Origin of the sequence: Capnocytophaga canimorsus, from assembly GCF_002302565.1 — a bacterium.
Taxonomy (GTDB): domain Bacteria; phylum Bacteroidota; class Bacteroidia; order Flavobacteriales; family Flavobacteriaceae; genus Capnocytophaga; species Capnocytophaga canimorsus.
This window is the reverse complement of the sequence record NZ_CP022382.1, coordinates 887,059-944,729: the sequence shown is the minus strand read 5'-3', so window position 1 is coordinate 944,729 and position 57,671 is coordinate 887,059. Positions and strand designations below refer to the sequence as shown.

Below are 57,671 nucleotides of genomic sequence, written 5' to 3'. Positions count from 1 at the left end.
AAAAACCAAAACCAGGGTCTATAATTAAATCATTAATCCCATATTGTTGAGCTTTGGCTTTAATTTGTGAAAAGTAGAAAATCATTTCCTTTACAATATCTTGATAATGAGTGTGTTCTTGCATATTTTTTGGGGTTCCTTTCATATGCATTGCAATATAAGGCACTTGAAAATCAGCAATAATCTGCCACATTTTCTCATCAAGATGTCCCGCAGAAATATCATTTATCATACAAGCTCCCTCTAAAAGAGACTGACGTGCTACTTCACTTCGGAAAGTATCCACCGAAATACGAACCTTCGGAAAAGTTTTTACCAATGTTTTTACCACAGGAACTACTCGCCTTAATTCTTCTTCCTGAGAAACTTCAGTAGCACCAGGGCGTGAACTATATCCTCCAATATCTAATAAATCAGCTCCTTGTTCAAGCATTTTTTCGGCTTTTTTAAGGAGATCTTTGGAAGAAGCTCTGCTATTTTCATAGAAAGAATCAGGGGTGATATTGATAATTCCCATAATTTTCGCAGAAGTTAAATCCAAGAGTTCGCCGTGGCAGTTTATAGTCATTTCATTAAGATTAAAAGATTAAAAGATTATCCAAACCAGCCTTCTCTATCCAAACTTCGATATTGAATTGCCTCTCCGATGTGATGTTGCTTTACGTTTTCGGATTTTTCCAAATCAGCAATGGTTCGGGCTACTTTTAAAATTCGGTCGTAAGCACGTGCAGAAAGGTTGAGCCGTTGCATTGCATTTTTGAGAAGTTCTAACGAAGCCTCGTCCAATTTGCAATATTTTCGGATTTGTTTGGTGTTCATTTGTGCGTTGTAATGAATATTAGGATATTCACTAAATCGCTGTGTCTGAACGTTTCGTGCTTCAATCACTCGCTGACGGATAACTTTGCTACTTTCAGCTTTTTGCTCACACGAAAGTTTTTCGAAAGGTACGGGATTTACCTCAATATGGATATCAATTCGGTCTAACAAAGGTCCTGAAATTTTACTCAGATACCGTTGCATTTCGGCAGGTGTTGAGGTAACAGGAGCATCGGGGTCGTTAAAATAGCCACTCGGACTCGGATTCATACTCGCCACCAACATAAATGAAGCAGGGTATGTAACCGAAAATTTAGCTCTTGAAATGGTTACTTCTCTGTCTTCCAAGGGCTGACGCATCACTTCTAATACAGAACGCTTAAATTCAGGAAGTTCGTCAAGAAAAAGAACGCCATTATGAGCCAACGAAATTTCACCTGGCTGCGGATAAGCACCTCCTCCTACCAAAGCGACATCTGAAATGGTATGATGCGGACTGCGAAATGGGCGATGACTCATCAATCCACTCTCTTTAATTCGCCCCACTACACTATGTATCTTGGTGGTTTCCAACGCTTCGTGTAAGGTCATTGGTGGAAGAATACTGGGTAATCGTTTGGCTAACATTGTTTTACCTGAACCAGGAGGACCAATCAAAATGATATTATGCCCCCCCGCCGCCGCAATTTCCATACATCGTTTGATGGATTCTTGTCCTTTAACATCAGCAAAATCAAATTCAGGAAAATCCAAGTTTTTGAAAAATTCTTTTCGTGTGTCGATTTCTGTTTTTTCGAGATTTTTTTCTCCGTTGAAGAAATCAATCACATCTTTGATATTTTCAACACCATAAACGTCCAAATTATCAACTATGGCAGCTTCTTTGGCATTTTGAGCAGGTAGAATGAAGCCTTTGAAACCCTCTTTACGTGCTTGTATGGCAATAGGCAAAGCTCCTTTTATAGGTTGAAGACTTCCGTCCAAAGAAAGCTCACCCATAATGATATATCTCTCTAAATCATCAGCTTGTACTTGTCCGTTAGCGGCTAAAATCCCGATAGCAAAACTCAAATCGTACGCTGAGCCTTCCTTACGCATATCGGCAGGAGCCATATTGATAGTAATTTTTTTTCCAGGAATTTTATAGCCATTGTTTTGTAATGCCGCTCCAATACGATAGCTACTTTCTTTAATGGCACTATCAGGTAGCCCTACCAAATGATATCCAACGCCTTTATCAATGTTGACTTCAATGGTGATGGTGGTGGCTTCCACTCCAAAAACAGCACTTCCGTATATTTTTACAAGCATAAGCAAAAAGGTTTCTCACAAAATTAGAAATTTTATTGATAATAACAATTCATCTTTAAAATTATTGTTTAAAAAATCCGAATTTGATATATTTGACTATCTTTGTGTAAGAATTGTTTTAAATATATGATTATGAATAAACTATGCTTTTTGTTGTTGTTAATTGCACAAACACTACTTTCGCAATCTATCATCAAGGAAAATGTAAGTTGGAGTTTAATGGAAGAAGATGGCGTACTTTTTAAATATGAAAATACCATTTTTAGGGTGTTAGTAACCGATTATCTAACAGAAGAATTGGATAGCTTGAAAAAGAAATATGCCTTAGAAAACGAGTTAGAAATTAAAAATGATTCTGATTTGAAACTTCCACATTTTTACGTTCATTATAGCGATAAATTGGCAGATGATCTCTATGATAATTTCTTTTATTATTACGTAGGGATACGAGGAAAAATAGCCGAGATTGCTTTTGCTAGTATAGATAGATTTGATAAAACCACTGTAAATACGGCTTTTTTTGATTATCTTACAGCTGGACAATTCGACACTCTTCCTATTGAACAAGATGGGAAAATCAACTTTGTAGGTAGAGCTGTTCCTAAAAATGAAAATTGGGAATGGATACAAATTGACCGATTGGCAGATAAAACAACTGGTGAACAGATGAATTGGTCGGTACATAGTAGCTTGGAAAAAGCCAAAGAAGCTAATGCAATGCAACTACAAAAAGCAAGCATAGGCTTTCAAAATCCACCCGAAGGAAATCAATTGAAACTAGTTACTGATGTTGAGCAAGAAATGCTTTTTGAGGATATGCCTACAAAGGTTCGTAAGTTAGTATATGTTGTAACTTCTGAAAACAATGATAATCAGAAATATATCACTTATGTTATTGCCCAGAAGGTGCGAGGTAAAAATATCGCTTGTGTGATGAGTTTTTATCTCTGGGGAGAGTACTCAGAAGATAGGATTCCTCCAATGTTAAGTAATTTTTTGAAAGTAAAGTAAAATCAGTTTCTAATTTTAAAGTCTATTATTTTATTGTATGAAGTAATAAGGTTGCCTTTTGGGCAACCTTGCGATACACTTTATATTTTTGTTTTTTATATACTAGGCAAATAAACTTTACCTTATAGGTCGGTTTAGTACCAAATCCAGATACAAATTAACTTTGTTTTTGAGCTCTTTACGATTTACTATAAAATCAAGAAATCCGTGTTCTAAAACGAATTCAGCGGTTTGGAAGCCTTCTGGTAGGTCTTGACCGGTAGTGTCTTTTACTACACGCGGTCCTGCAAACCCAATCAAGGCACCAGGTTCGGCGATGTTAATATCACCAAGCATAGCATAAGAAGCTGTTGTTCCTCCAGTAGTTGGGTCGGTACATAAGGATATGTAAGGGAGTTTTGCTTCATCAAGTTGAGCTAACTTTACTGAAGTTTTTGCCATTTGCATTAGTGAAAGTGCTGCCTCCATCATACGAGCTCCTCCTGATTTTGAAATCATTAAAAATGGAAGTCGGTTTTTGATAGCATAATCAATAGCTCTTGATATTTTTTCGCCTACCACACTTCCCATTGAGCCACCGATGAAAGCAAAATCCATACAAGCAATTACTAATTCTTCGCCCTTTGATTTGCCTACTGCAGTTCTTACGGCATCTTTCAAGCCTGTTTTCTTTTTGGCTTCCTTCAATCGGTCGGCGTACGATTTGGTGTCCACAAAACTCAAAGGGTCTTTTGAAACCAAATTTGCATCAAGCTCGGTAAATTCATTATTATCAAATAATATCTGAAAATATTCATTACTTCCTATTCGTACGTGATAACCATCTTCTGGACTTACAAAATAATTGGTGGTAAGCTCGTCATTATCAACAATTTTACCGCTGGGTGATTTATACCATAACCCTTTAGGAATATCCTTTTTCTCTTCTGTAGAAGTTTGTATTCCTTTCGCTGTTCTTTTAAACCAAGCCATAGTTTTGCTATTTTTGAAACAACAAAAATAAAAAAATATTACATAAACACAACTTTTTAAAGCGTATTTATGTAATATTCTTTAAGATTTATTTCACAAAGTATTCACATTATTAAGGTCTTCAAAGGCTTTTTTCAAACGTGCTACGAATGTTTTTTCACCTTCTCTAAGCCAAACACGAGGGTCGTAATATTTTTTATTAGGCACATCGGCTCCTTCTGGATTTCCGATTTGTGATTGCAAATAATCCGTTTTAGCAGCCATATAGTCCCGAACTCCTTCGGTGAATGCGTATTGTAAATCAGTATCAATATTCATTTTAATAACTCCGTAAGAGATAGCTTCTCGAATTTCCTCAACACTAGAACCGGAACCTCCGTGGAAAACAAAATCAACGGTATTGTGAGCTACGTTGTACTTTTGAGAGATATACTCTTGTGAGTTTTTCAAGATTTTTGGAGTAAGTTTTACATTTCCTGGTTTATATACTCCGTGTACATTACCAAATGCGGCAGCAATCGTAAATTGAGGGCTCACTTTTAGAAGTTCTTCGTAAGCGAAGGCTACCTCTTCGGGTTGTGTGTATAGTTTTGATTCGTGTACGTCTGAATTATCAACTCCGTCTTCCTCACCTCCAGTAATTCCGAGCTCAATTTCCAAAGTCATACCCATTTTACTCATTCGCTCAAGGTATTTCTTACAGATTTCAATGTTTTCTTGTAAAGGCTCTTCTGAAAGGTCAATCATATGTGAGCTAAACAAAGGCTTTCCAGTTTCTTTGAAATGTTTTTCTGAAGCATCTAGCAAACCGTCAATCCAAGGGAGTAATTTTTTAGCACAGTGGTCGGTATGTAAAATTACGCTAACTCCATAAGCTTCAGCTAATTCGTGAACGTGTTTTGCTCCTGCAACAGCTCCTGCAATGGCTGCTCTTTGGTTTTCGTTAGAGAGTCCTTTTCCTGCCATAAATTGTGCACCTCCATTAGAAAACTGAATAATAACAGGAGCATTAACTGCTGCTGCCGTTTCCATAACTGCGTTGATGGTATCGGAGTTAACTACATTAACTGCCGGTAAAGCAAATCCTTTTTCTTTGGCATATCGGAAAACTTCTTGTACATCTTTTCCTAAAACTACACCAGATTTAATGTTATGTTTCATCTTATATAATATTGAATTTATAATTATCTTTTCAGATGATAAGGCAAACAAAATCATAGGTTGCCTAACAGTGAACAAAGATACAAAAATTTAATCTTATTTTGTGAATAACCCATCTTAAAATTATTTCAGTGGAGTCAAAGTTTGAAAATTAGTAAGCAATAGTTCTTTTACTTTTGTTTATGGCTTTATATCCCTAAAATAGAGCGATATTTCGTGATGAGTCAATTTTTTTGAGTTGGCATATAAGTGTTTGTTATTTGTGTTTTAAGATTTGGTTTTCTTTTTTTAGGAATCAAATTGTAGTGTGTTTATTGTTAGAGTTTTACATTGCTTAGGACATTCGGTGAAAAGAGGAGTATTTTTAGAAGATATAATCAAAATAGAAATTACATTTGCAAAAAATAATGCTATGCCCGATTTACAATTACTAAAATACTTGCAGAATTTTATTACAGAGGCTCGTAAAGTTCGCTTTGAAGAAATTTTGAACCAACGAACTAACCATTTTACAGTTGCGGTGGAAGATGTATTTCAGATGCATAACACCAGTGCTGTAGTACGCAGTTGTGAGGTTTTCGGAGTGCAACAAGCACACTTAATTGAACGCAGGTATGGAAAGCGATTGGATGAAAAAATAGCTATGGGTGCCCAAAAATGGGTGGATACTTTCCGATACGAAGATACCCAAAGCTGTATTGATACGCTTCGAGCGAAAGGCTATCAAATCGTAGCTACTACTCCGCATCAAGATGCTTATTTGCTTGATGATTTTGATATTGTCCCTAAGAGTGCTTTCTTTTTCGGAACCGAACGAGAGGGGTTATCCGATACGGTTTTACAACAAGCCGATACATTTTTAAAAATCCCGATGGTGGGTTTCACCGAAAGTCTTAACATCTCAGTATCAGCGGCTATCATTTTGCAACAACTCACACAAAGATTGCGTAAATCTGAGGTCGTTTGGCAACTTTCCCAGCAAGAGGCTAACACTTTGCGCTTAGAGTGGACTAAACAATCCGTTAGGAGTATCAATGATGTACTCAAGTGTTATGAGCAAATGAAAAAATAGCGTTAGTCTTGATTTACTTTTTCAGATTCACTTTTGAGTTCTTCGGTATGGGGGTCGTACTTTCCTTTTAGGTCGTCTTCTAAGGTTTTTTCCCATAATTTAGCTTTCATTAGGTAGGCAGCTCTACCAATCAGATGCGCACTTACTGGAGCGGTAAGCATAATGAATAGCACAATGGCAATAACCCGAAGAGATACTGAATTTTCATTAAAAAAAACAGCTAAAGCAATTAGAATTAACCCAACACCTAAGGTGGCTGCCTTGGTGGTTACGGAAATACGCAAGAAAGTATCGGGCATACGATAAATACCCACAGCGGCTAATAAAACAAATAACGCGCCAATCAGGGAAAGCCCTGCAGTGATATAATCGGTGTAATTAGTCATTTTTACTCTTTTTTACTAAATAATAAGAAAATGCAACGGTACTTAAAAATGCGATCAATGCAAAAATGGTAGCAATATCCAAGAATAGTGCGTGATTACTGATGATACTATAAATACTGATGATGGCAGTACCTACCGAAAACAATAGGTCAACAGCCACTACTCGGTCTGCCAAATGCGGTCCTTTCATAAATCGAACCACGATGAGCAGTGCCGAAAAGGCAAGTATCGGCATAATGATATAGGTTAAGAAATATTGTAAATCCATAATTATCTAGAAATTTCTAAAATTCGTTTTTCAAATCCGTGTTTGATGTCGTGTATAAATTTTTCTCTATCCGAAACATACATTCCGTGTACGTAAAGGGTTTTTCGGTCTGTTGAAACATCAATACTAAATGTACCTGGGGTTAGAGAAATGAAATTGGCAAGCATAGCTATTTCAAAATCAGTAGTCACATCTAATGGTAGGGCAATAATACCAGGCTTCATATTGTATTTTGGGGTCATTACCTCGTAAGCCACTTGTAGGTTAGCTTTTACTAATTCTTTAAAAAAGAAAAGAATAAGGTTGATGATTTTGGGCAGAATCACGAAATATTTTTGTTGTTCGTGAGTTGAATTACGACTAACTAACCACAAAATGCCAAAGGAGAGCAAAAAGGCAAATATAAAGTTGGCAAGGGACAGGTCGCCAGTGATGAAAACCCAAACGAGGGTTAATAGCATATTGAGTAAAAATTGTGCTTTCATAGTCTATTTTAGTTTTAAAACAGTGTTGATGTATTCAGTGTTTGACATCAGTTCGTAGGCGATTTTTTGCGAAAGACGTTGTATGTTTTCAGCACCGAATCCGATATAAAGAGATATTATGGTTAGGAAAATGATAGGTACCACAATTTCCATCTTTTTTTCAAAAATCAAATCATTGAAGTAAGTATAATTTTTCAAGTTGGGCAACTCCAAAGCATCTTTCCAAAATACCCGAGCCCAAAGTTTAGCAACTACCACAAGCGTGATGAACGAAGCAAATATAATAGCAGCAATCATAACAATTCCCTGATAACCTTCCAATCCGAAAGAGGCGTTAATTAAGGATATTTTAGGCCAAAAACCAGAGAATGGCGGAATTCCGACCACCGAGAATAATGAAATAATAATCAGTAAGGATAATTTAGGGTATTGTTTGTAAATATTTCCTAAGTTACGCATACTGTGTGTACCTGATATTTTGTAAATTAAACCTGCAATTAAAAACAGATTTGTTTTTACCGTGATATCGTGGATTAAATAGTAAATCACCCCAGAGAGCGCTTTTTCACCTCCGATACCAATCCCTAAAAGCATAAAACCGATATGACAAATAATCAGATAGGCAAAAACCTTTACAATGTTATTTTGCACCAAAGCTCCCATACCTCCAATGAGTAAGGTAAGCACAGAAAGCCCCATAATCACTTCACTGACAAATGTTTCGCCTATGAAAATAAGTGTAAATACCCGAATGAGTGCATATACGCCTACTTTGGTTAATAACCCTCCGAAAATTGCGGAGACAGCATCGGGTGGGGTATGATAGGAGGCAGGTAGCCAAAAATAAAACGGAAAAATAGCTGCCTTAGTTCCGAAACCGATTAAAAATAGCAAAGCCGTAATTTGTACTAATCCTCGATTTTCAACGGCAGCCATTTTGGCGTGTAAATCTGCCATATTCAGCGTTCCGGTGATACCGTAGAGCACAGCCAAAGCGGTTAAAAAGAATACAGATGCTAATATATTTAGTGTGAAATATTTAACTGCGCCTTCAAGCTGTGCTTTTTCTCCTCCTAAGGTAAGCAATACAAAAGAGCTGATAATGATAATTTCAAACCAAACATAAAGGTTAAAGATATCACCTGTGAGAAAAGCACCATTCAGCCCCAGTAGTAAAAAGTGGAAAATAGGTAAAAAACCGAACCGCAATCGGGCGAAAATAATAGTAGCTGTTGAGTATGCCGACACGGCTAATCCAGCAATGGCAGTAAGGAGTACTAAGGTGGCCGATAGTGTATCGGCAACAAAAGTAATTCCGAAAGGAGCCTCCCATTTTCCTGACTGAACGGACTGAAATCCTTGATTATAAACCGTCCAAAACAACCAAATAGCGATGCCTAAAATCACAAAACTGGCCGCTACGCTAACCACTTTCTGTAGCTTCACATTGCGCCATAAAAACATTAAAATAATGCTGGTGGCAAACTGAGCCAATATGGGGTATAAAACAATATTTTCCATCTACTTATGCAAATTCATCTGTTGAGTTCATTTCATCTAAATCATCGGTTTTCACCACCTTATAAGCTCGGCGTATGAGTATAATAGCAAAAGACTGAAGCCCGAAGCTAATTACAATGGCAGTTAAAATGAGCGCCTGAGGCACAGGGTCAGCAAAAATGCCTTCCAAAATTTTGGCATCGGAGGGGATAATGGGTGGAGCGCCTTTTACGATTCGCCCAAGTAAAAAAATGAGCAAATTGGCGCCGTTACCTATCATAATTAGCCCGATGATGAGTTTTACCAAGCTACGACGCATCATCAGGTAAACCCCTGCGGCGTAAAAAAGCCCGATGATGATGGCTAAAATAAATTCCATACTAATTCTTACTATTTTAGTTTTTTAATTTTGAATTCGTTTCCAAGGTGTTTCTCCAAAAATCCTGATTGTCTGGTGAAAAAACATAATTTGCATCTTTTGTGCTGATTTTAATCCCGTTAGGAATAAAGCCTAAAAGGTAATTGTAATGAATGTGTTCTATTTCTTCTAATCGGATGCTTATCTCTGATGATTTGTTGCTTTTAAAAACCATACGCTTGTCGGTTAAAAACAGTTTCCCGCTTAGCGAACGATACCATTTTTCACTGTACTGAGCAAATCCTTCCTGTAAAATAACTTCACCCTCAGCCGATTTAAAAATTACTTTTTCAGAATTTTTTCTTCTGAAATGGAAAAAAATGACGTAAGCAAAACTTATGAAAAAAGCTCGCTTGGTTGCCCTATTCCAAAGAGGGGGATTTTGCTCATCAAAATCGTACTCAAATACCCAAAAAAGGCAAGTGGTTACCACAAACATCAATAAGGTGATGAGTGCCAATTCACCGTAATTGGTCGGGACGATTTGTTTTGAAAAGGAGCTATTTTGTGTCACGCTGATTCGGTTATGGTGAAAATAATGGTTAAGGTTACACCCAATACTACTAAATACACCCCGATATCAAAAAATAGAGGCGTACCTACGGCACCTAAAGCAGGAATGGGTTGTTCAAGCCAAAGGGCAGTCATAAAAGGTAGATTTTCCAATAGGGCGGGTAATAGTCCGCTTGCCAAAGCCAATAGCAATCCGAAAGGCATTAAAAAACCAGGGTGGATGCGCAACAGGCGCTTGGTATTATCTAATCCGTTAGCAATTGAATACAATACAAAAGCAATGGAAGCCACCAGCCCGCCAACAAATCCGCCACCAGGCAGGTAATGTCCACGAAGCAGAATAAATATTGAAAACAATAGCAATAAAGGTAACAGATACTGAGATGCTGTTTTTAATATAATGGTTTTCATTTGTTTATAATTAAATTGTTTAAAATTTGTTATGCTTTATGGCGTTCTCTTTCTTTCAAGCGAAGTTTTAATAGCCCAAATACTCCAATAGCTGCGATGCTCAGCACTGATATTTCCATAAGCGTATCAGCACCACGGAAATCCACCAAAATAACATTAACGATATTTTTTCCGTGAGCTAATAAATAAGAATTTTCAGCATAGAAATTAGTTACTTCGGTGTTTTTAGGAGTGGTCAATGCCTCCAAAGCAATTAAGGTAATTACTCCACCAAAGGCTAAAGATAAAACACCTTGAATGATACTTCGTTTGTAATTGAAAATTTTCAGATACGGAGGCAATTTATACAATACCAATACAAATAAAACTACTGTTAAGGTGTCGATAGAGAATTGGGTCATCGCTAGGTCAGGTGCGCTGTAAATCATAAAGGTCATACAAATAGAAAAACCAATAACACTCATTGCAACCAAAGCTACCAAACGCGATTTTGAAAATACGGTAAACCCAATCCCGATAACCATCATCGTTAAAAAGATAACTTCATATAAGGTAATTTCATTGAAATTGATTTCAGAAAATCGGAAAGAAAGACGTGTTAAAGACGCGTACCCAAGCAAAAGCGTCGCTGCCAAAATCATAAAAAATACGTAACGGCGTAAAAATCCGTTTTGTAACAATAATGTTAATTTTGTAGAAAGCCCACCAAAGGCTTTACTTGCTTTTTCAATGATACTTTGAGGCGAAATCTTTTCAAATTTTCCAATAAAAATCTCTTTGTTTTGAGTAGGTTTTATAAAGTAATACACAGTAAGCCCTAAGCCTATGGTTAAAGCACTCAAAAGCAATACCAAATTAAATCCGTGCCAAAGTGCCAAATGAATTTCCGAGTCTTTTCCCAATGTTTTTAGAGTAGGTATAGCTATGGTACCTTCCAAAAGGAAAGGGAATAGTCCAAAAACTAAACATAGTGCGGATAAAATCAGGGGCGGAATCCACATTGTGGGGCTAGGCAGATGCACTTTTGCAAAAGATGTGGGTAATTTTCCAGCAAAAGGTTTAATACCAGCGACAAATCCGGCGTATAAAAGCAATAGGTTGGTAACCACTGCCAAAATAGTAAGTATTGTAGGAATATAAGGTGCATTAAGTGTGGCTTCATAAACCAAATCTTTTCCTAAAAAGCCGAAAGATGGCGGAATTCCTGCATTGGAAATAGCTGCCAATAGCCCAGCAATCGCTACAGGCATCAGCACTTTTCGTAAGCCTGAAAGTATCGTTACATCGCGGGTTCCGGTTTCGTGGTCGATAATTCCAGTAACCAAGAATAGGGTTGCTTTGTAAGTGGCGTGTACCAAGATGAATAGTGTTGCTGCTAATAGTGCTTGTTGAGTACCTAAACCTATCAAGAAAGTTAAAATTCCTAATGCCGATATGGTCGAATAGGCTAAAATTCCTTTTAAATCGGTGCGAAATAGCGTATGTATAGCTGCGTAAAGCATTGTAATTCCACCGATAATAATAAGAGAATGATTCCAAAGAGAAGTTTCGCCCAAAACAGGAGTCATTCTTAAAAGCAGATAAATTCCTGCCTTTACCATAGTTGCTGAGTGCAAATAGGTAGAAACTGGTGTTGGGGCTTTCATCGCGCCAGGTAACCAAAAATGAAACGGGAATTGTGCCGATTTAGTAAAAGCAGCCAAGAAAAATAAAACCACAATAAGGCTATACCAAATATTTTCGCGTATTATCTCTTTCGAGGCAAGAATCTCGGCAAAGCTGTAACTTCCTGCAATTTGCCCCATAATTACGATACCAGCAAAAAGGAGTAAGCCTCCAATACCAGTTACCGATAGCGCTGTAATGGCAGATTTTCGGGAGGATTTTTGGTCATTATTAAAACCAATTAAGAAGAAAGAACTGATACTTGTAATCTCCCAAAAGATAAACATCGTTATCAAATTATCAGAAAGAACCACACCCAGCATCGCAGCCATAAAAACGCCTAAGTATCCATAAAATCTATCTAAAAACTGATGATTCTTTAAATATGATGAGGTGTAAAGAAAAACCAAAGCCCCAATGCCAGTAATCATTAACGAGAAAAGTAAGGAAAGCCCGTCAAGAGTGAAACTCAAATCTACTCCAAAGGCAGGAACCCACGATTGTCTTTGATAAATGATTGCTCCATTACTTATTTGTGGGATAAAACTCAGAAAATAAATAAATAGCCCCAAAGGTAGTAAAAAGGGCAGAAGAGCTCCTTTTTTCTTAATGAAATTTCCGAATATTAACAGGGAAGATGAAAATATAAGTCCTGATAGAATTGCAATTAACATATTGGTATGCCTATTTTTTAGCTTAAAAAATGAATTTATGGGTCTCTTTTTAATGAAAAAGTCGCTCACAAAGGTAATAAAAAACCTTTAAAATGGGGCTTTTTAGCATTCTTTTTTTAAATACATAACAATAATATAACATTTTTTTTAATCATTTGTTGGTAATGACACGCTCAATGATACCTTAAACACTTATTCTTTTGAAATAAAATACGTAAAAAAATCGAAAATAAGGAGGTAATACTTTAAAAAACGTTTGCCTTACCCTATTTGGCAATTCTGTAAAAAATAAATACATTTGCTCCTTAGTACGATATACCAAAAGGTTCAATAAAATGGCTTCCAAAAAACAGAAAACCACTCCTAAAAAAACAGAAAATAGCGAGAATAAATCCAAACAACGACGACTTGTTTTGGGGATGTTGTTGTTGTTTTTGGCTGTGGTTTTGACCGTAGCGTTTGTGTCATATTTTTTTACTTGGCAGGCAGACCAAAGTATATGGAATACTTTGGGTGACCGAAACGTATCGGCACAAAATTGGATGAGTAAAATTGGGGCTTTTTTGGGGCATACTTTTGTGTATAAGGGTTTCGGATTAGCAATGTTTATTCCTGTTTCTCTGCTGGCTCTCACGGGGCTTAAATTTATTTTTAATTTGAGAAAACCGTTGATTAACAAATGGTTTTGGGGGACGCTTTGGATGATTTATATTTCCGTGAATTTCGGTTTTCTTCACTCTAAAAACGCTATTTTAGGGGGCGTGTCGGGCTTTGAAATCAATCGTTTTTTGCAAGATTATTTGGGAGTTGTCGGAACAATGTTACTTTCGCTTTTTACTTTATTTATTTTTTTGGTGTTTAACGCTGAGTTAACCCCTGAAAAAGTTGCTCAAATTTGGGATAAAATCACCAGTAAATTGCGTAACGCCAAGCAACAAATACAAAATAAATCCTCCGCTGAAAACGTTTCCTCTAAGGAAGATGAAGATATCGTTATAAAAGAGGCAAATCCACCTCGTGTTGATGTGTTTACTCATAGAACTGAGATTCCGCATTTGCAAGAAGATAAAGAAGAAGCACAAGATTTGCCTGATGAAAATTTTCAAATTACCAATCCAATTTCTGAAGATGTTGAAGAAATTGTTGAATTTCAGGTAGAAAAACAAAAAGAAGAAGAAATTGACCCAGAGGTTCTGGCGCAAAAATTGGTTGAAAATTTCGGAGAGTATGACCCTACCCTTGATTTGAGTTCTTATAGATTTCCGAGCATAGAGTTACTCAATGAACCTAAAGAAGTAGGCATCGTAATCAATCAAGAAGAGTTGGAAGAGAACAAAAATACCATTGTTCAAACGCTAAAGCATTATAAAATAGATATTTCACAAATTAAGGCAACCATTGGACCTACGGTGACTCTTTATGAAATAGTACCAGCGGCTGGGGTTCGCATCTCTAAAATTAAAAACTTGGAAGATGATATTGCATTGTCGTTAGCAGCTCTTGGCATACGTATCATTGCTCCAATACCAGGTAAAGGAACTATCGGAATTGAGGTGCCCAATAAAAAACCCAATGCCGTTTATATGCGTACAATGATTGCCTCACCCAAGTTTCAAAAAGCTGAAATGGATTTACCTATTGCTTTAGGAAAAACCATTAGTAATGAGACTTATGTGGTAGATTTAGCCAAAATGCCGCACCTACTTATGGCAGGGGCAACAGGGCAGGGGAAATCGGTGGGGCTCAATGTAGTACTTACTTCTCTCTTGTATAAAAAACATCCTGCCGAAGTTAAGTTTGTATTGGTTGACCCTAAAAAGGTAGAACTCACTCTTTTTAATAAGATTGAAAGGCATTATTTGGCAAAACTTCCTGATAGTGAAGAGGCTATAATTACTGACAATACCAAAGTTATCAATACCTTAAATTCACTCTGTATCGAAATGGACAATCGGTATGAGTTACTCAAAAATGCTTTTGTCCGCAATATTAAGGAATACAACACCAAGTTTAAGGCGCGTCAGTTAAACCCTAATGAGGGACATCGATTTTTGCCTTATATCGTACTTGTGGTAGATGAGTTTGCTGATTTAATTATGACAGCAGGGAAGGAAGTAGAAATGCCCATCGCTCGTTTGGCACAATTAGCACGAGCTATTGGTATTCATTTGATTATAGCCACGCAACGTCCGTCAGTAAACGTAATTACAGGGATTATTAAAGCAAACTTTCCAGCGCGTGTTGCCTTTCGAGTAACTTCTAAAATTGACTCCAGGACAATTCTAGATGCGCAAGGAGCCGATCAACTCATCGGACGCGGTGATATGCTTTATACTCAAGGAAATGAAGCAGTTCGTATTCAATGTGCTTTTGTGGATACCCCTGAAATTATGCGTATCACCGATTATATTGGCGCTCAAAAAGCCTACCCTGATGCTTACTTATTGCCTGAATATGTAGGAAGCGAAGGCGAGTCAATGGACTTAGATTTTGACCCTTCTGAAAGAGATGCGCTCTTCCGTGAGGCTGCTGAAATCATCGTCAATGCTCAACAAGGTTCGGCATCGTTATTGCAACGGAAACTTAAATTGGGGTACAATAGAGCAGGAAGGCTTATTGACCAAATGGAGGCAGCCGGTATTGTAGGTCCGTTTGAGGGCAGTAAAGCAAGGCAGGTACTTGTGTCGGATATAGCTACTTTAGATCGATTATTAAACAATCAATAAAAAATTGGAATAGTTATTGCTTTAATAAAGGCAGAAAATAAAAATATTTTATAAAAACGAATCAATATGAAAAAGATACTATTGTTAATATCTCTAATTATAACTACGTTAACTCAAGCTCAGCAGAGTGAAAAAGCCAAAGCTTTACTTGATGAGGTTTATAAAAAAGTAACATCATACGACAATATCGTGATTGATTTTAAGTACAATTTAGATAATGTCGCTGAAAATGTGTATCAAGAAACCAAGGGCAATGTTACGATGGCAAAAAACAAATACGTGCTTAATTATTTAGGAGCAACACGTATATACGATGGAGATAAAACCTATACTATAGTTCCTGAAAATGAGGAGGTTGTTATTGAGTCCACTAAAGAAGATGAAATGGCTTTAACTCCTTCGCAGATGCTTACGTTCTACAAAAAAGGATATTCCTATAAGTGGGATATTGAGCAAAACTTGCGTGGCAGAAAAATTCAGTATGTGGAGCTTAAGCCGACTAAAGCCAATTCCGAGGTAAAACAAATTTTATTGGGTATTGATGTACAGACTAAGCATATCTACAACTTGATTGAGGTAGGTAAAAACAATACCAAAACAACCATTACTATACAAGCCTTTAAAACTAATCAGCCCATTTCCGAAAATATTTTCAAATTTGATAAAGCAAAATATAAAAAAGAAGGATACTATATTTCAGAACTATAAAAGATAAGCTTTGAGAATTTTAGACCGATACATTCTGACCCAATTCTTCAAGAATTTTTTTGGAGCATTGTTTATACTTATTCTGATATTTATATTTCATACCATTTGGCTTTTTATTGATGAATTGGCAGGTAGAGGGTTGGAATTGTGGATTATCGGAAAATTCATTCTTTACTACATTCCGCAGTTAATCCCCATTATTTTACCCCTTACGGTGGTGCTTTCTTCCATTATGACTTTCGGAGCTTTTGCGGAAAATTATGAATTTGCAGCAATGAAAGCCTCTGGAGTGTCTTTGCTTCGAGCAATGCGTCCGTTAATTTTATTTATGCTCTTTCTTAGCGGATTTACATTTTTCTTAGCCAATAATGTGATTCCTGTAGCCCACGCCGAAGTTTCTAATTTACGCCGAAATATTGCCCGAGTAAAGCCTGCAATGGCTATTGCCGAAGGTGTTTTTTCAGATATTGGTGATGAATTAAGTATAAGAGTAGCAAAGAAATCGGGTAAAAATGACGAATTTTTGGAAGATGTTATCATTCATAAAAAATCACCCGACAAGGTAAATCGTACGGTTATCAATGCTCAACGAGGTGAACTCAAAAACGATAAAGATACCGATTTTTTACAGCTAATACTTTATGATGGAACGTATTACGAAGATATATATACCACTAATTACAGACAGCAGCAAAAATATCCTTTCGCTAAAGTAAAATTTGACCGTTATGTGATGAATATGGATTTGTCGCACCTCAATAAAGTCGATTTTAATGAAAAAAGTGGTATCAATACCTATAAAATGATGACCGTGGGGCAATTAAGCTACACGGTGGATTCGTTGAAAACGTATTTCAAGGATAATCTTACTGACTATGGAAATAGTCAATACCGCAGAACAGGTGTTTTAGGGTTGGATTTTGCTACCAAGCCCGATTTGTTACTTGATGATGAAAACATCAAGCCTGATGACCAAAACAAAGTTGAAAAAACTCAAGAAATAACCCCAAAGCTCACTTTGGATAGTATCTTTGCTAAAATCGACCCTAGCAGAAAGCTACAAGTGTACGAAACAGCTCTGATGCAACACAAAAACTTTGTAGAAAGTACCACTTATAAAACAGATGATATCAATTACCATAACAAAATGATAAATCTTCATTTGTTAACCCTGAGTGATAAATATGCACTAACTATGGCGTGTTTGGTATTGTTTTTTGTTGCGGCACCGCTTGGGGCTTTTATTCGAAAAGGAGGGATAGGGTTGCCACTGGTAGCATCAATGGTGCTGTTTTTGTCTTACTACTTTATTGGGCTTTTTTCCAAAAATGTATCGGAAAACGGAACTATAAATCCGTTGTTTGCCCCTTGGATACCTACGCTGATTTTGTTGCCTTTAGGGATATATCTTACCACTCGAGTAACTACCGACAAAGGGCTTTTTCAGTTTGAACGTATTAAGGATTTTTTTCAGCAAATCACTCAAAAAAAGCAAAGAAAAAAGTCGGCTTCTCGTTAAAAATTACATTTGTTTATTTTCTTAAAAAATGATAAATTTGGTACGTACTAAAATTGTTCATATATGGGAAAATATACCACAGCCGAAGAGGCTTTAAAAGTGATTAAAAGTAATGATTACGTATATGTTCACGGAGGAGCGGCCGTTCCTTCACATTTGGTGGAAGCCTTAACAGCCCGAGCCCCAGAGCTTCGCGGAGTTACTATTTGCCACATTCATACCGAAGGTGACGCCCCTTATGCCGATCCAAAATATCGAGATAGTTTTTATGTAAATTCATTTTTTTTGGCTAAAAACGTTAGGCATACATTGGTTGCAGGAAATGGCTCTTATACGCCTATTTTTTTGAGCGATTTGCCTTTGCTTTTCAGTAGGAATATAATGCCTCTTGATGTGGCTTTGATACAAGTTTCGCCACCTGATATTCACGGATATTGTACAATGGGGGTTTCCGTAGAGGCGTGCAAATCGGCGCTGAAAAATGCAAAAATTGTTATTGCTCAGGTCAATGAGCATATGCCTCGTGTTTTCGGTGATGGAATTCTTCACGTAAAAGAAATCGACTATTTAGTGCCTTTTAATGCCCCTATACACACCGAAAAGGCAAAAGAACCCAATCCGATAGAAAATAAAATAGGCAGTTTTATTGCTGAACTAATTGAAGATGGAAGCACCATACAAATGGGAATTGGCTCTATACCCAATGCGGCGCTTTCTAAAATGGGGCATTTGAAGGACTTAGGTATTCATACCGAACTGCTCACCGATGGTGTACTTAATTTGATAGAAAGTGGCGTGATTAACTGCTCACAAAAAGCAGTGAATAAAGGTAAAGCTGTTGCAACTTTTATGTTGGGGTCACAACGATTGTATGATTTTGCTCACGACAATCCGTTTATAGAGCTACGTGAGGCTTCATTTACTAATGATACAGCGGTAATCCGTCGAAATCGAAAAATGATTTCTATCAATTCTGCCATTGAAGTAGATGTGACAGGGCAGGTTTGTGCTGACTCCATCGGGACGAGGCTTTATTCAGGAGTAGGGGGGCAGATGGACTTTGTTCGGGGAGCCTCCTTGAGCGAAGGCGGAAAAGCCATCATTGCACTTCCCTCTCAAACTAAAGACGGAATCAGTAGAATAACGCCTTTTCTAAAGGAAGGCGCTGGAGTAGTAACCACACGCTCACACGTGCAGTATGTGATTACTGAATACGGTGTGGCGCACTTGTTTGGTAAAACCTTACACCAACGCATAAAGGCACTAATCAGTATTGCGCATCCTAATCATCAGGAACATTTGGAGCGTTCCTATTACGAACGTTTAAAATAGAAAAGAAAAAAGGAATGCCCATAAAGCATTCCTTTAATTTTTGTCTTTATTTTTGGGGTTATTTTTCCAATGCAATCAAAGCTGTGGCGTAATCAGGCTCATTTTTGGTCTCCGCAACTTGTTCGGCGTGGATAATTTTCCCTGCTTCGTCTAAAACAAGAATGCTTCTGGATAGCAATCCTTTAAGCGGACCATCGGTAAACGTAATCGGATAATTTTTGCCAAAATCATTTCGGAAATCGGAAAGCATAACCAGATTATCAATACCCTCAGCAGCGCAGAAGCGCCCCAAAGCAAAGGGCAAATCTTTAGAAATACATAAAATCTTTACATTTTCAAGTGTACTTGCCTCTTTATGGAATTTTCGTACCGAAGCGGCACAAACGCCAGTGTCAATACTCGGAAAAATGTTTAGAATTACTTTGCTACCTTGAAAATCCTGTAAGGATACCTCTGATAAATCAATACTAACGCTACTAAAATTAGGGGCAACTGTGCCTCTTTGAGGTAGATCTCCTTGGGTGTTGAATGGGCTTCCGCCCAATGTTACTACTGCCATTGTTATTCTTTTTATGGGTTTTGTGCAAAGTTAATCAAATTTATTTATCGGAAACGATATAACTCGAAACCAACCAATGGTTCTGTTGTTCCCCTACATTGGTAGTCGCCGGAATTTTTATCTCTAACGTATGCTTTCCTTTAAGCAGGTTACCCAAAGAAGCTTTCTCTGGCGAGACCAAACTTCCAGGGCACCAATTGGAACGGGACAAATCAGATGAAGCCAAGCGCTCTTCAATGACTTTTTCTACACGCTGAAAGTTTTCATTGTACACCGAGGCGGTATCCTGCTTAGTCCACACCCCTGAAGAGGGATTAAAACGACGAAAAGAAGCACAATCATCGCGCCAAGGAATGAAATCCATTACCTTTTTGCCATTGAAAATGACGGTATTGTTGATTTTGATAAATTCATCGCCTCCGCTATGTCCGCCGTGCCCAGTGGTAATGTAGTAGAGTTCAGCATTTTTCAAGCCTTTGTTGAGTGTAATTTCGTGAGAGAGTGAAGTTTTGGAGAAAAGGTCAGGGATTTTTTGTCCGTTAACGTAATAAAGGGTGTTTACCAAAGGAGTTACTACTTTTTTAGGACGTTCGCGCCCAGAGTAGGTCAGTGAAACATCAACAAGATAACCTTTATCTGTCCAAGTATCAATCCACACGCCAATGTAGAACGTACCCGTTAGTAGTGATTCTAACTGTGAAACGTCTTCCTTCCAAACTACCTTGTCTTCCCATTTGGGGATATATACAGGACGAGAGCGTTTTATGCGCGGATTTTTTTCTTCATCGCTAAAATACCCAACACCAAAAGGGGTCATAAAGCGTAGCACTTCAATGGGCAAATCGTACGTGGGTGTAGCTTTAATGCCGTGATAATCGTTATTGACACCACTTTCCGAAGGCAATTTTTTTGTTCCTTGCCCCACTTGAATGACGTTGATTATATCTTCATTTTTAAACACGAAACAAGATCCCGATTTATCCCAAGGGTCACCATTGGAACGCAAAGTAATTTCAATAGATACATCTGTTCCTTTTTTATACTGAGGTACGTGCACCTTTTTGATTAGTAAACGACCACTTTGTAAACGGATAACATCAGCAGGAGCGGTAGATTTATCCGAGAAATTGATTAACGCATCTTTAAAGATACTTACCGTTTTGGGGTTTTGAGCATTCACCCATACAGTTAGTAATGAAAAGGTTAAAAGTAGTAGATTTTTCATTGTAAAATATTTTTGAAATTTTAAAGTTATAAAACGCGAGGTCAAAGTTACAACTTTAAAGTGTAAATGCTTCTATTTTTGTGGTGTTTGTTAGTGTTTTTTTAGTTATTTGACATTAAACACTACTCGAAATCCCATATTATGGCGTGTATTTTCGGTTTGCGTACTTCGGTTAGCAACGCGACAAGCCGATTTTGGGCAAAAAGCACTTGCTCCGTGACGCAGATATTGTTTTCCTGTGGTTTGTTGTGGATTGGTCTGAGGCGCTGTTGTGTAGGTTCGTAGCCAATAATCGGCGGTGAACTCCCATACATTGCCACTCATATCATAAATCCCCAGTTCGTTAGGTTTTTTCTCACCCACATTGTGTATTCTGCCTCCTGAGTTTTCATTATACCAGCCTACTTTATTCAGATCGTTACTTCCTGAAAAGATGTATCCTTTACTTTTTTTGCCTCCTTTGGCGGCATATTCCCATTGGGCTTCGGTAGGTAACTGTCCGCCTGCCCATTGAGCAAAGGCTTTAGCGCCACTCCACGTAACGCGTACTACGGGCATTTTCTCTTTGCCTTGACGAGCTTCAAAGGTTTTTCCTTTCTGTATAATATCCGAACCTTGATACCACTTCCCCAATTGGTCTTGTTTATTACCTTTTTGGGTTAAAAACTCGGCGAATTGCTTATTGGTGATTTCATATTTGGTAATTTTAAAGCTATTAAGAGTAACCTTATGCTGTGGTTGCTCAATGGCTTTGCCTACACCTTTAGGGCTTCCCATATCAAAGGTACCTCCTTCAACAAAGATGAGTTCTTCTTGTGCAATTTTGATATTATTAGGCTGTGCAGTTTCTGTTTTTGTTGGGATTTCTTCCTTTATTTCAGATTTTTCGCTTTCTTTTGGGGTACTATCGTCTTTTTTACTGCAACTGATGAGTAAAAATGTGCTCATTATCAGTGTTACAACTACTTTTGAAGTAGTAAGCCTAACAAAGATGGAGGTATTAAGCTGGGGGAGTGTTGTTTTTTTCATTTTTTGTTGGATTTTATAATTATAGACCAAATCTACAAAGCAAAAATACAATATTTGGCGAAATAGAGTTGATATAATTTTTATATTTTCATTATGCGTCGTGAAAGTGTGTATAAAATAAGTTTATAATATACTGACTATGTAATCAAAATTAACTTCTTACTGAGAAAATAGCCGTAATGTTCTTTGTGTTAGCTTACTTTTTTACAACTTCAACTTCTACCTCTTCCACATCATAGGTAGAAACCAAAATATCGACATTTTCAATGACAGAACTTTCTGCCAAAACAGAACTAAAAATACTTTTCATATGAGCTATTTGAGTACCTTGTTTTGTTTTTATTAAAAATAATAATGCGCATTGACTATATATTTTTTCAATGGTTACGGGAGCAAGGTTTGCAAGTTCATAAGTAATGGTAACTTTTGAATTATCTTTTTTGTCTGACACTTCCAAAACTTTCACTTTTAGCAATTCACATACTGAGGGGGGCGGCGGTGGCGGTGCAGTACTTTCGTCGGTTGGGTAAGGAGCAAGACGCATCGTAGAGCAACCTACAAAAAGCAATAAAGCAAAGTTAATTAACCAAAAGTAACAGGATTTTTTTGATTGTATTTTCATCATAAACAAAATTAGGGGCTTCTTTTTTATTAGGTTTATAAATTGCCAATTTATAATATTGACTTACCGCAGGGTGCAACAAAACATCTATATCTTTGCTATGAATTTTTTTGAAATCTTGACTATAAAATAATTCAAAATAGATTTTTTTGTATTCCTTGTGATATTTCTGATATAATTCAAAATTATTTTCTCTGTTTAATGCCTCTGAATTGGTAAGCATATATGCCAAATAGTCCAAATAAGGTATTTTTTTTATGTCTTTCCCTTGATATTTAAAGAACTGACGATATAACTGGGCTATTTTTTCTTTAGCAGTTCCTTTTTCGATATAAGCAAACATCCAGTTTATTGTAAAATCAACTATTTTTTTAGAAGCTTCGATTCTTTCGGAGTCTTCGCCGATAAAGGCAGAACGCTCGTACGAAGTGATAAGCTCTTTATTATATAAATCGCCATAAAAAGCTTTTAAATAATGTAAAGCCTCAGCGATTTGTACTTTTTCTTCATCTGAGAAAATAGATACATCAAAAACACTAATGGCTTCGATATTTTTATTGACTTCTGCCGTTAGGCTTAGATATGTTTTATCAAAACTCAAGTAAAAATCCCTGAGAGGATATACGTCCTTAGCTTTTACATCGTCCATAAAACGCTCGTCATTGAAAGTTTCAGCGTATTTTGAGAGACTACTCAGAAAATCATACGAAGCATCAATTGATAAAAGCTTTGAAATAAGTTCTACCTTTTTCTCTTTGAGTTCAAAATCAGGTAGTTCTTCTTGAGCGAAGTTTTCGGTTAATTTCGTAGTGTTGATGATTTCAATATTGGTAAAATCTTGGCTATTACTGAAATCAACACCACTGAAATTTCTCACACTTCCAATTTTTTCATAAGGTAACCTATTGGCTATGATGGTTTCAATGTTTCGTTTTGGGTAAGACTCATTGTTTTTATAGTCTGCCAAATCTGCTTTTTCTTTATACATCAATGCTTTAGAATAATTCCCTAAAAAGAAGTAACTTGCAGCGATATTTTTCATCAATGCCCAATAGATACGTTTTTGTTTTTTGTTTGTAAAGCTGTATTTCGAGGCTGTTTCTTCCCAAAAATCAATTTTTGCAAGAAGCGTTTTACTATCTAACTGCTGTTTATCAAATAACGCAATGGTTTCTTGAACCGATTGGGTGATTTCATCTAGTTCCTTATCTTCGAACGAATACAAAAAATAAGAAACGGGCATTAAAGCAAAATCAAAATCACGACGCAATTGGTGTACAAAATCTTCGGTTAGTTTCTTAAAAGTTTCGTCATACCGCATACGAAAGTTTTTGTCATTGTAAAGCACTTCGTCCATAACGACCTTTGTAAAGTCTTCTTTGTTTAGAGATAATGTTTTCGATAAAACATTTCGCTTATGAGTTGAAATAAAATCATAAACTATCTCCTTTTCTTTTTTTACAACGCAATGAAAATCGGCTCGCATTACTACCTTTCCTGAGGTTTCGTTAGGGTTGTAATTTCTGTCAAATTCCGTTTCGTAGCCACATTGCACGAGCTTTATTTGCAATACGTAATTTGCATCTTTGGGTTTTACGATTTGTAACGACCGAAAATTAAGCTGTCGCAGTACAAAAAAATCAATGTTACATCGCTGTGGAACCGCCTCATCACTAACAATCGCAATTTCTGTATCATCAATGTAGTATTTAGGATATTCCCAAACGGAAAAACGCAAAACGTGTTGCTTAGGCTTTTGAGTAAAACCCAAATTCACGGAAAAGGCAATCAAAATCAATAAAACAAATCGCATTACCAAAAGTTTTTTTGTGTAAAAATAGAAAATAAATGATTGAAACAATCGTTTAACGAATATATTTTCAAAAAGTCAAAAGAAAACCTCGCTCCAAAAGTGAATTTGACGAGGTTTGTTTCACTATTTGTTTACCATTATTGTTAATCCGTAATTTATTTGGATATGATTTACCTAATTCAGTAGCGGGAGACGTATTCTTCTATGCTTTCTTGCGTCTACCACTGATGGCAGCGTTGATGGTATTGATTATTTGTGCCACTGTGTCGGCGAAGTGAGTAAATGCTTGGGGATTGACGAAACTTGCCGAAGTTAGATACGGAATCAGTCCGATGTTGATTTGTTTTAAAAGTTGCTTTTTAAGGTCGGCAGATTTAGGGCGTTTGCTCTGTGTTGCGAGGTTTTTGTCGTGAATTAAACGCTTTTGGTCAAAATCAGCCTGAGCCGTTTTAAGGGCTTCGATGGTGGAAGCGATGCCTTCGAGTGCCGAAATGTCGGTTTGTAGCGTAGGTTCGGCGAGGTCTTTCAGTAGTGATTCGATATGTGCCGACTCCACCGCATAGCTTTCGCGAGTAATTCTTACGCCATATTTGGAAAACACCGCGTAGAGCCTTTCGCCCGATTTGCGAAGGTTTTCCACCGGAATGTTAGCATAACTTTTCAGATATTTTTCGAGCTGACGCACCAATTCATCACGCACATCATCGGCTTTATCCACCTCCGAAAGGATTTTGTCACTTTTGATGGCTTGTGAAAGGGCTTCGGCGAGGGGTTCAATCTGTGCGAATACAGGTTTTAGTATGGGGTCGTTTGCCAATGCCGTTTCGCTTTTATAGAGCATCACCAATTGCTTGGCGGTATCTGCCATTTCAGTGATGCGGACGGAAGGTTTTAAGATTTTTAACATAACTAATTTTGTTTTTAAGATTTGTACTGATGTTACAAAGCTATGTAATTTGTTTTTAATAATCAATGATTTAGATTTATTTTAACATTTCAAAAAAACAAAATGAATTTATGCTTAAAGCGTTTTATATAAAATATTTTTTTATTTTACTAATCGCTGAAATATGCCGTGTACAATTGTATTTTTGGCAAATCACTAATGAAATAGGTTATGTATGATTGTATTTTCAGTAAATCACGAGTGAAATGGATTATTTACGATTGTATTTTTAGTAAATCATTGGTGAAATGGGTTGTGTATGATTATGTTTTTACCAAATCACAAGTGAAACGGGTTATGTATGATTTTATTTTTGGTAATTCACTGATGAAATAGTACGTATATAATTTTGTTTGTACTTTTGTCTTGAAACAAAAGTACCAAAAATTCAAGGCTTTGGATACTTCGCTAAAAAATAGTCGTGTTTTCTAAATTTTCCAAACTTGCTCCTTGCAGTCGCTTCGAACAGTGGAAAATTCTTAACGAAAACACGACTATTTTTCTTAACGCTTCGTCTCCAATGCCGTTGGCTCACTCTTGAAGTTAGTGGTGTTTGATTTTAATGATAATATTTTAGTTGTGCGTTTTTTTTAAAAAACTGTCTTTCGATTTTATTAAAGTTCTTATCTTATATTTTTTGTAATTCATATACTTCCTAATAGTTTTACCCCCTGCCTTAAACTTATCAAAATCCATTTTACATTTTTGAAATATGCCCAAAGGTATTAACAAAGTTAAGCCCATCCAAGATAACCAATCAGGTAAACCAAATTGTTGAGCTATTGTAAAAATCCCACCTGCTAATCCTAATCCAAATATTATAATATTAATAGACAACCAAATTACAAAATAACATATATTTTGCCTATCTTCCTTCTGTTTCTTTTTCCACTCTTCTTGAGCGTATTCCTTTGCTTTTTTATTTAGTTGTTTTTTCTTTTTTAGAGTCTCATTTTTTTCTTTATAAATTTTAAGCTTTTCATTCTCTATTCTAAATGATTTTAGTTTATCATCTTTATGAGAATTTTCACGGATAACTTTATCCAAATAGTTATCATCTGTTAAAAATTCAAATGTACTATCAATATTTTCAAAAGTTATATCTTCTGGATTTTTAGATTCGTTTTCAAGTTCTTTTTTCAATAGAATTAAATTTTCTTGGCTAATATCACCTCTTTTGAATTTTTCTTTCGTTTCGTTATATCTATCCTCTATAGATTTATTAATATAATTGGATAGTATAAGTTGTGCTTTAGTTATAAATGAAAAAGATTTAGGTAAAGATTGATTTTTTAAACCAAATCCTTTATTTAACTTGAACCAAAATTGTGTTGTAATAAAATCTATATTTTTAGCATAAGGAAAATCCTCCTGTTTTATTTTAACCTCTAATTGATGTGCTAAGTAATTTGCCAAAGCACTTTCTACCATATAGATATATCCTGACTGTTCAAAAGAATTAGATTTTCTTCCTCCTCTCCTTGTGTTTATTTGAGAAAATATTTTTAATATATCTAAACATTCCTCCTCTTTTATTTCCCTTTTTGAATTCTTTATCACTTCTTCCACAACGGACAAATCTTCTACATTATATTCTGGCAGTATTTCTATATTATGAATTTGTTTTATTCCCTTTCCTTTGAGTTCTTCTATAAAGTTAGATTTTTTATTTACAATATCAGAAGGTCTGTAGCAATCTTTTAATATGGATTTCATTGCTGAACTTGATACATCTGGTGTAATCCTTCCTTTAATTATATTTTCAGCCGATGAGAAGAAATTGTCAGTTTCCATTTTGACTTCATCTCCGTATATTAATGTAATTTTCTGTTTTTTATTATTTGAATTAATTTCATTAACCAAAGAAAGAAAATCATTAAATATCTCTTGATATAATTCCCCATTATACCCCACAGCACTAAAAAGATGTTCCGTTGCTAAATAAATTGTTAGTGTATTATTCCAACTACCTAAATTGTTAATGTTAGGTGTATATGTAATTCCTTGATACAAAATGACCCCTTCTTTTATATATTGTAAAGCATTTTTAATTTTTTCTTCATTTTGATTTAGAATGATAAAAGCACTAATTGACGATTTGTATTTTTCCCCTAAACTTTGATCCAAAAGATACGCAATCAAATCTTTAAATAAACTATTCTTTTCATCATCTGTAAGACTTTTCTTTTCTTGCTCCTCTACAAACAAACATAATTTTTCAAAAATTTCTTTTTGAAGTTCTATTGTTTTTTGAAGTTCATTTTTAAATTCGGTAGGTTCATTGGTGTTTTTTTTCTTGAATTGATAACCTCCATTTTTTTTCTCTACTTCACCTTTGTTTTGCAACCTATTTAAAGTGGTTTTAATAACAGACTCAGGAATATCAAAACAGTACTCCTCTTTTAACATTCTTTTAATGTCTACTGAATTACAATGAAAAGCATTTTTTAGTCTTATTACATTTAAAACAAAATCACCAATAATATCTTTAATGATTTTATTACTATCGTATAATTCTCCAAAAAGCGCTAATGACGCTATTAAATTGTGGTTACTCATAATATTTATATTTAAAAAACCCCACCCAATTAGTATCAGGTGGGGCTGTATTTATTGCCCGTCCGTGCTACGGACTATTTCACTTCTTCAAAATCTACATCTTGCACGTTGTCGCCGTTTTGTTGTTGCTGACCGCCTGTGTTAGGTTGCGGTTCGCTTTGGGCTTGTTGTGCTTTGTAAAGGTCTTCGGAGGCTTGTTTCCACGCTTCGTTGATTCTGTCCAAAGCAGGTTGAATTTGTCCCAAATCTTGGCTTTGGTGTGCTTTTTTCAATTCTTCCAAAGCAGATTCGATACCTGATTTCTTATCTGCCGGAAGTTTGTCGCCAAATTCTTTCAGTTGTTTCTCGGTTTGGAAAATCATTGAGTCTGCCTCGTTGATTTTGTCGGCTTTTTCTTTGGCTTTTTTGTCGGCTTCGGCGTTGGCTTCGGCTTCGCGTTTCATTTTCTCGATTTCCTCTTGTGAAAGTCCTGATGAGGCTTCAATTCGGATATCGTGCGATTTGCCGGTTCCTTTATCGGTTGCCGAAACTTTGATAATTCCGTTAGCGTCGATGTCAAACGTTACTTCGATTTGAGGAACGCCACGCGGTGCTGGTGGAATGCCATCTAAGTGGAAGCGTCCTATCGTTTTGTTATCGTTTGCCATTGGTCGCTCTCCTTGCAATACGTGGATTTCCACACTCGGCTGATTGTCAGCAGCGGTTGAAAACACTTGTGATTTCTTGGTCGGAATGGTAGTATTGGCCTCGATAAGTTTGGTCATCACTCCACCCATTGTTTCGATACCGAGTGAAAGCGGAGTTACGTCCAAAAGCAATACATCTTTTACATCTCCTGTCAAAACTCCTCCTTGAATAGCCGCACCAACAGCTACCACTTCATCAGGGTTAACACTCTTGTTTGGTTTCTTTCCGAAGAATTTCTCTACCGCTTCTTGCACCGCAGGGATACGTGTAGAACCTCCTACTAAAATCACTTCGTCAATATCGCTTGTTGAAAGTCCTGCATTTTTAAGGGCAGTACGACAAGGCTCGATGGTTCTTTTTACCAAATCATCAATCAATTGCTCGAATTTTGCACGAGTAAGGGTACGCACCAAGTGTTTTGGACCTGTTGCCGTAGCTGTGATGTATGGCAAGTTGATTTCAGTTTGTGTAGAAGAAGAAAGCTCGATTTTGGCTTTTTCCGCAGCTTCTTTAAGACGTTGCAACGCCATTGGGTCTTTACGCAAATCCATTTGCTCTTCTGCCTGAAACTCTTCAGCTAACCAATTGATGATTTTTTCATCTACATCATCACCTCCAAGGTGTGTATCTCCGTCAGTTGCAAGTACTTCGAATACGCCATCGCCTAACTCCAAGATAGATACGTCGTGCGTACCACCACCGAAGTCAAATACTACGATTTTTTGGTCGTTGTGTTTTTTGTCCAATCCGTAAGCCAAAGCAGCAGCAGTAGGCTCATTGATGATACGACGAACTTTAAGTCCTGCAATCTCTCCTGCTTCTTTGGTTGCCTGACGCTGTGCATCATTAAAGTACGCAGGAACGGTGATAACGGCTTCGGTTACGGTTTGTCCTAAGAAATCTTCGGCAGTTTTTTTCATTTTTTGAAGAATCATTGCTGAAATTTCTTGTGGAGTGTACAATCTTCCTTCGATATCTACGCGAGGCGTATCGTTGTCGCCTTTTACCACTTTGTAAGGTACGCGAGCCACTTCTTTGTCTGACTCTGAAAATTTGTTCCCCATAAAACGTTTGATTGAGTAAACCGTTTTATTTGGGTTGGTAACCGCCTGACGTTTAGCAGCGTCACCTACTTTTATTTCGCCTCCTTCTACGAAAGCTACCACAGAAGGAGTGGTTCTTTTACCTTCGGCATTGGTAATTACCACAGGGTCATTACCTTCCATTACAGAAACACACGAGTTGGTTGTTCCTAAGTCTATTCCAATAATTTTGCTCATATTCTTAATTTATTTTTAATTCAACATTTATTTATCACCTTAGGCGGAACTACTCCGCTTTGGGCTTCGAGCATCTAATAGTCAATGATTGTGCCAAAGGAAGAAATCTGACAAAATGGCACTTCTTTGTTATTTTTTTTGATCTTTCTTTTTTATTATTCTGAAAATCATTTCTTTATGGATTTTATTCAGATGACAACTTTTTTAAAATATTTTTTTAGAAGAATGGGATATGCGAGACTCCGTTTTATGATATTCAGCGTATGAATGTGTAAAAAATATACGTGTTTTGTGTATTTTACACGATGTTTTACAATTCGTTTATAAGTTTTTGTAATATTAGTTTATTTTTAATTTGTTATTTTTCAGTTTTTTGTTGTTTTTTTAGTGGTGTAATTAAAAAAAGGCACGATATTTTCTATATAGTAGGCGTAAATGAAATTTAAATATTGTGTGTATAATATTCTAAATTGTCAGTATTAAGTTGCTTCAAAAAATTACTAAAAAACTAATTACTTACAAACAAAAAATTATGATTCATTGAAGCAAGAAATTATGAAAAAACTTTTTCTGAGAGCATACTCAAACTTTCAGAAATTATTTTAGGAGTTAGTAGTAGTATTTATATGCATTGTGAAAAAGGCTCTCTTGTATAAGGGAGTCTTTTTTTGTATTTGTAACTTGACTTAAAATTGTTTTAAACAAATTCCTCGAAAAACTTTGTGAGTTGTATTCTGTTTCTTAAATTCTTAACCTTCATTTTCTGTAATATTTTCAATTTTTTGATATTCCTCTTCATCAAAATAATCGTCACAAATGGTTTGATATTTTTTGATGAGTGATTGCAAGGCATTTTTGTAGCCCAAATCCCATAAAAGTAAGGCAGCGTGATACACGATTATTTCATCTGTGTAGCTTTTATTTTCAGAATATTGTACAATCAAATTTTTCTCAATAAAATCAAAGGTTTCCGCTATCATCTCTGATTTTAACTCAGGATTTTTGTAGCAAAAAGTAATCAATCCTATACGCGTACAACATTCGTGCATAATGCTTGTGCCAAGCCAAGATTTCCAAACTTGCATTAGTACTTCATTATCAATGTAATAGTTATTCATTACATCTAACAGAAAATTCGTTTTTAATTTGTTATATTGTTGTAAATCTAATTTTGTATTCAGATATTCAACTTGCTCATTGATAGGGAGTTCCTGAAACTCAAAAAACAAACTATTCTTTTCTTCTTGTAGTTCTAACATTTGTGCGATATAGTCTTTCATTTTTCTTAATTTTAAATTTTTCACTGTGTAATGTTTTTGATAATAGCTTGATATTCTGCTCCTCTGTCAGGATTTTCTTCGGATAAAATTGCGAATAATTTTTCTATTTCACGCATTACTTTTGTCTGATAACTTTCTGCTTCTGATTGTGTTGAGAAAAAATCGGTATGCATAAATTCTCCATACACGCCGAGCGTTACAGAAAAAGGAGCGGTCAATCCGTCTTTTTCTATTGTTATTCTGGCTCCGTTGCTGTGTTCCAAATCGGAAATAATAATTCCCTCTTCTGAACCTCGTTTTCCTATATTTTTTCTATCATTTTTCCACATTTTTGTAAAGGTTAATTGTTAATTATCAACGGTTAATGATTTTTTGGCAAAACTACTGACAAACGCTTTCTTCACCAAGAAATGAGTGTCTACAAAGTGTCTACAAGAAGAAAATTAATAACTGACAATTAGCAATTATTCATCAAAATCAATTTTCTTATTTTTTGTTCGTTCTTTTTTGTAAGATTTATCCACAAAATTCCGTTTAAAATCTGTTCCGTGAAAGGTGCGAACCGCGTTGCCTCTCGCTACTTGCTGATGATTGTTCCACTGATTTTGAGCTTGTTGTTTGAGTTTCTCCAATTCAAAAAGTTGTAATTTTTCTTTAATTCGGACGATGGCTAACTTCTTGTTTTCCAATTGTGAACGCGTATCTTGCACAAAAACACTCACCCCCGAAGGCTGATGCGTAGCCCGAACCGCTGAGTTTACTTTATTAACATTCTGTCCGCCACTACCTTGCGAACGCACCATTTGAAATGAAATATCACTTTCACGGAAAGCTATTTTTTCTGATGGAGAAAGCTCAAAAACACCAATAAACCAGTTCGACCGCTGGTGAAATTTCCTAAAAGTAGATTTTCCTACCCAACAAATCGAGCCGAGCCAATTCTTTAAAAAATCTTGTAAATCAGTTCCTTTCAAAAGAAGTGTGACAGATTTTAAGGTTAAGTTTTCGTCACCTTCTTCTCGGTGTAGGACTTCTGCTTGTATATTTTTTTCTTTGGCTTCTTGCAAAAAGATTTTCAGTACTTTAGCGACTACCCATTGGCATTCCAAAGGTCCTTTTCCTGAAGTTATTTGTATGATTTTTTCCATTTTTCTAAAATTTTAAGTATAATTTCTTTATTTTTCTTGATTTTGATAAAAGTCGGCAATTTTGCTACCATTGTCATTCCTTTTCGAGGACGCAAGTCCGAACTGATGTAATTTTCCATTTCCAGCAAATGTTTATCGTTTTTTGCCCAAAATAAATTCCCACGGATATTCTCCTGAAAGAAATAGGGTAGACCGAAAGTATTATCACACATCAGTCCGTTTACTTTGTCGGCATAAAGTGTTGAATAATTAGGTTGATAACGAGGTTTTACGGAGAGTAAATTATCACATTTTCGGCATTTGATATTGATTAAAGATTGTTTTTCTTTGACATCTTGGTATGTCAGTTCAATATTGTTGCTACAAAATGGACAATTGAGTTTAACAATCAAATTAAAAAGTGATAAATCACCACTTTTTTTGACCAAACCACAATGATTGCACTTTAAAACTGAATGATTTGGGAAAGTTTCGCCTGTATTATGGATAATCGCATTTTTTTGACAATTCGGACAAACCACCCAAGTACCGTTTTCCCAAAAGTGAGTGTATTTTTCTTTATATATCTTTTTCATTTTCAATTTCTTTTAAAAAGTTTCTTCAAAAATAGAAGCAATTTCGGTAGCGGAAAGCCTCATTTTTGATAAATTATTGTTTTTTAAGTTGTTGTATTTGTATTTTTCTTTGCCTTTTTTCTTCTCAACATCTTTCCAACCATAGCTTCTACCAACTATTTTCTTTTGTATGATGCCACGAACTTTATGATTATCCAGAAGCTTATCCAACTGGGCAAGTTCTCGCTCCAAATCCAAATCCAGTGGACGATAATGTGTTATCATATAAGGTTTTACACGCAATACAAATCGCCAAGGGTCCCGAAATTCGTAATAAGTTTCAAAAACTTTCCGATGCGGATTGTATTCTTCGGTTTTCACAAAATACATTTGTTCTTTGTAGTTGAATTCCAATTTTTTATACTTTGGAAACTGCCATTCGATAATTTTGTGTAATTTTTGTTCGCGTGGAACTTGTATTTTTTTACCTCGTTTTCGTTTCTTTTTCAGAAATTTACGATTGTCGGAATATTGATAAGTGTTGATTTTCTCCAAAATTTGATTGAAAAAATCGGCACTTTTACTCCGAGCGATGTCGTCCCGAAGTGCAAAAAAACGCACAAATCCCTTTTGATAAGGTTCAGGCAGCGGAACCAGAGGAATGTCTCGCTTCTGATTCCAAAGTTTTCGCCATAGTTTATTTTGCTGACGAATGTATTTCTCGAAAGCCTTTTTTATCAATCTTTTTCGTGTTCGAAGGCTTCTTAGTTGAGAGTTTTCTATATATGAATTTCCCATTTTTCTTTGTTTATCAATTTATTAAAAAAGATTTTGGGAATTATTTTGCAATAAAACTTTTTCTTTTAGGATAAATTTTACCTAAGAATTTGGATAAGTAGGAGAGTGTTATGAGCAAAATAAAAACCCGAAATCTGCTGACTTCGGGTTCTAATATTTTATTATACTATTGTTCTAACAAAACAGAGCAACACGAAGCCCTGCCACTAAAAATGGCAAACAGACTGAGATATCTTGAATGAAATTAAGCATTTTTACTTCGTGTTTTTTATGTTAAACAATTATTTTCTTTGTGAAAATCGGTGCAAATGTAGAACAAATTACCGAAAAAAACAACTTTATTCAAATGTTATTTTATAATTTTCATTACCTTTATCCTCTGAATTATTTAATTGTAAAAAAATGATAAAAAGAACGATTCTTTTGATGCTTAGTATTTTTAGTTTGAATTTGTTTGCTCAAACTGAAAATACGACTGAACAACGACTTAAAGCTTGGTTTACAGATGCCAAATTAGGAATTTTTATCCACTGGGGGTATTATGGTGTGAATGGTATTACCGAGTCGTGGTCGATGTATCACAAACGCATTTCGCATACGGATTATTTAAAACAAGGTCAAAAATTTACCGCTTCAAATTACAATCCTGACCAATGGCTTGATTTGTTTGAGAGGGTAGGAGCCAAATACGTGGTTTTGACCACCAAGCACCACGATGGCGTTGCGCTTTGGAATACAAAGTATAGTAATTTAAGCACAGTAAAACACGCTTCGGCACGTAAAGATGTACTCACACCATTTGTAGAGGCTGTTCGTAAAAAAAATATGAAATTGGGGCTTTACTATTCTTTGTGCGATTGGTCGCATCCGGATTATCAGCCTGTTACTTTTCAGCGAAGTGATGTCCGTAAGTTATATCCTCAAAAAGGACAACAAAAAATGACGCCTTGGGAGCGTTTTACCGCATTTAATTTTAATCAATTGGAAGAATTGAGCCAATTTAAGCCCGATTTGTGGTGGTTCGATGGCGATTGGGAACATAAGCCGGAGGAATGGAAATCAAAAGAAATAAAGGAAAAATTACTCTTCTGGAATCCTCAAACGGTTGTAAATTCTCGATTGAACCAGTATGGTGATTATAAAACCCCCGAACAAGGAGTGCCTGTGGTTCGCCCCGAAGGTGCTTGGGAGTTTTGTATGACGATGAACGATAATTGGGGATATTTTCCAACGGATAACAATTACAAACCTATAGCTCAAATTATTCGAACTTTTGTCGAGGTAATTGGCTCTGGGGGGAATTTATTGTTGAATGTTGGTCCGAAACCCGATGGCACAATTCCTCAAGAACAAGTACTGCGCTTAGAAGCCTTAGGCAATTGGATATCAAAGCATAAAACAGCAGTTTTTGACACTCAGGCAGGTTTACCTTATGGGCACTTTTTTGGACCTACATTACTTAGTAAAGATAAAACCAAAATTTACCTCTGCTTGTTTGATAATCCTAAAAATTATATTTTACTTAAAGGAATACAAAATAAAGTGAAGTCAATCAAGGTGTTAGGGGCTGAACAAGAACTTTCTTTCGAGAGGAATGGAGGTGCGGCTTGGAATAATATTCCAGGTATTTTACGAATATCCGTTCCTGCTGACCAATCTCTTGACCCTTATGCTACCGTACTTGAGGTGCATTTAGAAGGAGAACTTTTACTCTACCGAGGACACGGTAATGCGGTGGAATTAAATATGTAAATCTTAGTAGAAAGTCATTTTTCAGCTGAATTTCACCTATTTGACACAAGTGAAATTTGTTGATAAATTTTAGTTAGAAGTTTGTCTATTCGATAAATATGCGTAAATTTGCCCCTGCTTTGAGTAACCTCTGGCGAAGGACGTGATATGTTGCTTGAAGATTTGTTTTAATTATTTTTAATTTTTTATGGAACCTTTATTAAAGTACGTACAAGACAATTTTGTAGAAAAGAAAGATTTTCCTGAATTTTCATCAGGTGATACCATTACGGTTTATTACGAGATTAAAGAGGGAGACAAAAAACGTACACAGTTTTTCAAAGGCGTTGTAATTCAGCGCAAAGGTAGTGGTGCTACTGAGACATTTACTATTCGTAAGATGTCAGGAACTGTTGGGGTAGAGCGTATTTTCCCTTTTAATATGCCTGCTCTTCAAAAAATTGAAGTAAACAAACGAGGTAAAGTAAGACGTGCTCGAATCTATTACTTCCGAGGTTTAAGAGGTAAAAAAGCAAGAATTAAAGAAATTCGCGGTTAATCCTCTTTTTGAAAAATTATACGAAAGCTATTCAGTAAATTGGATAGCTTTTGTTATTTTTATACCCTAATTAAAACCCATATCATTGTACGCAATACTTGACATAGAAACCACTGGAGGGCAATATAATCAGGAAGGAATTACCGAAATTGCTATATATCAATTTGATGGTCATCAGGTTACAGATCAGTTTATATCGTTGATAAATCCCGAACGTGAAATACAGCCCTTTGTGGTAAAACTTACAGGGATTAACAATCAAATGCTGCGTAATGCGCCTAAATTTTTTGAAGTAGCCAAACGCATTGTTGAAATTACCGAAGGATGCACGTTGGTAGCTCATAACGCAAGTTTTGATTATCGTATTTTGCAAACGGAATTTCGTAGGTTAGGTTATGATTTTAAGCGAGAAACTTTATGCACTGTGGAACTCTCGCAGCAATTACTTCCTGAAAAAGAGTCTTATAGCTTAGGTAAACTGACTCGTTCTTTGGGCATTCCCGTAAGTCAGCGACATCGTGCTTCGGGGGATGCAATGGCTACTGTTAAACTCTTCAAATATTTATTAGAGAAGGATAGTGGAAAAAATATCATTACACAATGGGTGAAAAATTTAAAAAATGACGAACTACCTATTCGTTTAATAAAAATTGTGGAAGAATTGCCTGAGCGTGTAGGGGTTTATTATGTGCATAACAAAAGCGGAAGTATTGTTTATGTGGGCAAAGATAAAAATATTAAAAGAAGGGTAAATCAGCATTTTACTTCTTCTGCCAAACGAGATGTATTGCTCCAAAAAAACGTACACACCATTACCTATGAGGAAACAGGTACTGAGCTGATTGCTAGGTTAAAACACGCTCAGGAGGTTGCTAAAATCAAGCCGAAATACAACCGTAAAAAAACAACTAAAGCCTTGCAATACGTACTTAGGGCTTTCCGTAATGCTAATGATTATCTTTGTTTTTCGGTGGATATGTTACGTGCACAATATGAGTTTATTACTACTTTTGACAATCTGTTTCAAGCTCAAAATTTTCTGTATAAGATTACCGAAGAATTTGAGCTGTGCCCCAAATTGACTTCTATTTCACAAGCTAAAGAAGGGTGTTATAATGCTTCGATAGGTAAATGCAAAGGAGCGTGTATGAATTTGGAACCTGCTGAAAGCTATAATACTAGGGCTTATTCGGTAATTGAAAAATACGGATTTACAAACCAAACGATGGCGCTCATTGATAAAGGACGATTCGTTGATGAAAAAAGTATTATTCTTATTGAAAATGGAAAAATTAAGGGGTATGGTTTTATCAATTTAAACTATCAATTATCTCATTTAGATATTGTTAATAATTTAATTACCCCTTTATCTGATTCTTTAGAAAATCGGCATATCATACAATCACATATGCGTAAAATACGTAATTTACAAATCAAAAATTACACAAATCAAATAAAAAAATAAATCGTATGAAAAAAAATGTATTTCTTTATCTTTTTGTTTTCTCGGTACTTTTTAATGTATACCAATATGTAAATAGTAAGCGATATTTTACTGAAAATCAGAAAGAAATTGTAAAAAAGGATAAAAAACTGCAGCAAATAGATGCTTTGCAGGATTCCATTCGTACATTGCTTATTGAAAAGAGTGATTTTGGTTATTTCAGCTTAGAAAATAACGGATTTGGTACAGATTTTTTTAAAGAAATTGGTCTGGAAAAGCCTACCGATTACATAACTTCAAAATTACTTGAAACCAATATCCCGATAGGAAAACATCCGTTAATCAATTATGAGCCAAGTAATTTACGTTTTCAAATCAATAAAATAAGGGTACTAAATCATCGGTGGATTATATGTGATTTCACCGATGGAGCAAATTGGGGAGAATTGCTTTTACAATATGAAATAAAAGATAATAAAGAAATCACTTTTAGTGTTTTAGGAGAGATTTTATACCCCAAAGACACCTATTAAAGCGGAATAAGAAGGTAATGTAAAAAGTATGATATCTTTAAAAAGAGAGTATTCTTGTCAGGCTGAGCGTAGTCGAAGCCTGACAACCAAAACCGTCATCATACTTTTTATAACACGACCCAGAATAAAAAGCCCTAATTTTATTGATAAAACAACAATTATGGATATCAAACAAACCATTGAAACTTTACGAAACGAACTAAATCAACATAATTACAACTATTATGTGTTGGATACTCCTTCCATTTCTGACTATGAGTTTGATGAAAAACTCAAACAACTTCAGAACTTGGAACAAAAACATCCTGAGTTTTTTGACGAAAACTCACCAACGGTTCGTGTAGGAGGCAGTGTTACTAAAAATTTTAAAACTGTAATGCACCAATATCGGATGTATTCACTTGACAATTCTTATTCCAAAGAAGAATTGGACGAGTGGGAAAAACGTATTATTAAAATGATAGGAACTGATGATATTGCTTTTGTATGCGAACTCAAATATGATGGGGCGTCTATCAGTTTGTGTTACCAGAAGGGCAAATTGGTAGAGGCCGTTACTCGAGGTGATGGTTTTCAAGGCGATGAAATCACAGCGAATGTACGAACTATAGGTAGTGTACCTCTTATCTTGCAAGGGAATTACCCTGAAAAATTTTACATACGTGGTGAAATCATACTCCCTAAAAAAGGTTTCGAGCAGATGAATAAAGAACGTATTGAAGCTGGAGAAGACCCCTATATGAATCCAAGAAATACTGCTAGTGGAAGCTTGAAACTGCAAGATACTACAGAAGTGGCAAAGCGTCCTTTGGACTGTTTGCTATATACTTTAGTAGGTGATCATTTAGCCGATACACACTTTGAAAACCTACAAAAAGCCAGAGAATGGGGCTTTAAAGTACCGCAAGAAGCACAACTTTGCAAATCCACCCAAGAGGTAATGGATTTTGTAAACTATTGGGATATACATCGGCACGATTTACCCTATGAAATTGATGGTGTGGTGGTTAAAGTTAATAGTATAGCCCAACAAGAGGAGTTAGGTTATACCTCGAAATCACCACGTTGGGCTATGGCATACAAGTTTAAAGCCGAACAAGTGGCAACTACTCTGCAAAGTATTTCTTATCAAGTAGGAAGGACAGGTGCGATAACTCCGGTGGCGAATCTGACCCCTGTTTTACTTGCGGGAACTGTGGTTAAAAGAGCTTCACTACACAATGCTGACCAAATACAGAAACTAGATGTTCGGGTGGGAGATACCGTTTTTGTAGAAAAGGGAGGAGAAATTATTCCTAAAATTGTAGGAGTTGATTTGCAAAAGAGAATAGATAATTCTCAGCCCACTCAATACATTACAGCTTGCCCCGAATGTGGCTCAGCTTTGGTTCGTAAAGAAGGAGAAGCCCAGCATTATTGCCCTAACTCTTATCAATGTCCGCCGCAAATTACAGGAAAGATACAGCATTTTATTTCGCGTAAAGCTATGGATATTGAAGGGTTGGGCGGAGAAACCATAGAGTTATTTTATCGGGAAGGTCTAATAGCCAACTACGCTGATTTGTATCAAATTACAGCTGAGCAATTACTCCCATTGGAACGAATGGCAGAGAAAAGTGCCGAAAATATTTTAAAAGGTGTTGAAAATTCTAAAAAAATTCCTTTTGAACGAGTACTTTTTGCACTTGGCATACGCTATGTAGGTGAAACTGTGGCTAAAAAATTGGCTCGACATTATAAAAATATTGACAATCTAGAAAAAGCTACGTTTGAGGAGCTGACTCAAGTAGATGAAATTGGGGTTCGTATTGCTGAAAGTATTCTTTCTTTCTTTGAAGATACGTATAATCAACAGGTTGTGAGTCGATTGAAATCATACGGGTTGCAATTTGCCTTGTCGGAAGCGCATATTCAAAATCAGTCCGAAAAACTTAAAGGACTAACCTTTGTTATTTCTGGAGTTTTTCAATTGCACAGCAGGGACGAGTTGAAAAACAAAATTGAGCAACACAGCGGTAAGGTAGCAAGTTCTATTTCTTCAAAAACCAATTTTGTTATTGTAGGAGATAATATGGGACCAAGTAAAAAAGAAAAAGCAGAGAAATTAGGCGTCAAAATGATTTCTGAACAAGATTTTTTAGCAATGATTTCATAAAAATGATTCTTACACCATTAAAAAGAGAGGCGAATTTTTTTAAATTCGCCTCTCTTTTTGTTAGAAAGTTATAATTCATATCTATTCTGTGGAAAGCGAATAAGGTTTTTCACCTTTTTGATCACTTTTTGAGGGTTTGTCATCCATTTCGAAAATTAACAATCCGCCCGATTGAACGTCATTGAAGCGTAGATAGGGTTTGTTCCAATTTTTTCCTTTTAGGGTAATTGATTTTACATATTTGTTATTTTGTGAGTTTTGTTTCCCTTTTATGGTAAAAGTTTTTCCTGAAGGCATTTTTAGTGTAGCTTTTTCAAAAAGAGGAGCGCCTAAAACGTATTGGTCAGTTACTGGAGCTACGGGGTAAAATCCTAAAGCACTGAATACATACCAAGCTGAAGTCTGTCCGTTATCTTCATCTCCACAGTAGCCATCGGGGGTAGGTGCGTAGAGTTTGGTCAAAACCTCACGTACTTTTTCTTGAGTTTTATGAGGTTTTCCCACGTAATTGTATAGGTAAATCATATGCTGAATGGGTTGGTTGCCGTGAGCGTAATTTCCCATATCCATAATTTGCATTTCTCGGATTTCGTGTATGGTAAATCCGTAGTAAGAATCATCAAAAAGAGGAGGCATTTCAAAAACCTCATCTAATTTTTGAGCGAATTTTTCATCGCCTCCCATAAGGGTAGCCAATCCTTCAATGTCTTGAAAAACAGACCAAGTATAATGCAAACTGTTTCCTTCGGTAAAGGCATCTCCCCACTTGAGCGGATTGAAAGGCGATTGAAAATCACCTGCCTTGTTTTTTCCTCTCATCCAGCCACTTTGTGGGTCAAACAAATGTTTATAGTTAAAAGCTTTTTGCTTGTAAGTTTCGGCAATTTGAGTTTTTCCCATTTTTTGAGCCATTTTATAGATGGCAAAGTCAGCGTATGCGTATTCGAGCGTACGGGCAGCATTTTCGTTAATACCCACATCATAAGGAACATATCCTAGCTTATTGTAGTAATCTACACCTTCTCTACCCACTGATTTTACGGGTCTGTCTACGTTTTGGGTTGCGTTTTTTAGCATTGCTTCCAACAAAATTTCCGCATCTTTAGCTTCAATGTTTCCTTTCAGATAAGCATCGGCAATGATAGGAGCGGAGTTAGAGCCAATCATACAATCGCGATGCCCAGGACTTGCCCACTCAGGAAGCCATCCTGACTCTAAATACGTATTGACTAATCCTTTCATAAATTGACGATTCATTTCAGGATACATCAAATTAAAAAAAGGAAATACGGCTCGGAATGTGTCCCAAAATCCATTATCGGTAAACATATATCCTGATAGTATCTTGCCGTTATAAGGGCTGTAATGCACGATTTCTCCGTCAGCATTAATTTCGTAAAATTTGCGAGGAAATAGCAATACTCTGTACAGGCAGGAGTAAAACGTTTGTATGTTTTGTGTGTTGTAATCTTCAATTTGAATTCTGGAGAGTTCTTTCTCCCAAGTGTTGAGCGCTTTATGCTGAGTTTGTTCAAAAGTATCATTCCCAATTTCGTTTCTCAGATTCAATTCGGCTTGTTCAATACTGATGAAAGAAGAGGCGACCTTAGCTGTAACTTTTTCGTCTTTTTCGGTACTAAAACTCAGGGTAGCCCCAACGTGTTGCCCCTCACTTTGTGTATTTAGGGCAGTCCAAAGCCAATTGTCGCTCCAAGTTCCGTAGGTTTTGAAATCTTTATCAAACTGTATGACAAAGTAATTATGAAAATTTTCGGGTACTCCAGAATTATGGTTTCGGGCAAAGCCGATGATTTTTCGCTCCTGAGGAATAATTTTAACCATAGAACCTTTAAAAAAAGCGTCAATTAAGATATGAGCCTCTTGCGTTTGCGGAAAAGTAAACCGAAATTGCGCGGCTCTATCGGTGGGTGTGATTTCAACAGTAGTGTCATAATCCGCTAAGTACACTTTGTAGTAATGAGGTTTCACCACTTCGGCTTTGTGAGAAAACCACGAAGCTCTTTCATCTTCTTTGATTTTAAGCGGTCCTGTTACAGGCATTATGGCAAAGGCACCATAGTCGTTAATCCAAGGGCTGGGTTGGTGTGTTTGTTTAAAGCCTCGAATTTTGTTGGCGTGATATTGGTACGCCCAGCCGTCGCCCATTTTGTTGGTTTGAGGCGTCCAAAAGTGCATTCCCCAAGGCAGAGCGATGGCAGGATAGGTATTTCCGTTAGAAAGCTCAAAGGTAGAATCGGTTCCCATTAGCGGATTTACATAATCGGTAAGTAGCCTGTCTGATTCTTTAGCTTTTTTTGTATTTGTTTGGCAACCAATGATTAAAAAAGATAAGGCGAAATAAACAAACAGCATTCTCATATTTTAAGTGGTTTAAAAGTGTTTTGAATAAATTTAATGGATTTGTTGGTATATTGTTGTAAATGTTTTATTTATGATTCAAATTTTTGAATATTAAATCCTAATTTATTTGTAAAAGGAGTCTTTTATACATTTTATGACGTACAAATATACAAATATGATTTGGTTTGTTTTTACTAAAAATCCACGAAATTACTTTTGGTTTTAACTATGTAACATTTTTCGTTTTTGAATGATTTGTATAAAAAACAAAAAGCTGTGTAATTTGTTGAATTATTTTTTCGATAGTAAAGCCATATAAAAACCATCGTAACCCGAAGTGTGAGCAAAGATGGCTTCTTCTTTTTCTAAAATAAAATCTTTGCCGTATTCGGATTGTAAAAATGTGTCAATTTGTTCCCGATTTTCACAAGGGAGTATGGAGCAGGTAGCGTAAACTAATTTTCCTTTAGATTTTAGCAGTTTGCTGTAGTTACATAAAATTTCTTGTTGTGTTTTCCGAATCTCTTTTAAAAAATTAGGTTGTAATTTCCATTTGGCATCGGGGTTTCTGCGTAATACACCCAATCCGCTACAAGGGGCATCAATAAGTACGCGGTCGGAGGTGTTTTGCATTCGTTTTAAGATTTTGGAGTCAATAACACGTGTTTCAATGTTGAAAACCTCATTTCTACGCGCTCTTCTTTTGAGTTCTTGGAGCTTGTTTTCATAGATATCCATAGCGATGATTTGCCCTTTATTTTGCATTAGTGCTGCCAGATGTAAAGTTTTTCCTCCTGCCCCTGCACAGGTGTCAATAACCCGCATTCCTGGCGAAACTTCCAAGAAAGGAGCTACTTTTTGCGAAGAGGCATCTTGTACTTCAAAAAGTCCGTTTTGAAAGGCATTGGTAGAAAAAATATTGGCTCTTTGTGTGAGTTGTAAGGCTAGAGGATAGTCCTTTAGTGGCTCAGTATCAATACCTTCTTTGGCTAAGGTGCGTTTGAGTTCGCAAGGGGTAATTTTCAGTGTATTTGTACGAATTACTACGGGTGCTAAAGTATTTAAAGCGTGAATTTCTTTGTTCCAAAAATCTTCTCCAAGTTGTTTAACTCCAACTTCATCTAACCAATCAGGGATGGATTCTCGAAATTTTCGCATTTTTGAGAGTTGGTCAAATTGCCCTTTAATGCGTCGTTGAGGGGTATTTTCAAAATACGACCAATCGGGTAGGGGAATGCCTTTAAGCACGGCCCACACGGCAAACATCCTGCGTAAGTCGTGTACTGAAAAAGGTGCTTTAACTTCGGCAATTTCGGCATAAAGACGTTTCCAACGTACAATGTCGTAAATAGTTTCAGCGATAAAAGCTCTGTCTCGAGCTCCCCATCGTTTGTCTTTTTTTAGGAGTTTTTCCACAGTTTTATCTGCATAACGATTTTCATTGAAAATGAGTCCTAACCCCTCAATTACGGCATCGGTTAAGTTTTTGTGTAAACGCATTTTTGTAATAAGCCTTTATTTTAAAAGGCAAAGGTAAGGTTATTTTTATGAAATGGATAATCTTTTAGACTATTAGCATTGGATTTGTTGTTATGGAATAGATGGGACGCTACCCGATGGATTAAAATCAATTGGGTAAATTGGGTGTCTTTTCTCTGTAAACAGGTGAAGATAAAGTTAGAAGAAACGCTTCTAAAGCTTTCATTTCTTCTTTGCTTAAGTGAAGCTCTTGTAGCAGAGTGTCAGTTTTGGGAAATAAAGGATCGTTTTTTTGTTTTTCTGTAGGTTTGGGTCGAGGCATACCTACGTTATACATTTGTATGATTCCACTTAAATGAGGCATTAACCCATTGTGCATATAGGGTGCCGTTCTACCAACTTCTCGAAGCGATGGGGTTTTGAATTGACCTATATTTTCTTTTTCTTGAGTGATATTGTATCTCCCTAAATCTTGAAGTTTACGTCCGTAGTATGTTAATCCTACGTTGTGAAATTTTTGGTCGGAAAATAGTGGAGTATTATGGCAATTAATACATCTTGCTTTGGTTCGAAACAGATGTAATCCTATGACTTCTTCGTCGGTAAATTTATTGGATTCTCCTGATATAAATCTGTCAAATTTACTTTTCCCACTGTTAATTGTTCTTTGAAAAGTAGCAATGGCTTTTTGTATTCGTTCAATGGTAATATCACTATCTCCAAAGGCTTTTTCAAACAAAGGAGCATATTCTTTGATTGGTCGGATATTTTCCAAGGCAATAGTTTCTGATGAATGCATTTCCAAGGTATCTTTCAAGGGAAAAAGCATTTGTTCCTCAAGAGAATTCGCTCTTCCGTCCCAGAAGAAAGTTTTATGATAACCGATGTTTATGATGGACATAGAGTTACGTGTTCCCGTTTTTCGGTCGTGCCCAAAAGAAACTGTTCGTCCATCAGCCCATCCTAATTCTGAATCGTGGCAAGAAGCACAAGCAATTTGTTTTGAACTTGATAATCGAGGGTCAAAGAAAAGTATTTTTCCTAACTCTCGCTTGGCTTGCGAGAAAGGGTTATCAGCTGGAAATTTCATTGGAGGTAAAATTCCAATATCTTCAAAATCAACAGCAACAATGCTGTCAATGAAAGGTTTTTCCCAACGAGAATAATCTCCTGAACTATAATCAGCACGTAGTTGGGCAATATATTCTTCCTCCTCAAAAATAGAGAATAAATTCGCTCTAAAGCTACTGAAAAACATCAAAAGGAGAAAAAAACTGATAATAACTTTCTTTTTCATTAGTAATATAAAGTTAGAGATGTACCCCAAAAATATCGATTATTTTTCTTGAAAGTAGATAAATATTTTGATGAAATATTCCAAATTATTTTTATTTCGGGGCTGATGCTTTTTTTGAAATCAAACCCAAAATCAAATCCGTATTTTGTTTTATTAAGTAAGTTGTGATCTGGATATACGACTTCGTTATAAAAAAGTTGCAATGTTTTTGAAGCAAAATCATTTTCGTTAATAATTTTATGAGAAATTTCATTGTCATTAAAAAGAGAGTGCTTAGAACTGATGTAACTCAACTTTACAAAAGGGACAAATATAATTTCGGATAATTTATAAGTTTTACTGATTAAAAAACTGGTTTCTATTGAGGTAATATCGGTGTTAGTTTTTGCTAAGGCATCTTTTTGAAAGGAATTTTGATAATCGACTTGTAAGGCTATTTCTAGCGGATTATTGTTTTTATTTTGTAATAAATGAGTTTGAAATTTCATTTCTTTAAAGTAAGATGAATAACTTTTTCCGTTTTGCAATCGTAAATAGTTGTTATTATTTTCTTCAGAAATAAAAAAGGCGAACATAAGCTCAGTATTTACTGAAAGAGTTCTTATGTAGCTAGAAGTTAATGATTTATTTTCTGAATAAAGATTGGCAATAATATCTTGGTCTGTATTTTCATCGTTGGCATTTCGGTAAGTGTCTGTTTTGCTTGATTGATAAGTAAAACTATTTAACCATTTGACTTTGTCGGATTTGTAATGATGATTTAAATCAAATTTTTTTGTTTCTAAATTTCTCTTAGTTGAAGATGAGGTAGAATAAAACATTGTTCCGTAGCCGAACATCCATCGAAGGTATTTTTCGTGATAAAAAGGGGTTTGTGAATCGTTATCAGAAAAAGAAATTTTGTTATCAATATTTTGTCTAGAAAAAGAGAATCCTATTCCAATTTTATGTTTATCAATTATTTGTATTCCGTTTTGGATAGAAAAGTTTAAAAGATTGCTTACTATTTTGGGGCGGGGGTCATATTCTGTTCGGTATTTTTCTGATAAATCATAATTTGTCCAAAAAGCAAGATTCCATTTACCGAGTATAGGTAATACAAATCCTCCTTTTATTTCGTATTTTTGGTTGTTCCAGTCAGAAAACTTACTTACGGCATAGTAATGAGGTTCGGGCATTATTCCGTGAGGGGAAACGTCTGTATAAGACAAATTCCATTTTTTGTCTTGCTGATAATTTCTATTGATGTCAATATCACCGAAGAAATACAGTTTTTTTATTTCATATAATCCGTAGGTTTTTAAACCAAAATCAATAGAATGCATAGGCTGCTGCCCCAAATGAAGATTACCTTGTTCGTTATTAACATATAAAGACGAAGCTGTAAAACTCTTTAAACCACTATTTTCTAAATATATAGGATTCTGAGTATAAGTATTGTATATTTTTTTGAAAAAATGGGTATCATTTTGTTGCGCTTGAAGCATTGTTAAGGAAATCATCCCTAAAAATGTGCTGAATCGTACCATATTCATAAGTTTTAAATTCCTATCCTAATTTTTAGGATAGGAATTTTCTGTTTTGAAATAAATTACTCATTCAAAGAGAGTACATTAGGTCTGTCAATTAGTTCAAAATCACGTGTAGAATTATTGGTGTCTTGATAAAAAATTTTTCCATCGACTTGTTTTTTTATTTTTCGTATAGCAGACTGTGAAGTGTTAGGTCCTTTGGTGCTTAATATTTCTCCTGCATCAATACTCGAGGGTAATCGATGAGGTAACTTTGTAGCAATGTCTTGAAGATTAACACCATCGATGATTTGTTGGTTGGGTATTTGTAGATACAATCTTGGAGTTCTTCCTTTTTTTACTGGTTCAGGGCTTTGAGCCTTTTTCCATTGATTTAAGTCTTCTGGCAGATAAAAAAGTACATACGCATCACGTCCTTGAGAGTTAAGTGTCAAATCTTTATATGTATTGACTTTGTAAATTAATAGCATATTTGTAGCATTAGGATTATCAATGTCGGTATCGATACCAGCATTACTTTGTTGATGATTGGGGTAAAAAACCTCAAATTTTGCACCGCTTAAGTTAACGGTAAGCTCAGGATTAGGAACTTCATATTTTTTATTTCCAATAGTCAAGGGCTGTTTGTGATTTTGTGCTGTACGAGCTACTAAAATTGATTTCCCTGATGCTAAAGGATATTCATTTCCTGTGCCAGGAAAGGCAATTACTTCATAGGCATATACGTAGTCGGTATTAGCTTTATCGCCCAAACCAATCAAAGAAGGTGATTTGCTCCAATCGTATTGTTTGTTTGGTAGTAGTTGACCTTTGTCTTCCTCTATCATTCTTACTCCGTATATTTGTGCAAAACATAATTTGTCTAAAAATAGGGTTTCGTTAGAGTTGTTGTGTATTTCAAAAAACAAGTCTCTATCATTGGCACCCTGTTTAGTATCAGACCCTAAGTAATATACTTGTTTAATTAGTAAATTTCCTACTCGTCCCGTTGATAGCTCTAAAAGCGTGGGTTCATTATTTTGAGAGGTTATACTTTTTTTGTTAACAGAAGCATTGAAGTTTGCCTCTTTCTCTTCTCCTGAAAGTACTCTCATTTCTGTAGCCGGTAGTGTTTTAGAAGCATTTATTTCATAAACACCTGCGGGTAATTCTATTTCAGCTTCACCTTTTGAGTCTGTTTTTGTGTGATAGGAAGTACCACTTTGTAAGTTCGTAAATTTTATTAAGACATCTTCAGCGGGTTTGTTGTCAAAAAAGTTCCGTAAGTGATTTTTATTTGGTGATTGATGTTGGATATGAAAGTATCATTTGTATCATCTTTTTTGCATCCTATCGAAAGGATTAATAGCGATAGTATAACTATTTTTTTCATTTTATGTGTTTTTGATTTGTTTTATAAAGAATTCACATCAGGATATTCAATAACTTCAAAATCGTTACTTGAATTATTGGTGTCTTGATATATTTTTTTACCGTTTTTAATAGTTGATTTTCGTATAACTGCCTCTGAAGAATATGCGCCTTTTTTTCCAACAATTTCTCCAGAATCAATTTGGTCTGGTAACGAATGTGTATGCTTGAAATTACCAATACCTTGTAAATTTACCCCATCCATAATTTTGTCTAAAGGTACTTGTAGTAATATTTTTTGGCTTTTAGCGGGTTCTTTTACTTTTTTCCAATTTTTAACCTCTTCAGCCGTAACATAGAAAATTACAATGCCCATACGTGATTGGGGGTCTAATATCAAATCGAGTCCATTAGAAGTTTTATAAAGGATTTCCATATTAGTGGCAGGAGTATCAATATCAGAATCTAGAGGTTTTTTATTTTGGTTTTTAAAATAGTCGCCGTAATAAGTTTCATATTTGGCTCCACTTAAATCAATAGTTAAATTAGGATTAGGAACTTCATAAGTTCTCGGGGTTTGGTTACTGTCCATAACTGTCAGTGGTGCTTTATGATTTAGTGCAGTTGCTGCAACAATAACCGATTTCCCTGCGGGTAAAACAGTCGCCGAAGCTGGGAAGGCGAGTACTTCTTCCACATACACATAATCGGTATTGGCTTTGCTTCCCGATTCTGTATCTACTTTGCTCCAATCAAATCTACCGTTTTCTAACAACATTTCATCTTTTTTATTAGGAGAATTTTGAGCTCTTGGAACGATGATTCTCCCGTAGGCTAAACCTGCCAGAGCTATAGGTTCATTGGAATTGTTATGTAATTCAAAAAATTGGTCTCTGAAAACGGCTCCTTGTTTTTTATCTGAACCTGCGTTATACACCTGTTTTATAATAATATTACCTATCCTTCCACTTTTCATTATTATGTTTGTAGGTTTATTCTTTTCTTGGTTTATGATGATATTTTCTAATGAACCGTTGAATAAAGTTTCTTGAGGTATACCCACTGCTTCTTCCATTTGTTGTTCAGATATTTTTTTAGAAACTTCAATCCTGAAGGTACCTGCATCTAATAAGAAAGTGGCTTTTCCGTTTTTATCCGTAATCATTTCACTAATGTTGCCTGTTTGCATATTGGTTATTTTAACCAAAGTTCCTTGTGTTTCTAAGTTTTTAAACTCATCTTCATAAGTTACTATGACTTGGTGTTCAATTTTTGTGATGAAATTTTTTTCATCTTTTTCTTGGCAAGCAATAAGAATTATTGCAATAAAGCCCCAAATTACTTTTTTCATTTTATTTCTATATTTGTTGTTAAATTAAAAACTATATCGGATGCTACCGCCGAAAGAAATATCCGAATTTTTATAATATGTAGAGTTATTTATAGTTACCTTAGGTCTGTAATTCAGGAAATTAGTAGCATAAACGGACATTGATAGCCCACTGAGCATCTCTTTGGTTATCCTTAAATGAAAATTATGGTAGATAGGAGTTATTCTGTCTTCAACTTTACTTTGTGTAAGAACCAATCCCAGATATTTAGGGTCAGTTCTTTGTTCAAACGGAATAGTATGATATTCTAACTTCAGATTTTGATAGGCATAAGGGTAAATGTCTTTTAAAATAGAAAAATCTTTCTCGAATATAAACTGTTCGGCAGTAAGAGAAATAAGTAACCCTAAAGAAGAAATATGATGTGAAGCGGTAAGCCTTAAATTCATTTTCTCACGTTTGGATGGGCGACTTTGATAGAATCCATAAACGTATTCTTGCTCTAAGACATCGTTGTTTTTATAAATTTCGGGCAGGTCAGATTGACTTTCAGAAAAGGTATAACTTCCTACCAGTGAAAATTGAGTGTTTATTGCTTTAATTTTTTTGAAATGAAGCATCAATTCCAAACCTTTGTCCGTATTATTATGGGCATTTACCGATTTTGAGTAGTTTCTCACGATATTCTCATAACCAGTGATTTGATAAGAAGGGATTTCTTTTGTATTGGCGGCGGGTATCACTTTTACTACGGGTAAGGCATAAAGTTTATATATCGTTTCCTTTCCAAATCCGTCGTATAGCCGATTCAGATAAGCGGTAAGGTTTAATTTTGCAAATGAAAAATCAAAGTCTGCGCCTATTTCGTATTTCCAAGATTTAGAGGGTTTTAAATTTACTTTTGGTATTTTTTCTACAAAGGTTTGTACCAAATTAAAGGCATAGTCATTAGTCCTAATATCAAATAGTAAGACATCAAAATACACATTTCCTGGGAAAATGTTTACCAAAGAAGGCGATTTAGAGGTTAACCCTATTGCCCACCGGAATTTCATTTTTGGAGAGATTTTATACATTGCATTAATACGAGGGCTTACAGATACATATCCATTTAAATTTTCGTAACGAAATCCAATATTGGTGTTTAAATCTTGTGTTTCATTGATTTTTAGTGAAATATTATCTTGTAGATAGATACTCAAAAGCTTACTTGCTATCACATACCTGTCAAAGTTTAGCGGACGAACCCCTTGTTTAGAGTTACCTGTGGAGAAGAGTGTACTTGATGAAAGTGCTGAATCAGAATCATAAATTTTACCCTTTCCTAAATTATCACTATAATTCAACGAAACTCCAAAGCTTAGCGAATGCTTTGTATTTTTATATTCGAAAATTTTATTTATGGATAAAGATGAATTTATATTTAGAGGCTCTCCTTGGGTGTGTGTTTTTGATTTGTAAGCAACGGGAGTGTAAAACCCAGTTAATAAGTTTGTTTCGGTGGCAATAGGAACCACTAGTCCGCCTCTGTTTACAAAAGTTTCTTTATAATCTTCCGCAACTGAATACGATACTCCTGCATTTAGGCTTAGTTGGTCAATCCAACTATTTTCAAATTGAAAAGCAGTTCGGTTGCTAATGACAGTCCCGATATCTTTTTTGTTGCTAGAATCTCTATAACCTGGTAATTGTTCTTTGTCTGTTTTTTTTCCGTCAATATTACTTCTAAAAGTAAAGCTCAATGTATTTTTTATTTGATTATTTTTTGAGTGATAACTCCAAATAGATGAGGTAGTTATTCTGTTGTATAACGAAAGATTGTTTCTAGGATCAGAATTCGCATTGAGATAATCTATCGAAAGACTTAGATTACCCAGATTTTTGTTTAATTTAAACCCTTGATTCATACTCAATGAATTACCTCCTCCTATCATACTTGCCGCTATTTGTAAAGGATAAACCCCTGCTTTTCTGTCAATAATTATAACTCCCGTGGTTACATTTCCGTATTTGGCATCGGGGACTCCTGTAATTACCTCTACTTTTTCAATACTTGATGTTGGAATGGTTCGTAAATCAATTCCTGTGTTCACATTTGAAAAAGAGGTAGCTGGTGTACTTCCGTTATATGTTTGCATATTTTCATCGTTCGACAAAGGCATATCGTCCAATATGTAACTTATTCCGAAGGCATTTTCGTTAGAGTTGATAGCTGTGCGTAGTGTTAATGTATTTGGCGTATATAGAGAGGGTTTGGAAATAACCTGTCCTGGTAATTGTTGCAACACATCAGATAGCGAAAAAGATTGAAACTGACTGATTGCATACTTTGTTAGCACTACCGAAGAATTTACTTTGTCTTTTTCTTGTGTAGCTGTAACAACTACATCTGATAATCTTAACGTTTTTTCAGATAGATAAATTGTCATTTTTGGTGTGTAATGTTTTGATGTGAGTGTAAAATCTTCCTTTCCTAAGAGAGTAAAAACCAATTCAAAATCTGTATTTAATACGATGGAAAAGGCTCCTTTTTCATCAGTTGTACTCCACCTGCCCGATTTTTTATCAATCAAATTTACATTCTGCAAAGGAGTATGATTTTCTTTATCATACACAAAACCAGTGATATGAGTTTGAGAGTGTAGCTGATTGCAAAAAAGTACCAGAAATATTAAAACGTAAAAATTTTTATACATAACGTCCAATTCACGGGGCAAATATATTTATTTTTATTTAAACTTGATATAAATAAAATGTTTTATCATTTTGTTACAATAAAGAAAAACATAAATGGTTTGTTTAAATAAGTATAAAAACAGAAAACTATGCTAAAAAAGTTATAGTTTTATTAAAATAGTAAAATATGAATTTAAAAACATTACTTTTGTATGGCTTAATAAGATATTGTTGTACCTCATTAAATAATAAAATAATGGCTGAATTTTTTAACGGATTTGGGGCGTCAATAACGCGTCCTACTCCTATTGATCAAGAGGTAGTTTGGGACAAGTCGCAAACGATTATGAGTTCAACCGACAGGTTTGGTAACATTACCAACGTGAACCAAGCCTTTGTGGATGTTTCGGAATACGATGCCGTTGAATTGATTGGCAAACCACATAATATCATTCGGCATCCAGATATGCCTAAAATTGTGTTTAAAGTATTGTGGGATAATATTTTGGCAGGAAGAAATTTCCACGCAATAATTAAAAACCTTACTAAAACAGGAAAATATTATTGGGTAATTACTGATTTTGTAACCCAACGCAACATCTTAGGCGAAGTTATTGGTATTGAGGCCAAGCGCCGTAGTGTGGAACAGCGTGTTATTGATGAGCATATAGCACCACTATATCAAACGCTTCTGAAATTGGAAAAGTTGGGTGGTATGGAGCTCAGTAGTCGCTATTTTAAGGGGTTTCTAGATAGGCAAAAGAAAAACTATCCTGATTATGTGATGGATATTTTAGAAGACAACAAAGAGGCTCTTCTTGTATCAGCTGATGAGAATATAGCATTGTCCGACCAAGAAATATCTGACGATATTTTTGCTGAATTGGAAGAGTCGGCTAAACGTAAGAATTTCTTTGCTCGTTTGTTTGCCTCTGCTAATTTATTTTAGTGGTTTGTACCTATTTTTTTAAGATACGATAAATGGGGTATCGAAGGTGATTTTTTTCATAATGAGGTGTTTGCTGATAAATCCAGTTTAATTGTTGGTAGGCGTTTTGTGCAAAGGCTTTATCGGTTTGTTTTTTAAATTGGAAAGAATCTTTTATTTGTGGATTTTGATTTAAGAATTCCAAAGCAATTTCTTCAAACAAATAAGGGGAAAAATGTTCCTTTTGTTGCAATATAGTATCGAAAAAATTCCAATTAAAAAAGGAATCAGGGGCTTGAGGCTCTAAGGTTTCTAGTAGATAGTTTTGAGCATTTTGCTGGGTTTCTATAATCCAGTCACCTTTATCTATGGGAAGATTTGCCTGATGTTTGGTGACTTTTGTGTTAAAATGTAGGTAATGCCCCTCATAGGGTTGTGATACCGTTTCAAACGATGCGATACGATAATAATCTACTAACATTAAAGTATCTTTTTCTACTTCTTTCATAATTACTTTATTGGTTTTGAGTCGTTCAATGACCTTTTGCCAAGCTTTGGGTACAACGTAAGCCAATGGAATATTAACTTCTTCTTCAGATAAATATCGGTCGTAGTAAGGAATGAATTTTTTGAAAGGTTGCGTTTGGTCGTATTTCAAGCGCGGTAGCCCAGTAATTTCACTGGTTAGAGTATCAGCTTTGTATCCGTGAAATACAATTTGATTCACTTGAGTGCTATCTAGCTTCCAACGCACGGTAAATCGTTCTCGATTTAGGTTTTCTTCAAGTTGTTTGCTTCGGATATTTTTTATTTTTTGGTGTTCTGCATTGGCAATATCTATGAGGTTTTTCATCATTTCATAATTGGCTTCCACGCGTTGTTTGTATGGTTTAAGCATATGAGTTTCAATTAAGATGCTCATAGTGTTCCATAATCCTGCATAGCCTGTTGAATATCTTGGGGTGTCTAACATTTTTGCATAGCCTTCATTATCAGGAGATTTGTTCCAAACATTTACGTACGGAATGAGTTGATATACAGCAGGTACTATGGAATCTTTTTGCAAGGTTTGCTCTCGCTTTTGTAAAGTATCCGAAAGGCGTGGAATAAGCGAATCAGAAAGGTAATTTCCTAAAAATGTTCCTAATTTTTCTCGATTTGTGGTGCCATAAGTTAAAATATGCTGATAATCGGCGCCATTAGTGGTGTGATTATCAATAAAAATATCGGGTTGAATCAGATGAAAAATTTGAGCGAATGATAGTGCATTTTCTGAGTCACTTTTTATAAAATCTCTGTTAAGGTCTAAGTTTTTGGCATTTCCTCGAAATCCGTATTCTTTGGGTCCGTTTTGGTTTACTCGGGTAAATCCGTTTCGTTGTAGTGCTCCTCCGATATTATACACCGGAATGGCTACAATAACCACATTTTCAGGAACCGAAAATTGCTCTTGTGCTAAATTTCGCAATAGCAGCATTGTGGCATCAACGCCATCGGTTTCTCCTGCGTGTATAGCGTTGTTTATCAGTATGATGGTTTTGTTTTCTCGAAGTTTGGCAAAGTTGAAATCAGCTTCAGGGCTGTATGTAACGATGTGTAACGGATGTCCGCTATCGGTTTTTTGCATCGTTTTTAAACTAATGGTACTATACTCTTTTGATAGCGCTTTGTAGAAGTCAATAACTTCTTGATAGGTAGGGCTTTCTGTTCCGTTTGAATTCTCAAAATGAGTAACGAAACTGGGCTTTTTTGGAAAAAACGGATTTTCGCAAGAAATCATCAAAAGTAAAAAAAGATAGGTATAGCAATATTTTTTAATCATACTTAATGTTGTTACTAATATAAAATTATTTCTATTAGATTTTTTTAAAATGTAATTATTTGTTTTTTAGAATAAAGGAAGAAAAATATACTCACGAACTTACTTTTTTATAAATGGTTAGGTAAGTTAATCCGTCTCTTTGAGTTTCCATAACCAACTTTCCCTTTATGATTTTATGTACCTTTTTACCTGCTAAAATGATTTCATTTTTCTTTATCTCGTAGGGCAATTCTTTTCTATAACTTCAGAATCTTCACAATCATAAGCCGTTGGATATGCTGTTATTTTAACATTGTTTTCTTTGAAAGTTAGAGTCGCTTGTGAAAGACAATTTCCTAAGTCCATAGGCTTTCCGCTTAAATTGATGGCTTTTCCTCCAACACGAATCGCCTCTAATTGCCAGACTCCTAAAAGGTCTGTTTTTTGTACACTTGGCAATTTTTGGCATCCTAATAAAAGTACAAATATAAATACAGTTAATTTATTCATAACTACTCATATAATTAGATGCAAAACTACAATTTTTAAGAAAAAAAAACGGTATGTGTATTCATTTTTTTGATTTGGCGGCAGAATTTTTAACTGTTGATTTCTGCCTTTTTCCTTTTTGGTTATCTTTGCATCGCTGATGTAAATTATTTTTAATGAAACGCAAAACTTTTTTCAATTTATTGTTGATTTTATTGGTGGTAGCCTTTTTTGTAACTCCGTTAGGCTATGAAAGTAAAGTGTTGTTGCAACGGGCTTTTGCCGATTCAGTACAAATTTTACCCCAACAAGAGCAGTATTCGGTCGATTTCGATTGGAAGCTAAAAGACAAAACGAATCATTCCTTTAATTTCAATCGTTCTAAGGGTAAATCTGTCTTTGTTTATTTTTGGTCGTCTTGGCGTGTAACTAGTGTTGCTGATTTGTACGGTGTACAAAAGTTATACGATGATTACAAGGATAAGATGGATTTTTACATCATCACCAATGAATTGCCTGAGCCTGTGGAAACACTAATGGAAAAAAGAGGTTTTGATTTTCAGGTAACATATTTGATTTTAGGAGAAAAAATGCCTTTTGATGCGGAAGTAATACCTTCAGGCTATTTGATTGATAAAGGAGGAAAAGTGGTGGCTCGTAGTGAGCGTAACGCCCGTTGGAATAGCCAAGAAGTACGTCAGCTTATTGAGCAACTGCTTTGAGTTGAATAATTGTTTTTAAATTCAATAAGTTATGTTCCAAATTGGGGATAATGTAGAGGTGCTTGACTATGTTATTCGTGGTAAGGTTAAAGCAATCACGCCAGATTCCGTCATTATTGTTACTCCAGATAATTTTGAGTTTACTTTTGGTAAAGCGGAAGTGGTTAAAGTAGATGAAAATCCGTCCGTAGGATTGAGTTTCGTAGGAAGGGAACAAGAAATTCGTGCTAAAGATACTATTAAAAAGATTAAAAAATCCTCCAATAAAAAAGAAAAGCGAACGCCACCTATGGAAGTGGATTTACACATCGAGCAGCTGACCAACTCCACTATTCAAATGACCAATCACGATATGCTCACCCTTCAAATAGAAACGGCGCGTCACAAGTTAGAATTCGCCATAAACAATCGTATTCAGCGTGTTGTTTTTATTCACGGGGTAGGCGAGGGGGTATTGCGTTCGGAACTGGAATTTTTGTTTGGGCGTTACCCCAATGTTACCTTTTATGATGCTGAATATGCCAAATACGGACTTGGTGCTACTGAGGTGTATATCTACCAAAAAGGAAGATAATTTTTTGGGTATTGTTAAATATAATAATTTAACAATACTAAATTTAATTATCTAAATATAATATACCATTTAGTACAGTCAGAGTATCTTTCCCATTGATACATTTTGCAAAATAACATCCTAGAAAACGCTTATTTCCAAACATTTGACCTACATAATAAGGTTCATTTTTAAATCCAGAAAGAAATATACTGTCTTTATTTTCTAAAATAATTACAATGCTATCTTCTTTTAATAATTGTAATGTATCTTTTATGAGGATATTGCTGATTGTTTCTTTATCAATATCAATATTTTTTAATTGTAACATAAATTTTCCATCGCGAATTTGTTTAACTATCACATTTTCTAAGGATTTTTCTTGATACTTTCCATTGAAATATATCCTAAAATTTCCTTTATGACGAAAGTTTATAGTGTCCGAAACATTACATTTTGCGAGATTTTGGAGATACATTCTCTCTGTGTATTTTTGATTTTGATGAATATATAACTTGCGCAAAACAAAAATTATTAGTATAAAAAAAAGTATTGAAAGGAATATTTTTTTCAATCCTTTATTTAACCTTAATGTAAACATAATAATTAGTTATTAAATGTTCAACAGATATCGGACTATTTAAATAATCCTTGTTCCTTCTTACTTATTAATAGTTTTATCAATAATGTATTCCCAAAGATGCTTAATAACCTATTGAGTAATTCTAATGTATTTGTTTTTTATTTTGACAAAGACTTTATTTGCAATGTGATATAAAATTGAAGCCCAAAAATTAGAGCTGAAGTAACCAAATGTAAAGACTGCATTCCGAAAGGAAAATCCCAATAAAACATACTTATCCCACTCATTATCGTAATGATAAGCAGAGCCACCACCCAATTCATATTTTGGGTTTGTATTTTTTCTTTGCGAATCATTTGCCATAGGTAAATGTTTAAAAATAATACAAGTGCTGAAAACGAGCGATGTATGTAAAAACTCCAAGGAACGGATAAGGTTTTAAATCCGCTGATTTGTGTTGCTGAAAAATGGTCAACCCATTGCCTTACTTGAGTGCCTAAAACAACTTGAATCAAGGTAGTCATTAGCGCCACAATGAGTAATGCACGTAGTTTTTTTGAACCGATTTTTTGAGTTTTTGTTTTTGGTTGTGTTTTGTAAATCAGATATATAAGAATGCTCACAATGACCAATGCCATAAGCATATGCAATGTAATTTTGAAAGGATTTAACACCGAATAAACCACCGTAGCCCCC

The 57,671-nt window shown here is 35.4% G+C and carries 51 protein-coding genes (2 of these 51 only partly in view); 15 read left to right on the top strand and 36 right to left on the bottom strand.

Annotated elements, in window-relative coordinates:
- Together folP and CGC47_RS04105 are read right to left on the bottom strand one after the other, a co-directional pair.
- Nucleotides 1-568 carry the 5' portion of a dihydropteroate synthase gene (gene folP, locus CGC47_RS04110; protein WP_042001621.1) on the bottom strand. The gene continues 257 nt to the left of window position 1, outside the view, so only the first 568 of its 825 coding nucleotides appear in the window; the start codon lies at nt 566-568; the stop codon falls past the left edge of the window.
- A gap of 26 nt (nt 569-594) precedes the next feature.
- Complete coding sequence (locus tag CGC47_RS04105; protein WP_042001623.1) at nt 595-2,130, bottom strand: YifB family Mg chelatase-like AAA ATPase; 1,536 nt, start codon at nt 2,128-2,130, stop codon at nt 595-597.
- A gap of 132 nt (nt 2,131-2,262) precedes the next feature.
- Between CGC47_RS04105 and CGC47_RS04100 the strand changes: the two genes are divergently transcribed.
- The gene (locus CGC47_RS04100) at nt 2,263-3,141 is read left to right on the top strand and encodes a hypothetical protein (protein WP_232779691.1); all 879 of its coding nucleotides are present in this window, start codon (nt 2,263-2,265) and stop codon (nt 3,139-3,141) included.
- Nucleotides 3,142-3,258: 117 nt separating this feature from the next.
- Here CGC47_RS04100 and accD read toward each other — a convergent pair whose 3' ends face one another.
- Together accD and fbaA are read right to left on the bottom strand one after the other, a co-directional pair.
- The gene (accD, locus tag CGC47_RS04095) at nt 3,259-4,113 is read right to left on the bottom strand and encodes an acetyl-CoA carboxylase, carboxyltransferase subunit beta (protein WP_013997763.1); all 855 of its coding nucleotides are present in this window, start codon (nt 4,111-4,113) and stop codon (nt 3,259-3,261) included.
- A gap of 93 nt (nt 4,114-4,206) precedes the next feature.
- Nucleotides 4,207-5,274 (bottom strand): class II fructose-bisphosphate aldolase, encoded by a 1,068-nt coding sequence (fbaA, locus tag CGC47_RS04090; protein ID WP_042001695.1) that lies wholly within the window; start codon nt 5,272-5,274, stop codon nt 4,207-4,209.
- A gap of 412 nt (nt 5,275-5,686) precedes the next feature.
- Here fbaA and CGC47_RS04085 point away from each other — a divergent pair, with 412 nt between their 5' ends.
- Nucleotides 5,687-6,346: a TrmH family RNA methyltransferase gene (locus tag CGC47_RS04085; protein WP_042001698.1), complete on the top strand. Its 660-nt coding sequence runs from the start codon at nt 5,687-5,689 to the stop codon at nt 6,344-6,346.
- Nucleotides 6,347-6,348: 2 nt separating this feature from the next.
- Here CGC47_RS04085 and mnhG read toward each other — a convergent pair whose 3' ends face one another.
- Genes mnhG through CGC47_RS04045 form a run of 8 tightly spaced genes read right to left on the bottom strand, consistent with a single transcriptional unit; the run spans nt 6,349 to nt 12,666 of the window.
- Nucleotides 6,349-6,732 (bottom strand): monovalent cation/H(+) antiporter subunit G, encoded by a 384-nt coding sequence (gene mnhG, locus CGC47_RS04080; protein WP_042001629.1) that lies wholly within the window; start codon nt 6,730-6,732, stop codon nt 6,349-6,351.
- Nucleotides 6,725-7,000, bottom strand: a complete 276-nt coding sequence (locus tag CGC47_RS04075) for a monovalent cation/H+ antiporter complex subunit F (RefSeq protein WP_013997759.1) — start codon at nt 6,998-7,000, stop codon at nt 6,725-6,727. Before CGC47_RS04075 ends, mnhG begins: the two co-directional genes overlap by 8 nt.
- A 2-nt stretch (nt 7,001-7,002) precedes the next feature.
- The gene (locus CGC47_RS04070) at nt 7,003-7,485 is read right to left on the bottom strand and encodes a Na+/H+ antiporter subunit E (protein WP_013997758.1); all 483 of its coding nucleotides are present in this window, start codon (nt 7,483-7,485) and stop codon (nt 7,003-7,005) included.
- Between the two features lie 3 nt (nt 7,486-7,488).
- A complete protein-coding gene (locus CGC47_RS04065) occupies nt 7,489-9,006 on the bottom strand; it encodes a proton-conducting transporter transmembrane domain-containing protein (protein WP_044729824.1) in 1,518 nt (505 codons plus the stop codon).
- A gap of 4 nt (nt 9,007-9,010) precedes the next feature.
- Entirely contained in the window at nt 9,011-9,364 is a 354-nt protein-coding gene (locus CGC47_RS04060) for a Na+/H+ antiporter subunit C (RefSeq protein ID WP_013997756.1), read from the bottom strand.
- A 16-nt stretch (nt 9,365-9,380) separates the two neighbouring features.
- Nucleotides 9,381-9,917, bottom strand: coding sequence for a GRAM domain-containing protein (locus tag CGC47_RS04055; protein WP_095900025.1), 537 nt, complete (start codon nt 9,915-9,917; stop codon nt 9,381-9,383).
- Entirely contained in the window at nt 9,914-10,327 is a 414-nt protein-coding gene (locus tag CGC47_RS04050) for a Na+/H+ antiporter subunit B (protein WP_013997754.1), read from the bottom strand. The genes CGC47_RS04055 and CGC47_RS04050 overlap by 4 nt, the downstream gene beginning before the upstream one ends.
- Nucleotides 10,328-10,356: 29 nt before the next feature.
- Entirely contained in the window at nt 10,357-12,666 is a 2,310-nt protein-coding gene (locus CGC47_RS04045) for a putative monovalent cation/H+ antiporter subunit A (protein ID WP_095900024.1), read from the bottom strand.
- A gap of 335 nt (nt 12,667-13,001) precedes the next feature.
- Here CGC47_RS04045 and CGC47_RS04040 point away from each other — a divergent pair, with 335 nt between their 5' ends.
- The 4 genes from CGC47_RS04040 to CGC47_RS04025 all read left to right on the top strand — a co-directional run bounded on the left by CGC47_RS04040 (nt 13,002) and on the right by CGC47_RS04025 (nt 18,951).
- Entirely contained in the window at nt 13,002-15,392 is a 2,391-nt protein-coding gene (locus tag CGC47_RS04040; protein ID WP_095900023.1) for a DNA translocase FtsK, read from the top strand.
- Between the two features lie 66 nt (nt 15,393-15,458).
- Complete coding sequence (locus tag CGC47_RS04035; protein WP_095900022.1) at nt 15,459-16,100, top strand: LolA family protein; 642 nt, start codon at nt 15,459-15,461, stop codon at nt 16,098-16,100.
- Between the two features lie 10 nt (nt 16,101-16,110).
- A complete protein-coding gene (locus CGC47_RS04030) occupies nt 16,111-17,619 on the top strand; it encodes an LptF/LptG family permease (protein WP_095900021.1) in 1,509 nt (502 codons plus the stop codon).
- A gap of 63 nt (nt 17,620-17,682) precedes the next feature.
- Nucleotides 17,683-18,951, top strand: coding sequence for an acetyl-CoA hydrolase/transferase family protein (locus CGC47_RS04025; RefSeq protein ID WP_013997748.1), 1,269 nt, complete (start codon nt 17,683-17,685; stop codon nt 18,949-18,951).
- 58 nt (nt 18,952-19,009) lie between these two features.
- Here CGC47_RS04025 and tpx read toward each other — a convergent pair whose 3' ends face one another.
- The 13 genes from tpx to CGC47_RS03960 all read right to left on the bottom strand — a co-directional run bounded on the left by tpx (nt 19,010) and on the right by CGC47_RS03960 (nt 33,451).
- A complete protein-coding gene (gene tpx, locus CGC47_RS04020; protein ID WP_042001638.1) occupies nt 19,010-19,510 on the bottom strand; it encodes a thiol peroxidase in 501 nt (166 codons plus the stop codon).
- Nucleotides 19,511-19,550: 40 nt separating this feature from the next.
- Nucleotides 19,551-20,735, bottom strand: a complete 1,185-nt coding sequence (locus CGC47_RS04015) for a PNGase F N-terminal domain-containing protein (protein WP_095900020.1) — start codon at nt 20,733-20,735, stop codon at nt 19,551-19,553.
- Nucleotides 20,736-20,840: 105 nt separating this feature from the next.
- The gene (locus CGC47_RS04010; protein WP_052456177.1) at nt 20,841-21,764 is read right to left on the bottom strand and encodes a formylglycine-generating enzyme family protein; all 924 of its coding nucleotides are present in this window, start codon (nt 21,762-21,764) and stop codon (nt 20,841-20,843) included.
- Between the two features lie 196 nt (nt 21,765-21,960).
- Nucleotides 21,961-22,332: a hypothetical protein gene (locus tag CGC47_RS04005; protein ID WP_156124840.1), complete on the bottom strand. Its 372-nt coding sequence runs from the start codon at nt 22,330-22,332 to the stop codon at nt 21,961-21,963.
- Between the two features lie 10 nt (nt 22,333-22,342).
- The gene (locus tag CGC47_RS04000) at nt 22,343-24,199 is read right to left on the bottom strand and encodes a hypothetical protein (protein WP_095900018.1); all 1,857 of its coding nucleotides are present in this window, start codon (nt 24,197-24,199) and stop codon (nt 22,343-22,345) included.
- A 202-nt stretch (nt 24,200-24,401) separates the two neighbouring features.
- On the bottom strand, nt 24,402-25,106 hold the full coding sequence (locus tag CGC47_RS03995; protein WP_042001646.1) for a DUF6261 family protein: 705 nt from the start codon (nt 25,104-25,106) through the stop codon (nt 24,402-24,404).
- A 612-nt stretch (nt 25,107-25,718) separates the two neighbouring features.
- Complete coding sequence (locus CGC47_RS03990; protein ID WP_042001649.1) at nt 25,719-27,704, bottom strand: hypothetical protein; 1,986 nt, start codon at nt 27,702-27,704, stop codon at nt 25,719-25,721.
- A gap of 74 nt (nt 27,705-27,778) precedes the next feature.
- Nucleotides 27,779-29,671, bottom strand: a complete 1,893-nt coding sequence (dnaK, locus tag CGC47_RS03985) for a molecular chaperone DnaK (protein ID WP_095900017.1) — start codon at nt 29,669-29,671, stop codon at nt 27,779-27,781.
- A gap of 749 nt (nt 29,672-30,420) precedes the next feature.
- Nucleotides 30,421-30,951 carry a hypothetical protein gene (locus CGC47_RS03980; protein WP_042001704.1) on the bottom strand — a complete coding sequence of 177 codons (531 nt, stop codon included), beginning with the start codon at nt 30,949-30,951 and terminating at the stop codon, nt 30,421-30,423.
- A gap of 20 nt (nt 30,952-30,971) precedes the next feature.
- The gene (locus tag CGC47_RS03975) at nt 30,972-31,280 is read right to left on the bottom strand and encodes a hypothetical protein (protein ID WP_042001652.1); all 309 of its coding nucleotides are present in this window, start codon (nt 31,278-31,280) and stop codon (nt 30,972-30,974) included.
- A gap of 135 nt (nt 31,281-31,415) precedes the next feature.
- The gene (prfH, locus tag CGC47_RS03970; RefSeq protein ID WP_095900016.1) at nt 31,416-32,099 is read right to left on the bottom strand and encodes a peptide chain release factor H; all 684 of its coding nucleotides are present in this window, start codon (nt 32,097-32,099) and stop codon (nt 31,416-31,418) included.
- A complete protein-coding gene (locus tag CGC47_RS03965) occupies nt 32,078-32,674 on the bottom strand; it encodes a hypothetical protein (RefSeq protein ID WP_042001658.1) in 597 nt (198 codons plus the stop codon). The genes prfH and CGC47_RS03965 overlap by 22 nt, the downstream gene beginning before the upstream one ends.
- A 12-nt stretch (nt 32,675-32,686) precedes the next feature.
- Nucleotides 32,687-33,451: a hypothetical protein gene (locus tag CGC47_RS03960; RefSeq protein WP_042001661.1), complete on the bottom strand. Its 765-nt coding sequence runs from the start codon at nt 33,449-33,451 to the stop codon at nt 32,687-32,689.
- 110 nt (nt 33,452-33,561) lie between these two features.
- Here CGC47_RS03960 and CGC47_RS10940 point away from each other — a divergent pair, with 110 nt between their 5' ends.
- The 6 genes from CGC47_RS10940 to ligA all read left to right on the top strand — a co-directional run bounded on the left by CGC47_RS10940 (nt 33,562) and on the right by ligA (nt 39,873).
- Entirely contained in the window at nt 33,562-33,693 is a 132-nt protein-coding gene (locus CGC47_RS10940) for a hypothetical protein (protein ID WP_256593344.1), read from the top strand.
- 160 nt (nt 33,694-33,853) lie between these two features.
- Nucleotides 33,854-35,203 carry an alpha-L-fucosidase gene (locus tag CGC47_RS03955; protein WP_042001664.1) on the top strand — a complete coding sequence of 450 codons (1,350 nt, stop codon included), beginning with the start codon at nt 33,854-33,856 and terminating at the stop codon, nt 35,201-35,203.
- 187 nt (nt 35,204-35,390) lie between these two features.
- On the top strand, nt 35,391-35,741 hold the full coding sequence (gene rplS / locus CGC47_RS03950; protein WP_013997732.1) for a 50S ribosomal protein L19: 351 nt from the start codon (nt 35,391-35,393) through the stop codon (nt 35,739-35,741).
- A gap of 85 nt (nt 35,742-35,826) precedes the next feature.
- Nucleotides 35,827-37,206 (top strand): exonuclease domain-containing protein, encoded by a 1,380-nt coding sequence (locus CGC47_RS03945; RefSeq protein WP_095900015.1) that lies wholly within the window; start codon nt 35,827-35,829, stop codon nt 37,204-37,206.
- 5 nt (nt 37,207-37,211) lie between these two features.
- Complete coding sequence (locus tag CGC47_RS03940) at nt 37,212-37,718, top strand: hypothetical protein (protein WP_042001666.1); 507 nt, start codon at nt 37,212-37,214, stop codon at nt 37,716-37,718.
- 160 nt (nt 37,719-37,878) lie between these two features.
- Nucleotides 37,879-39,873: an NAD-dependent DNA ligase LigA gene (gene ligA / locus CGC47_RS03935; protein ID WP_370444595.1), complete on the top strand. Its 1,995-nt coding sequence runs from the start codon at nt 37,879-37,881 to the stop codon at nt 39,871-39,873.
- Between the two features lie 81 nt (nt 39,874-39,954).
- Here the strand turns inward: ligA and CGC47_RS03930 are convergent, their stop codons facing one another.
- The 7 genes from CGC47_RS03930 to CGC47_RS03900 all read right to left on the bottom strand — a co-directional run bounded on the left by CGC47_RS03930 (nt 39,955) and on the right by CGC47_RS03900 (nt 51,919).
- Nucleotides 39,955-42,252: a GH92 family glycosyl hydrolase gene (locus CGC47_RS03930; protein ID WP_095900014.1), complete on the bottom strand. Its 2,298-nt coding sequence runs from the start codon at nt 42,250-42,252 to the stop codon at nt 39,955-39,957.
- Between the two features lie 273 nt (nt 42,253-42,525).
- The gene (locus tag CGC47_RS03925) at nt 42,526-43,734 is read right to left on the bottom strand and encodes an RsmB/NOP family class I SAM-dependent RNA methyltransferase (protein ID WP_095900013.1); all 1,209 of its coding nucleotides are present in this window, start codon (nt 43,732-43,734) and stop codon (nt 42,526-42,528) included.
- Nucleotides 43,735-43,861: 127 nt separating this feature from the next.
- A complete protein-coding gene (locus CGC47_RS03920; protein ID WP_041998570.1) occupies nt 43,862-45,010 on the bottom strand; it encodes a cytochrome-c peroxidase in 1,149 nt (382 codons plus the stop codon).
- Nucleotides 45,010-46,539 (bottom strand): DUF6850 family outer membrane beta-barrel protein, encoded by a 1,530-nt coding sequence (locus tag CGC47_RS03915; protein ID WP_147269749.1) that lies wholly within the window; start codon nt 46,537-46,539, stop codon nt 45,010-45,012. The genes CGC47_RS03920 and CGC47_RS03915 overlap by 1 nt, the downstream gene beginning before the upstream one ends.
- 62 nt (nt 46,540-46,601) lie before the next feature.
- Nucleotides 46,602-47,636, bottom strand: coding sequence for a DUF4876 domain-containing protein (locus CGC47_RS03910; protein WP_052456078.1), 1,035 nt, complete (start codon nt 47,634-47,636; stop codon nt 46,602-46,604).
- Nucleotides 47,637-47,935: 299 nt separating this feature from the next.
- Complete coding sequence (locus tag CGC47_RS03905; RefSeq protein ID WP_041998564.1) at nt 47,936-49,243, bottom strand: DUF4876 domain-containing protein; 1,308 nt, start codon at nt 49,241-49,243, stop codon at nt 47,936-47,938.
- Between the two features lie 24 nt (nt 49,244-49,267).
- The gene (locus tag CGC47_RS03900) at nt 49,268-51,919 is read right to left on the bottom strand and encodes a TonB-dependent receptor (RefSeq protein ID WP_095900368.1); all 2,652 of its coding nucleotides are present in this window, start codon (nt 51,917-51,919) and stop codon (nt 49,268-49,270) included.
- 236 nt (nt 51,920-52,155) lie between these two features.
- Here CGC47_RS03900 and CGC47_RS03895 point away from each other — a divergent pair, with 236 nt between their 5' ends.
- Nucleotides 52,156-52,848 carry a PAS domain-containing protein gene (locus tag CGC47_RS03895; RefSeq protein WP_041998591.1) on the top strand — a complete coding sequence of 231 codons (693 nt, stop codon included), beginning with the start codon at nt 52,156-52,158 and terminating at the stop codon, nt 52,846-52,848.
- 10 nt (nt 52,849-52,858) lie between these two features.
- Here the strand turns inward: CGC47_RS03895 and CGC47_RS03890 are convergent, their stop codons facing one another.
- Nucleotides 52,859-54,649, bottom strand: coding sequence for a M14 family metallopeptidase (locus tag CGC47_RS03890; RefSeq protein ID WP_041998588.1), 1,791 nt, complete (start codon nt 54,647-54,649; stop codon nt 52,859-52,861).
- A 213-nt stretch (nt 54,650-54,862) separates the two neighbouring features.
- Nucleotides 54,863-55,138, bottom strand: coding sequence for a hypothetical protein (locus CGC47_RS03885; protein ID WP_042001904.1), 276 nt, complete (start codon nt 55,136-55,138; stop codon nt 54,863-54,865).
- Nucleotides 55,139-55,293: 155 nt separating this feature from the next.
- Here CGC47_RS03885 and CGC47_RS03880 point away from each other — a divergent pair, with 155 nt between their 5' ends.
- Entirely contained in the window at nt 55,294-55,839 is a 546-nt protein-coding gene (locus CGC47_RS03880) for a TlpA family protein disulfide reductase (RefSeq protein WP_042001901.1), read from the top strand.
- A gap of 31 nt (nt 55,840-55,870) precedes the next feature.
- Nucleotides 55,871-56,413, top strand: coding sequence for a Smr/MutS family protein (locus CGC47_RS03875; protein ID WP_042001898.1), 543 nt, complete (start codon nt 55,871-55,873; stop codon nt 56,411-56,413).
- Nucleotides 56,414-56,456: 43 nt separating this feature from the next.
- Here CGC47_RS03875 and CGC47_RS03870 read toward each other — a convergent pair whose 3' ends face one another.
- The gene (locus CGC47_RS03870; protein WP_042001896.1) at nt 56,457-56,993 is read right to left on the bottom strand and encodes a hypothetical protein; all 537 of its coding nucleotides are present in this window, start codon (nt 56,991-56,993) and stop codon (nt 56,457-56,459) included.
- Between the two features lie 140 nt (nt 56,994-57,133).
- Nucleotides 57,134-57,671, bottom strand: the 3' portion of a protein-coding gene (locus CGC47_RS03865) for a COX15/CtaA family protein (RefSeq protein WP_095900011.1). It continues 473 nt past the right edge of the window; only the last 538 of its 1,011 coding nucleotides appear in the window; its start codon lies off the right edge, out of view; it ends in the stop codon at nt 57,134-57,136.

Excerpts from the sequence above, each read along its gene's own strand:
- CGC47_RS04105 (WP_042001623.1), bottom strand. The coding sequence starts at position 2,130 with ATGCTTGTAAAAATATACGGAAGTGCTGTTTTTGGAGTGGAAGCCACC.
- CGC47_RS04100 (WP_232779691.1), top strand. The coding sequence starts at position 2,263 with ATGAATAAACTATGCTTTTTGTTGTTGTTAATTGCACAAACACTACTT.
- accD (WP_013997763.1), bottom strand. The coding sequence starts at position 4,113 with ATGGCTTGGTTTAAAAGAACAGCGAAAGGAATACAAACTTCTACAGAA.
- fbaA (WP_042001695.1), bottom strand. The coding sequence starts at position 5,274 with ATGAAACATAACATTAAATCTGGTGTAGTTTTAGGAAAAGATGTACAA.
- CGC47_RS04085 (WP_042001698.1), top strand. The coding sequence starts at position 5,687 with ATGCCCGATTTACAATTACTAAAATACTTGCAGAATTTTATTACAGAG.
- mnhG (WP_042001629.1), bottom strand. The coding sequence starts at position 6,732 with ATGACTAATTACACCGATTATATCACTGCAGGGCTTTCCCTGATTGGC.
- CGC47_RS04075 (WP_013997759.1), bottom strand. The coding sequence starts at position 7,000 with ATGGATTTACAATATTTCTTAACCTATATCATTATGCCGATACTTGCC.
- CGC47_RS04070 (WP_013997758.1), bottom strand. The coding sequence starts at position 7,485 with ATGAAAGCACAATTTTTACTCAATATGCTATTAACCCTCGTTTGGGTT.
- CGC47_RS04065 (WP_044729824.1), bottom strand. The coding sequence starts at position 9,006 with ATGGAAAATATTGTTTTATACCCCATATTGGCTCAGTTTGCCACCAGC.
- CGC47_RS04060 (WP_013997756.1), bottom strand. The coding sequence starts at position 9,364 with ATGGAATTTATTTTAGCCATCATCATCGGGCTTTTTTACGCCGCAGGG.
- CGC47_RS04050 (WP_013997754.1), bottom strand. The coding sequence starts at position 10,327 with ATGAAAACCATTATATTAAAAACAGCATCTCAGTATCTGTTACCTTTA.
- CGC47_RS04045 (WP_095900024.1), bottom strand. The coding sequence starts at position 12,666 with ATGTTAATTGCAATTCTATCAGGACTTATATTTTCATCTTCCCTGTTA.
- CGC47_RS04040 (WP_095900023.1), top strand. The coding sequence starts at position 13,002 with ATGGCTTCCAAAAAACAGAAAACCACTCCTAAAAAAACAGAAAATAGC.
- CGC47_RS04035 (WP_095900022.1), top strand. The coding sequence starts at position 15,459 with ATGAAAAAGATACTATTGTTAATATCTCTAATTATAACTACGTTAACT.
- CGC47_RS04025 (WP_013997748.1), top strand. The coding sequence starts at position 17,683 with ATGGGAAAATATACCACAGCCGAAGAGGCTTTAAAAGTGATTAAAAGT.
- tpx (WP_042001638.1), bottom strand. The coding sequence starts at position 19,510 with ATGGCAGTAGTAACATTGGGCGGAAGCCCATTCAACACCCAAGGAGAT.
- CGC47_RS04015 (WP_095900020.1), bottom strand. The coding sequence starts at position 20,735 with ATGAAAAATCTACTACTTTTAACCTTTTCATTACTAACTGTATGGGTG.
- CGC47_RS04010 (WP_052456177.1), bottom strand. The coding sequence starts at position 21,764 with ATGAAAAAAACAACACTCCCCCAGCTTAATACCTCCATCTTTGTTAGG.
- CGC47_RS04000 (WP_095900018.1), bottom strand. The coding sequence starts at position 24,199 with ATGCGATTTGTTTTATTGATTTTGATTGCCTTTTCCGTGAATTTGGGT.
- CGC47_RS03995 (WP_042001646.1), bottom strand. The coding sequence starts at position 25,106 with ATGTTAAAAATCTTAAAACCTTCCGTCCGCATCACTGAAATGGCAGAT.
- CGC47_RS03990 (WP_042001649.1), bottom strand. The coding sequence starts at position 27,704 with ATGAGTAACCACAATTTAATAGCGTCATTAGCGCTTTTTGGAGAATTA.
- dnaK (WP_095900017.1), bottom strand. The coding sequence starts at position 29,671 with ATGAGCAAAATTATTGGAATAGACTTAGGAACAACCAACTCGTGTGTT.
- CGC47_RS03980 (WP_042001704.1), bottom strand. The coding sequence starts at position 30,951 with ATGAAAGACTATATCGCACAAATGTTAGAACTACAAGAAGAAAAGAAT.
- CGC47_RS03975 (WP_042001652.1), bottom strand. The coding sequence starts at position 31,280 with ATGTGGAAAAATGATAGAAAAAATATAGGAAAACGAGGTTCAGAAGAG.
- prfH (WP_095900016.1), bottom strand. The coding sequence starts at position 32,099 with ATGGAAAAAATCATACAAATAACTTCAGGAAAAGGACCTTTGGAATGC.
- CGC47_RS03965 (WP_042001658.1), bottom strand. The coding sequence starts at position 32,674 with ATGAAAAAGATATATAAAGAAAAATACACTCACTTTTGGGAAAACGGT.
- CGC47_RS03960 (WP_042001661.1), bottom strand. The coding sequence starts at position 33,451 with ATGGGAAATTCATATATAGAAAACTCTCAACTAAGAAGCCTTCGAACA.
- CGC47_RS10940 (WP_256593344.1), top strand. The coding sequence starts at position 33,562 with ATGAGCAAAATAAAAACCCGAAATCTGCTGACTTCGGGTTCTAATATT.
- CGC47_RS03955 (WP_042001664.1), top strand. The coding sequence starts at position 33,854 with ATGATAAAAAGAACGATTCTTTTGATGCTTAGTATTTTTAGTTTGAAT.
- rplS (WP_013997732.1), top strand. The coding sequence starts at position 35,391 with ATGGAACCTTTATTAAAGTACGTACAAGACAATTTTGTAGAAAAGAAA.
- CGC47_RS03940 (WP_042001666.1), top strand. The coding sequence starts at position 37,212 with ATGAAAAAAAATGTATTTCTTTATCTTTTTGTTTTCTCGGTACTTTTT.
- ligA (WP_370444595.1), top strand. The coding sequence starts at position 37,879 with ATGGATATCAAACAAACCATTGAAACTTTACGAAACGAACTAAATCAA.
- CGC47_RS03930 (WP_095900014.1), bottom strand. The coding sequence starts at position 42,252 with ATGAGAATGCTGTTTGTTTATTTCGCCTTATCTTTTTTAATCATTGGT.
- CGC47_RS03925 (WP_095900013.1), bottom strand. The coding sequence starts at position 43,734 with ATGCGTTTACACAAAAACTTAACCGATGCCGTAATTGAGGGGTTAGGA.
- CGC47_RS03920 (WP_041998570.1), bottom strand. The coding sequence starts at position 45,010 with ATGAAAAAGAAAGTTATTATCAGTTTTTTTCTCCTTTTGATGTTTTTC.
- CGC47_RS03915 (WP_147269749.1), bottom strand. The coding sequence starts at position 46,539 with ATGGTACGATTCAGCACATTTTTAGGGATGATTTCCTTAACAATGCTT.
- CGC47_RS03910 (WP_052456078.1), bottom strand. The coding sequence starts at position 47,636 with ATGAGAGTACTTTCAGGAGAAGAGAAAGAGGCAAACTTCAATGCTTCT.
- CGC47_RS03905 (WP_041998564.1), bottom strand. The coding sequence starts at position 49,243 with ATGAAAAAAGTAATTTGGGGCTTTATTGCAATAATTCTTATTGCTTGC.
- CGC47_RS03900 (WP_095900368.1), bottom strand. The coding sequence starts at position 51,919 with ATGTATAAAAATTTTTACGTTTTAATATTTCTGGTACTTTTTTGCAAT.
- CGC47_RS03895 (WP_041998591.1), top strand. The coding sequence starts at position 52,156 with ATGGCTGAATTTTTTAACGGATTTGGGGCGTCAATAACGCGTCCTACT.
- CGC47_RS03890 (WP_041998588.1), bottom strand. The coding sequence starts at position 54,649 with ATGATTAAAAAATATTGCTATACCTATCTTTTTTTACTTTTGATGATT.
- CGC47_RS03885 (WP_042001904.1), bottom strand. The coding sequence starts at position 55,138 with ATGAATAAATTAACTGTATTTATATTTGTACTTTTATTAGGATGCCAA.
- CGC47_RS03880 (WP_042001901.1), top strand. The coding sequence starts at position 55,294 with ATGAAACGCAAAACTTTTTTCAATTTATTGTTGATTTTATTGGTGGTA.
- CGC47_RS03875 (WP_042001898.1), top strand. The coding sequence starts at position 55,871 with ATGTTCCAAATTGGGGATAATGTAGAGGTGCTTGACTATGTTATTCGT.
- CGC47_RS03870 (WP_042001896.1), bottom strand. The coding sequence starts at position 56,993 with ATGTTTACATTAAGGTTAAATAAAGGATTGAAAAAAATATTCCTTTCA.